Here is a 57671-nt window from a genome sequence, read left to right as displayed (position 1 = left end):
TTAACGCTTCCTTACCATTAGAAGCTTCACCGATAATTTGGAATCCTTCTTGCTCCCAATTGATATAATGCTTTATTCCTTGCCTTATTAAAACTTCATCATCAACCACAAGGACCTTACACCATGCACGTAATGACATGAGTATCCCCCTTCATCCTACTAATCGATATATACAATTATAACATGAGCATAGTAGGCATTATTATTTACTTAGTTAAACAGAAAAATAATAAATTAAAGCAAAAAAACAGGAGTCTAATGCTCCTGTTTTTACTTCATATCAAGTTCTTCCTTACTTATTAATCGTAATAATATGTTCTTCTTTTAATGCCACATGGCCTAGTTTTTTAATATCCACTGATTCACCTTCAAATAGATTAGTGAATACGATTGGTGTGATACTAGATGCTGCATGTTCTTTAATATATTCTAAGTCTACATTCAACAAAGGTTGTCCGATTTCTACACGATCATCTTGTGATACTAAAGCTTCGAAGCCTTGACCGTCTAATTTAACTGTATCAATTCCAACATGGATTAAGATTTCTCTCCCTGAATCAGATAGAATACCTAATGCATGTTTCGTTGGGAAGAAATTAATAATTGTACCATTTACAGGAGATACAACTGTACCGTCAGATGGTACGATAGCAAATCCATCTCCCATCATTTTCTCAGAAAACACAGCATCTGGAACTTCTGAAAGTGGTTTGATTTCTCCAGCAATTGGTGAAACAATTACGTCCTTATTTTGACTGTTTTCACCAGGAATAGCTGTATCAGTTTTTTCTTTCGATTGTTCAGTATTCGTTGAACGAGGTCTTTTTCCACTGATTACATCTTGCATTTGCCCTTTAATAATTTCTGAACGCGGACCGAAGATCGCTTGAATGTTATTCCCAACCTCAAGTACGCCAGCGGCTCCCAATTTTTTCAATTTGTCTTTATCTACATTATCTACTTCGTTGACAGATACACGAAGTCGAGTAATACAAGCATTTAAGTTAGAGATGTTTTCTTGTCCTCCCATCGCTTCAAGAATACTATAAGCGAGGTCAGCATCTCCTTTGGCCTGTTCTTCTCCCTCTGTCTCTTCGTCTTGTTTTTCACGTCCAGGTGTTAGTAAATTAAACTTACTAATCATAAAGCGGAACAAGAAATAATAAATAACTGCAAATACAAGACCTAATATAATAGCAATCCACCATGGTTCTCTTCCAGGTAAAATACCAAATAGGAAGAAATCAATTCCTCCACCAGAGAAGGTGTAACCAATATTCACATTTAAGTAGGTCATTAACACAAACGATAATCCATCTAAAATCGCATGCATGAGGAATAATATAGGTGAAACAAACATAAATGAAAACTCAAGTGGCTCCGTAATTCCTGTTAAGAAGGATGTTAAAGCACCAGACCCTAACAAACCAGCAACAAGTTTTTTCCTTTCAGGACGGGCTGCATGATACATTGCAAGTGCCGCTGCCGGAAGTCCAAACATCATAACCGGAAATTCACCAGCCATGAAATTACCTGCTGTAATATCTACACCATCTCTTAATTGTGCAAAGAATATCGTCATATCACCACGAACGATATTACCCGCAGTCGTTGTATATGATCCAAACTCATACCAGAATGGAGCATGAAAAATATGGTGCAATCCAAATGGAATAAGCAATCGTTTAATAAATCCAAAGAAGAAGACAGCAAAATACGTACCTTCCTCAATCAACCAAAGGGAAGCATTATTCATCATAGATTGAACTGGCGGCCAAATAAAAATTAATAATAATCCTGCTACAAACGACATTGCTGCTGTAGCGATGGGAACAAAACGTTTCCCTGCGAAAAATCCAAGGAATGAAGGCATTTCAATATTATGGTATTTATTATAACAAAAAGCTGCAATCAGCCCGACAACAATACCTCCGAAAACGCCTGTTTGTAATGTTGGAATTCCAAAAACAAGCGAATAACCAGGATTGTCGGTGAGCATATCTGGGGTAATTCCCATCCAAGAGCTCATTACTTGATTCAGTATTAAATAACCAACTAGGGCTGCAAGCGCTGCTGCTCCATCCGCAGCTAACCCAATTGCGACACCAATCGCAAATATAAGCGGTAAGTTACTGAAAACAATATTACCAGCATCCTCCATAACCATTGCTGTTTGTTGTATCCAATCAGCTGATAAGAATGGTAAAAAATTAAGCATTGTTTCTTGTTGAGCAGCATTGCCTAAACCAAGTAATAAGCCTGCTGCAGGTAGCAAAGCAACTGGTAGCATTAAAGCTTGACCAATTTTTTGCAATACACCAAATGCTTTCTTAAACATTTGATCATCCTCCATATCATATTTTTCTTCTCAAAGAACGGCAAACAAAAAAAGGCATGAGTAAAGAAGCTGATGGAAAAATAAGAGTAACTATCCTCTTATCTTCCCTCAATCTTCTTAACTCATGCCTGATCGAATCAGTAACACGTTAATATAGTAAAATTATTTCATTTTTGTTTGAATTCGTTGCAGATGCAATGTTAAATATACAGCTTCCGCTTGATAGACGTGTTGTTTTAATGTTTGCTGCATCACTTTGATTAGTTTCCAAGATAGATTATAGCACACGGGATATTCCGTTTTCAACAATTGAGTAATTTTTTCTGGTTCTGCCACCTCTTCTCCTCTGATGACCCGCTCAATCGTATAACGGAGATGACGAATAAGACGCATATAATCGATGCTACTTTTATCAATATTCACTTCCAATTGTTCTTCAATTATTTTTACAAGTCGGACAATCAAATTTGAATGTAAGGCAAGTTCTTCCACATTTTTATTCAAAAGTGCACTATGAATATGGAGAGCGATAAAGCCAATTTCGCCTTCTGGAAGTGTGACAGGGAGACTTTTATTAATCATCTCAGTTACTTCTGTCGCAATTTTGTATTCATCAGGGTAAAGACCTTTGGTTTCAAGTAAAAAAGGATTACGAATCCCAATACCCTTTTTCATCCGGCTAACTGCAAATGCCAAGTGATCTGTCAATGCAACATGAATGTGTTCATTAAGCGGTGCGCTAACTCTCTTACGAATGATTTCCACAGCAGAAATAATCACTTTTAACGTTGTATCATCCAAGTTATACATAAGCTCCTTATACTGCTTTTGCTCAACTGGATCTTTCAACACAAATAATTTCTCTACTTGTTCCCGAACAATGCTATCTCCTGTTTTTTTACCAAAACCAATACCTCGCCCAATTAACACGACTTCATTTCCATCTTCATTGGCAGCTATTAAAACATTATTGTTCAGACTTTTTTTGATCAAATATTTATCCATCATTACATCTCCATTATTATTCCTTGCATTCATTTTACTGGTTATGGGCGAGTTTGTCCTGTTTATACGTCAGTCTTGCTCCATTCTATTTCCTAGTCTGACTTAATACTTGATTTTGATACAATTGATAAAGCGTTTTTACATAATCACCATTCTTACCGGGAAATTTCCTTAAACCTAGTTGATGAACAGGTATAATCTCCTGAATAGAGTTAGTAAAAAAGATTTCATCTGCTTTTTCCAAATCAGCTGCTTGATATAATCCTTCATTTACTGTCATCTCAAGACGTTCTGCTAATTTTAAAACAAACTGGCGAGTAATGCCATTTAAAATTCCTGTTTCCAAAGCAGGTGTATGCAGTACTTTGTCTTTTAGCCAAAATAAATTAGACGTAACACCTTCCGCTAAAAAACCAGACTCTGAAAGAAGTATCCCTTCCTTATTTGGATCAGGTCCAAGTTCCCTCTTTGCCGCTACATTATTGAAAAAATGATGCGATTTCAAACGGGTAGCCGTTTCTGGGGTATTACGCCGGAGTTTTAAAATCACTGCTTCTTTTTCTTTTAGCCTTTCCATCTGTGGAAGTGGCTTTTGAAACATGATAACTGTTGGAGAATCATATTCTTCAGCTTGTAAACCTATTTCCCCCACTCCTGCGGAAACATTAAAGCGAATATATGAATCTTGGAGACCGTTTAATCGCGACAATTCTTCTACAATTTCCAGTACTTCAGCATATTCGAATCTCTTACTGATATTTAGTTCATCAAGCCCTGCATTTAGTCTCCCTAAATGCTCATCAAGTAAAAATGGGTGACCTTGATATGTTCTTATCGTTTCAAAAACACCAAGACCATATAAATACCCATGATCAAATGGTGAAATATTGGCTTCTTCTTTTTTTATATACTTACCATTTAAATAAATATACATTTTACCTTACTTCCAATCGATAAAGCTGAAGGAAATTTTGAAGTAATTGCTTGCCGGCCTTCGTCATAATTGATTCAGGGTGGAATTGCACACCTTCGACCGCTAGCTCTTTATGTCTGATTCCCATAATTTCATTTGAATTCGTCCAAGCTGACACTTCCAAACAATGTGGCAGCTGCTCTTTTTTTACGATTAATGAATGATAACGCGTCGCTCTGAAAGGCTCATCTACCTTAGAAAAAATTGTTTTTCCATCATGAAAAATCTTCGATGTTTTCCCATGTAGCAAGCGTCCAGCTTTTACCACTTCACCGCCGAACACTTGAGCAATCGCCTGATGACCAAGACATACTCCTAAAATTGGGATTTTCCCGGAAAAATAGCGAATCGCCTCTAAGGAAATCCCTGCTTCATCTGGTGTACATGGCCCAGGAGAGATCACTAAATATTCAGGAGCAAGCTGCTCGATTTCTTCGAGCGTTATTTCATCATTTCTCTTCACCGATATCTCTTCCCCAAGCTCTCCAAAATATTGCACAAGATTGTATGTAAAAGAATCATAATTATCGATCATTAAAATCATGTTTTTCCACCTTACTTTCAGCTACTTCCTTTGCTTTCCAAAGGGCATGAGCTTTTCTTAGAGATTCTTCATACTCGGCTTTCGGATCGGAATCTATTACAATTCCGGCTCCGGCTTGCACATGACATATCCCCTCTTTTACAAGCATCGTCCGAATAACTATGTTGAGATGAAGATCTTCATTGAAACCAATCCACCCTAATGATCCTGTGTAAACTCCACGCTTAACAGGCTCAAGTTCTTCAATAATCTCTAGTGTACGCACTTTCGGTGCCCCTGTTATAGTACCTCCCGGAAACACAGCTTCAATTAAATCATACGCACTTTTTTCTTCTGCAAGGCGGCCACTCACATGAGATACGATGTGCATCACATGAGAATATTTCTCAACCGTCATTAATTCATCGACCTTAACAGAACCGTATGCACATACCTTACCAAGATCATTACGTTCCAAATCAACAAGCATAATATGTTCCGCCTGCTCTTTTTCATTGCCGATTAACTCATTCGCAAGCCGCTGATCTTCCTCATCATTTATACCACGTGGTCTTGTACCTGCAATTGGCCTTGTGCTTACAATATCTCCTGCTTTTTTAATCAATAACTCAGGAGAGCCAGAGATAATTTGAAATTCCGGCGTGTGCAAATAACCCATATATGGGGAAGGATTGAGCCTGCGCAGTTCTTTATAGACATCAATGGATGGGATGGATAATTCCTTTGATTGTCTGACCGTCAAATTCACTTGAAAAACGTCGCCTTCTGCAATATATGCTTGTATTTTCTCTACTGCAGTAACAAACTCCTCTTCCGTAAAAGAAATTTCACTAACCCTATTTGACTCTTTTAAAACGGGTGATTTTTCACTATTTTCTATAGAGACAGCAAGCCATTTCTTTTTAGCAAGAGCTAATCTTTCCTTAGCAGCATTGCGATTTAAGACCATTATCCATAAGCACTTTTCTTCATGGTCAAAAACTGCCCATTCATCAAAAACCTGAAAATATATTTCCGGTAATTGTAAATCATTATCTGCAATATTTGGTAGTTTTTCGATAGACCAAGCATAATCGTAGCTTATATATCCAACAGCTCCACCTTGAAAATCCGGAAGATTTAGTATGGGGGAAAAGGAAAATTTCTCCATCCATTTTTCTAATTCTACTAATGGCTTCCCAGACCATACTGTACGTTTCCCCTCCTGTTCCAACATCACCTCGTCTCCACTAGCCTGGAATACAGCAAATGGCACCATCCCAGCAATGCTATACTTCCCTGTACGCCCACTTTCAAGTAACACGTGGCGGTCTTTTTCTTTCGTCCCCTGCAAATATCCTTGAAAAAACTTTTCTTTCGTAAATGAGAGTTTTTCATATAAAATCGGAGCACTAGTCATATATATATCACTTCCTAGATCTAAAAATTATTTAAGTTCAATTACATTTTCTGATTATTCTTTAGCAAATGTTGCCCTATGTTTCGTTATCTTCGATCAAATCATATCATATTTTTATTCGAATTCTTACTTTTATATAAAGCTTGGATGTATTTTTATTTCACTCTATTTATTTTAAGTTTATACTAAAGTATAAGAAAGGATAGATGTAATTGAAAATGCTTAAATGGTCATATACGAAGCGTTATAATATAATAGCTCGCTTCGATCAATTCCCTCATTCGAATGTGATCTTTAGAAAAATTAAAGATTATTATTTTATATATACTATTTCCTGGTCAAAAGAAGATAATATTGTTAAAAGGCACCATCTTAAAGAAATGGAAATATTGTTGAATGAAGAGCTTGGGACGATTGAATTTTATTTAAAAAGAATCGGCTCCTAGAATCTTTTACATTTAATATGAAATGGGGCTGAAAATATGAACACTGAACGAAATAAAGCAATGCTAGCATCATTGGAGAAATTTCGTATCAAATTATTAAATAGTGAACTCACTTATTTTGATCTCCCTGCTGACAAAGAGGATGTTCAACATTATTATCGTCAATTCGATTTTCAGCTGCCAACTAGTTCAAAGATGTTTCATCCATTACACTCATTGGTAAAAGAATCTCATGAACATAAAATTCCTTATTACATTAGTAAAGACGAATATTTATATACATGGGTTGACTTGCAATCAAATGGTATGGTTAAAAATATTTATTCGGGTGTGGAAAACAGTCCATCTGATTTGGTGAATAAGGATTTAGAAGTACGAATGAGGCAAGATTTGCAATCTGCTGAGGTTGTTCCTGAAGATTTAAAATTTAATGCAGAACATGCTGTACCACAATCATGGTTTGGCGGGCGAGAACCAATGAAAGGTGATTTGCATCATCTTTTCGCTTGTGAGCCCGCGTGCAATGCAGCTCGCTCCAACTTTGCCTATCATGATTTTGTTAACTATACCCCTGAATCTTCAAGTGAAAAAATCCAAAACCAATGTGGAGTAGCCTTTGCCGAATTATTCGAACCGGAATTTGGAAAAGGAACAATAGCTCGTGCGGTGTTTTACTTTATTCTTAGGTATCCTTATGAAATTAGAAAGCCATTTAAAAGGAAAGTAAACTTCAAACTATTGAGAAATTGGAATCGTCAATTTCCTCCATCCATGTATGAAAAGCACCGTAACCAAGCTATTTTTCATATTCAAGGAAATCGCAACCCATTTATTGATTTTCCAGATCTTGCAGACAAGCTTTATTTTCCGCTGTGACATCAGCAATCATATGGTATGGCTTTAAGCAAAAAACAACACATTCGCCACAAACCTCGAGCAGGTTTATGGCGAATGTGTTTATATGTATTATTTGAATGTAATTTGCATGCCTTCTAACGCCAATCCATAGTGAACTGCATGTTTAAGTGTTGCAAAGCATTTTAATTCTCGCAAATAAACCCCACTTGAAATGAGCTGCATGCTTAAGTCTGGAGAGATCCCCACAATGATTGGGGTCGCCCCTACTAGTGAAACGGCCTGTATTATATTTCCCAATAATGAAATGGCATAATTATCTAGTTCATTCATTCCCGTAACATCGAAGATAATAATATTTGCCTGGTAATCGATTGCACCTTGTAATGTTTTCTCAATTAATTCTGTTGATCTGCTTTCATCAAAGCGCCCCATCATTGGCACTACCACAATATTCTCCAATACGGGGATGATAGGTGACGATAAATCACTTACAAGTTTTTTCAGATCACGAGTCCGATCCTCCACCATTGCTTCAAGTGTTGTAATTTCATATTGTTCCTTGCTACTTAACAGTTCTCGAATATTTTCAGCGGGAGAAATATTAGATGGGAAAAACTCAATTTCTGTCACATCATCACCTGAAAAAGGATGTTTTACAATGCGATACCATACTTTTTCTTGAAACAATCCAGATAGAATTCCTGCCCAATGCCCAGCAAGAAAACTACCTGGTTCCTTTTTATTTTGAAGTTGATTGATTTTGAGTTCCCAATCTTCTCTTAATTGTATAACGGCTTCTTTTCTTTCATTAGAGAATTCAATTATTGTAAAGGAGCCCCATCCAGCACTTTTGTATATGTTCGGGAGAAGAGTTAACAACTCTTCTTCATTTTTAGTATTTCTAGCAAAAAAGTCGCTGACGATTTTACCGGTGCGATATCCAGTTGCTTCCATCACAATGCGTGCACTTTCTGTACCTGTAATTTCCTCAATTGTATCTATGAACGTCTTGAATGCAGTATCAATCCAGAATAACACAACATCCGCACCTTCATATTGCAGTAAGCCTCGATCCATATCCCAAGAAAATCGAACACCATCCACTGTCTTTACATGCTCATTTGGTTTCATACAAACTAACCTCCCAATGATTTCCTTATATATATTTTACACCATTGATCTTAAGTTTGTTGACTAATCCACTTGGAAAACCCAGTAATACTGTTATTATCTTGAAATGCGATCTTATTTCTTACGGCTTGCTTCTACAAATTGACCATGAGAAAGTCTACGAAGCTTTATATTCAAGTTAAGTTGTCTACCATATTTCTTAAGTTCACGTTCTTCTCGAGGCGTCACAAGAGATACAACGGTTCCTGTTGCCCCCATTCTTCCAGTTCTTCCAGAACGATGTATATATTGCTCTATGTCAGACGGAAAATCGGAATGAATGACATGCGTCAATCCTTCAATGTCCAATCCTCTAGCCGCAACATCAGTTGCTAATAATATTTTCACATCACCATTTCGCAAAGATTGAAGCGCCTTTTCACGATCATTTTTTCCAAGCTCACTATGTAATACATCCAGTGAAACTTTTTCATATTTCAACTTCTCTGCTAATACAGTCATATTGCCTACATCGCGTACAAACACAAGACCTTTCATCCCTTCCATTGCCGCAATTCTTCTTAATAATTCGGCTTTATCTCGGGGTTCACATAATAAATATAAATGATTTACATCCGCTGAAGCAGTCTCATTTCTCTCTACTTTAATAATTTCTGGTTCTCTATCTATCATCGCTTTAAACAGATCAATGTCTTTTAAAGAGGTGGCAGAAAATAGCAGAAGTTGACGGTCATTCTGCGCTGATTTTACTATTGTTCGAACTGTACTTATATGCTCACTTATAAGTAGCTGATCACCTTCATCAAGAACAATCGTTTTTACATCATGCATTTTTAGTTTTTTCAACTTGATAAGTTCCAATATTCGTCCAGGTGTCCCAACAACAATTTGTGGTTTTTTCTTTAATTTATCTAATTGGCGTTTTATATTTGCGCCCCCAACCAATGAAACACCTGAAATTGCCGTACCTTCTGTCCACTTTTGTAATTCTTGATAAATCTGCATTACAAGTTCACGAGATGGTGCTAAAATAACCGCTTGTAGGTTTTTGTTTTCCACTTGAATTTGTTCGAGAATTGGTAGAAGATAAGCAACTGTTTTACCAGTTCCAGTCGGTGATTCAGCGATCAGGTCTTTCCCTTCTAATATAAAAGGAATAGCTTTTATTTGAATCGGAGTCGGTTCTGTAAAATTAGAATTCGTCCATGTTTTTTGCAAAAAGGGCTTTATATTTGATAAAAAATTCACTTCTTTTGTCATTTTTTCTCCTCATTTCTCATACTGCGAGATTCTTCTACCATCATACTACAATCCTTTACTTTTATAAAAATTATATCCTGTTTCATTGCGAATTTCGATTTCATTCGTCATAAATTACTTTTATTTGCATTTATCGTATAATAGTTCCTTGGGGTGTTTTTTCCTATTAAAGAGGGGGAAGGGTCATTGAAGAAATTGCTTTTAGTTTTCGCAGCAATTTTAGTTTTACTGCTTGGTGCTTGTTCAGATTCATCAAAGAAAATGGATGAAGAAACAAAAGAATTAAATGTAACAATGGATGTAAAAGAAATTATAAAGGAAGGGAAAATTACATTTAAAGGAATGACAAACCTTCCAGAGAACACAAAATTAGTAATAACCCTTTCAAATGATGATAACTTTAAAGCTCAGTCAAAAGTAATTGTAGGTGACAGCAAGTTTGAATCTGAGCAATTTTCCAATAAAGGAAATTCACTACAATCGGGTATTTATCGGGTAGGTGTAACAATGGAGATTGCTTCCGTACAGCCCAAAAGTGTCCAAGCTATTATTGGGAATGATTCTGAAAATCTAAAAGGTGAATTAGTTATAGACGGAGATTCTGGGAAAACAATTGAGTTTTCAAAAAAAATAGAAATCGTCGGAGCAGAGAAGATAAATCATGAAGTATTGATTAAGGAATTTAAAGAACAAATCCTATCATATTACAACAGAATAAATGATGAATACGATTCACAGAAAAATTCTTTTGATCCAGCTACTTGGGGTGCCTTCGCACGAGATTTTAGAGAAGAAACAAATAAATCGCGAAGTCAAATAAATCAATCAGCGTTGAACCAAGGCGAGCAGATGCAAATTGCTCCTGCTTTTGTAGATTTACAAATGTTATTAACTGCATATGCTGCTGATTTACAAAATCGTGGTGACGATAAAGAAATATACAGACTAAAAAGTCAGATTGAAGATAGCCTGAAGTAAAACATGGAAGGTAGTTGGAATGTACTCATTCCAACTACCTTTTTAAATTTTCCTACCTAATAAATCACAATTACTGATGAATTTAACGATCTCTAATTGATAGCGTTCATAATTTTGGTTTATTGTTACTGTCTTACTTCAAAAACGAAGAAGTGATTAAATAAGGCTTGGAGAAACGTTCGCTAGACTCTTGCGGGTTAATCGAGCGATAAGTTTCGGAAAACCTACTCTATCACTCTATCCATTGTAAAAAAATTTAAAAGTCTGTAGATGGTCATTTTTTTGAGTTTGTCTACTATCTGAGCCTTATCCCTACTGGGCTTTTTTATTCTCCTATTTATTAAATAATCCTTACTTTATTTTTACTAAATCCTTACGTGCGGTAATATAAAATAATTTACCGTTGCTGTTTTTAACTTTAAGCTGAGGTGATCCAGCCGTTACTATCTCTTCTAAGACTATCCAACCTTCGCCTTTTTTAAATTGGCCAGAAGGGTTTGTCCATCGCGGCGAATCATAGTAGTTGACTTGAGCCACAATTGCTTCAACTCGTTTACCTTTATTCAACAGATTTCTTGTAGATAAATCGCCTTTCAACCTGTTTAACAACTCGATATTTTGTTTTGCTGTGCCTTGATAATTTTTAATCCCATATTGACTAGCTAACTGAGCACGATGGCTATAACTAGAATCTAGTTTCTTGCTATTTAGATAGTCAACTACACTTCCGTCAGTATTAACTGAAGGCATCTCCCTATTTAGACCAAGATATTTAAACGGATCAACAGCATTTATTTTGTCTATATCCCATCTTCCTTTATGCAATTCGAAATGTAAATGCTGACCAGTGGAATGACCTGTATTTCCCATTATTCCTATTACTTGACCCTGCTTCACTTTAGAGCCAGCAGCTACTTTACGACTCCCAATGCGCATATGAGCATAAACAGTTTCCCAAATTTGACCGTTTATGTTATGTACAATCATAATACACTCACCATAACTATCTGAGCGATATGATCGCGATACCGTCCCAGCTGCAGCTGCATAAATCTCGTGTATGCCTGGATTAGCAAAATCTATTCCATGATGATCCGCCCTTTTTGATGAACGAAATTCACTTGTAACTCTATCTACTTTTGTAGGGTTAATAAACACTTTATTTCATCCTTTCCAAATACAATCTTTTGATGCAAGAAGAAGAACGACTTATTAGCTACCTCTTTAATAAAGTGATATATAATTTCTATAAACAAAGATACCCTGCCTGGCAAGTTTTCCACTTTTAACTTAAACTATATAAAATAACAATGTGAGGTTAGCAAATGAAGAAGAAGCGCTATGAAAATATAGATAAAAATGCATCTCTTAGCACATTTAAGGATTTACTTCAGTGGCGAAGGGAAAGAAAAGCTAAACAAAAGGATTTATCTTTCCAAGTACCGACAGCCGATGAAATAGAGGTGGAGTTTCTACAATCCAATCGTACTATTTCAACAATCACTTGGATTGGCCACTCTACCTTTCTCATTCAACTTAATGGGAAAAATATTTTAACAGATCCCATTTGGGCAAATCGCTTAGGATTGGATAAGCGTCTTTCGCCTCCTGGACTGAAAATACGTGATTTACCACCAATTGATTTTGTAGTAATTTCTCACAGTCATTATGACCATCTTCATTATTCTTCTCTTAAAAGTTTAAATGGTGAACCGACTTTTTTCGTTCCTATAGGTCTAGGAAACTGGTTTAAGCGAAAAGGCTTTAGAAAAACAGTAGAGTTTAGTTGGTGGGAAGAACATGAAGTTGCTGGATTGCAATTTACTTTTACGCCAGCTCAACACTGGACGAAGCGAACGCTAACAGATACGAATCGTTCTCATTGGGGAGGATGGGTGATTCAAGATTGTAGCAAACAAACAATTTATTTTGCTGGGGATAGTGGTTATTTCAAAGGATTTCAAGAAATCGGCAAAAAATATGATATTAATTATTGTTTAATGCCAATTGGAGCGTATGAACCGGAATGGTTCATGGCCGCACAGCATGTTAGCCCAGAAGAAGCTATCAAGGCTTTTGTCGATACACAAGCGCAAACAATGATTCCAATGCATTACGGTGCATATCGCTTAGCTGATGATACACCGAAAGAAGCTCTTGATCGATTATTAGCTGAGTGGAAAAAACAAAAACTGACCGATGAGCGATTGGAAGTCTTGAAAATTGGCGAAACATTGAGGACGGACTAACCAATATTTGGTACCTATTAATCTAGCGATCAAGCTATTCGCTATCGTGTCGTTCTATTAGCCGTTGCGAGAAGTCTATTTGCTAGCACGTCATTCTATTAGCCCTTGAGAGTTTTCTGAAACGATATACGATTTTCAAAGGCTGCTCCATTATTAGGGCAGCCTTTATCATTCAATCTATTTTTGGAATTTGCCTGTGCTTTGTTGCTTGTTCAAATGCATAGGCTATTTTCAATAAAGTCTGTTCGCTAAATGCCGTCCCGGTAAACATAATTCCAAAGGGTTCTCCATTCGGAACAAATCCCGCGGGCAAAATAACGGAAGGATAACCCGCTTTTGCACCAATAGTTGAGCCGCGGTCTCCAGGAAATAAAACGGCATCTAGCTCATACTTTTCTAATGCATAATCAATGCCCTTTTCTCTAGATAGATATAATTCCTTTTCTAACGCATAAATATATTCAGCTTCTCTCAATGTCCCGCTTGTTTTTTCGGCAGCAAGGAGTAGCTTTTGTCCGTATTTTAACATGGTATCTCTATGCTCATAATTGAATGCAATTACATCACTTAACGAGCGTAATTTATTTGAAGGTGGGGTCGCCTGCAAATAAGCATTTAAATCCACCTTAAACTCATATGTTAATATTTCCAATCCCCATCTATTTTTTGCTGATGGTATGCTAACATCATCTATCAATTCTGCTCCAACATTTTGTAAAACATCAATTGCTTCATCAAAAAGGGAGAGCTTATGTTTGCTCATTCTTTCCGTAAATGGCTTTCGAGCAATACCAATTCTTATTCCTTTCAAGCTTGTTTCATTTAATTGTTCTGCATACTTGGTCTGCTTACTATTAAATGCTGAAGCAACGTCCCTAGAATCAATACCTGCAATCGTCTCTAATAAATATGCTGCATCCTTTACAGTTCTAGCCATTGGCCCTGGTGTATCTTGACTATGCGCGATGGGAATTACGCCGCTCCTACTCACTAAACCCACCGTTGGTTTCACACCAACCAATGCATTTTTCAAAGATGGATTTAATATCGATCCAGATGTCTCTGTTCCAATGGCACCCATCGCAAAGTTAGCAGCTACTGCCACTCCTGCCCCAGAGCTTGAACCACCAACATCCAGTTTACCGGCTCCATATGGGTTCAGTGTCTGCCCGCCTCTTGAACTATAGCCACTTGGCATGCCAAACGTCATAAAATTCGCCCATTCTGTCATATTTGTTTTTCCAAGTAAAATGGCACCTGCTTTACGTAATTGGGCTGCAACAAATGAATCTTCAACTGCATAATGATTAGCCAGGGCAAGTGAACCTGCTGACGTGTGCATTTTATCTCCTGTATCAATATTATCTTTTAATAAAATCGGAATACCGTGCATTACGCCTCTTATACCCTCTAACTTTCTCTCTTTGTCAAGTTCCGCCGCAATATGTAAGGCATCCGAATTGATTTCAATTACAGAATTAATATCTATATCGTATTTTGCTATTCGATACAAATACATTTGGACAAGCTCGACTGATGTAATCACACCAGACGCAAGCTTTTCCTGGATCTCATCTATCGTTGCTTCCAACAACCACTCATCATGCCATTTTCTTAACTTAGGATTTTCCATTTATCAAGTCCCCCTTCTCTTTTATTTTCAAAATAAAAAAGCCACTCACAAATAAAACAAACGAGCTAATATAAAAAATAATATCTAGCGTAAACAAATCAATCATCAATCCGCCAAGCATGACTGCTGCACCAGAAAAAACCGATGTCCAAAAATGATAGCGACCAATAACAGAGCCGCGGTTCACACCTTCCGTAAAATCAGCGAGTAATGCTTTTTCGCTTGTTTTCTGCATTGCACCAACCATTCCAAGCAATATTTGCAGTGTATATACTTGCCACACCATCGTGATAATTGGGAAAAACAACAATAATATGGACATCCCCCAACTATTAACTAACAAAAATAATGTTCTTCCTACTCTATCAGAAAGCTTACCAATGAAAAGATGGACGAGTGCTGAGCTCATCATAAATAAACCATATGAAATTCCATACTGGAGGAATCCCCCTCCCACCTCCTTAATGAATATTAAATAGAATGGGAAGACAAGACTGCTTCCTAGAATCGCAATGCTTTGTGAAATAACTATCCATCTCATTGTCTATACTCCTCATAAAACTCACTTACAAATCGCTCCTTAGGATCATATTGCTTTTTCCTCTTGAAAAATTCATCTGTCAATGGATAAGCTTTTCTCATTTGTTCTTTCGTTGGATATAAATAATAAGGTAAGTAATAGCTGCCATCCAATTCAAGCGCAAGATCTATGATTTCCCTCACAATCTTCCCTGTTTTATCAATCTCTTTTTCTGCAATCCCTTGATTAATTAAGAATACTAAGGCAAACATATCTTCCTTCGCATACGAAAGGATTGCTTCTTCGTTTTTAGGTACATATCGTACAGTAATATTTAATACATTCATTTCACTACCTTCTAAAATTTCTCTTAATCTATCAATAAATAGCGGAAAATCATCAACTGGTACAAAGTATTCTTGAAGAATATCTGTATCACTTTTCCCTTCATAATCTAAAAACTGAATTTCAGGCCGCATTACATTATTCCTCGATAGCCATACTTCTTTTCCATCTTTAAAGGCTTGCTTTTGCACATACCATACGAAGTTTTTCCCCCAATCAAAATGTCTTGATAGACCAAATGCAAATTTATTCCTACGCACATATTTTTCATCAAGCAACTCATTATATTCCTTCAGATTTTCATCCACACGAGAATAATTTGTTACATACATTTCTGTTAAAAAATGATTCGGTGCAACTGATATTCGCGAATTATGCATCTCTATATTCGGGTTCGCTAATACCTCATTTTTAAAATAGGCTGGATAGTCTTGATAATCTATCCATTGATTATTTGCTTGATAAACAACATCATCTGTCAACTCAATGTCGACATCGAGAATAACTCCAAATAACCCATACCCACCATTCACGAGCCTAAACAGTTCCTCATTCTCTGTTCTGCTCACGTCCAAAATCTTACCATCTGCATTCATCAGCCGGAAGGAACGAATACTATCAATAAGCGGTCCAAAGCGAATATCTCTTCCATGTACATTCACACTCATTGATCCACCAATCGTAAATATATTTGGAGCTTGCATCGTTTTAATCGATAGATTGTAAGGATTGATTGTTTCTTGGACATCCTCCCATGTAGCACCGCTTTGAACAGTGATCAACTTCTCTTCTGGCAGCACCCTAATGATGCGATTATACGTTGTCATGTCTAACACAATTGCATCTTTAAAATACGTATGCCCACCTTGACTATGTTGTTTCCCAGCTATCGAAATTTTCAAGTCTTTCTCTTTCGCTTCTTGAAGTATTTGCTGAATTTGCTCTGTTTCTTGCCCCTGAATGACCTCACGCACTTTAATAGGAACCAACCGCCCAACATCATTCATTAAGAGCTCATCTTGATCTTTTTTCTGTATAGAAAAGAGAAAGAAAATAGCATAACAGATAATAAACAAAATAACACAAACACTTACAATGATTTTTGATTTTCTCAATTTATCCCCCATAGAAAGATGGATTTTCTTACATTGTAGCAGAATCTAGTTTGCAAGCGTAATCAAACTTTGTTATATAAAGAAAAACAACACTCACATCGCATCGCCTACAAGATATGTTTATTTAGCTTATATTCCATTTTTAAAAATTTACTACTATCAAAATAGAATTTATTAATACACAAATTTCTCTCTGTGTACAATTAAACTGACCGCACATGGATGAACGATCAGTTTGATTAACCATTTAGTTTCTTTTAAATTTTAAATTGACGAATCAATTCATTTAACTGATCTGCCAATTCAGCAAGTTGCTCAGAGCTTCCCGCAACTTCTTCCATAGAACTACTTGATTGTTGTGTTGTAGCAGAGGTTTCCTCTACTCCCGCAGCTGCTTCTTCGGAGATTGCTGCAATTTCTTCAATCGAACCATTCATTATTTGGCTACTTGCTGTAATATCAGTTAAGTTTTCAGATATATTTTTAATATTATATACCATGCTTGTTACAGACGAACTTATTTCATTAAAGGTTTCATTAGTTGTTTTTATTTTAATTGTTCCTTGTGCTACTTCTGTGTATCCAGTCTTTAATGATTCTACGACATTTCTAGATTCATTTTGAACTTTACTTACTATTTCAGTGATATCTGTAACAGATATCGATACTTGCTCAGCGAGTTTTCTAACTTCCTCTGCCACAATCGCAAATCCTTTACCATGCTCGCCAGCCCTAGCAGCCTCAATTGACGCATTCAATGCTAGAAGGTTCGTTTGATTAGCAACTCGGTGAATAACAAAAACTAACTCAGATATTTCTTGAGCCTGATTGTTTAAGTTATCCATCTTTCTGACTGCTACTTGGACAATATCATCAATCTTCATCATTTGCTGATTGGATGCTTTCATTAAATTCTTTCCTTCATTTGTCATCTCTAGAACTTTTCCTGATGATTCTTGAGCTTGTTCGCCTTTTTCGTTTGCTTCTTGAATTTTTGCCGCAAGAATTCCCATAGTGGAAGCTAATTCACTCGCACTATCCGCTTGTTTTTCTGTCCCTGATGCAATTTCTTGCATAGTCATAGCTATTTGTTCTGACCCTGATTTCACTTCCGTTGCTGATTGCGTTAATTCTTCACTTTGTAATGTTACTTTATTAGAAGCTGCTGCAACCTGTTCAATTGTATTATGAAGATTATTTTTCATCATTTGCATCGCTGCTGTTAATTGACCAATTTCATCATTGCGTTTGCAATCTTTTATTGAAACTTTTAAATTACCTTTAGAAAGTTCCCCCATTAATAAGGCAATATTTTTAATGGGATTCGAAATAGTTTTACTAAACTTAATAACAACAAACAGCACAATGATCAATGTTACAGCAGTTATAATTAATGCAATCATCGTAATTTGTTGTTTCGTGTCTTGAATAACAGTTATATCTTGATTGATTCCAATTGCTCCTATGATTTCATTGTGTGTTGGATCATACATAGGTAAGTAGGTTGTCAGTATTTCGTTGTCACTATATGATACGGTTTCTCCTTTCTTTACAGAAGTTAAGACTGAAGCATGATCTATCACCTCACCCACATGTGCTTCTTCCGATGACACAACAATCATTCCGTCTTGATTATATAAATCTATCGCTACACCTTGTAACATATTATTTAGATCCTCCAAAAATGCACCATCTACACCTGTTTGTATTGTTCCAATGATCTCGTTGTTGGAGATAATTGGAGCAAAAGCACGGACAGAAAGACCACTTTTACCAAATTCAAAACCAGAAATAGCTTTTCCATTTAAAGAGTTTTGAATTGCTGGCAACTTACTTTTATCATCTCCGTGCTCTCTCGGGTTGTGACCTCGTAGAAAAACAATCCCAGATGCGTCTCCGAATTCCAATACATTAAGGCCATGTTCTGATTGGAGACGTGAATAAATTGGATTCACTTTTTGTAGTAGTTCATCTCGCTCTTCTGATTGAAATGCGGAGACAAGTTCTGTATTACTTGCGTAAATAGTTGTTATGTTAAGGAGATCTTCTGCGACCTTATTGAATTGTGCTTCAATCGTATGCTCCATTTCCTTCTGCTGATTCGTAATAAGCTTTGTAAATCCTTGTTCAGTCGCATAATAAATAACAATTACTGTAATAATTAATGGAATAATCGTTAAGGTCAGAAAAATAGCAAGTAATTTTTTGTTCAAGCTATCTAGTTGAAATATCTTTTTCATTGCAAATCTCCTCATATATTAATATTTAAGTGAGTGGTATAACTATCTGCGAATCAATTTATTTTAGCACATTTAAATGTAAAGCATGTCCAATATTGAAGGGAGACTATGCTAAAATTCCTTACAATACGACACCCATTTTTACAAACATACATAACTAGCTAATCCTCCATGTAAAATAGCGGAAAACCAAACTTTTTTATATAATGAAAACCAGCACTCACATGGCATCGTCTAATAGATATGCATGGTAAGGAGGTATGAATTTGTGAAAGAAATTGTTGCTGAAGCGCTTCAAGTGACAGAAGATGAGATAGCTTTCGATCAGATTATGACAGATTACGGACAAGCGATTTTACAGCTCGCTTATTCCTATGTAAAAAACAACGCAATCGCTGAAGATTTAACGCAGGAGATATTTATAAAATGCTATAAAAGCTTACATACATTTCAGCACCATTCCAATTTCAAAACTTGGTTATGGCGGATTGCTATTAACCATTGTAAAGATTATTTAAGGAGTTGGCACCACCGCAAGGTTCTGCTTACATATGAAAGTGAGGTTGAGCCAGCATCTGATCATGATCATGTGGAACAAGCGGTGATTCAATTAAATGAGGATAGCAAATTGATAAAAGCAATTTTGCAGTTGCCACTGAAATTCCGTGAACCTATTTATTTACATTATTTCGAAGAGATGTCGATCAAAGAAATCGAATTGCTCACGGGAGTAAAACAAAACACGATTAAAACTCGCATGCGGCGAGCAAAAACACTTTTAAAAGAAAGTTTGGAAGGGTGATTATTCGTGGAAGACAGATTAAAAAAACTCAAAAAAAGCCAGGTGTCCAATCAACTAGAATTTACAGAGCAACATCGAAAAAATATTTATAAATCCATTCTAAGAGATGAAGAAAATGAGGATGAAGTGTTGCTTGCCATCTTACAACTTCTTTCCAAGAGGAAGAACGGATATGAACTACTACAGCACCTATTTGCTCGTGGTATGAAAAAGTTTGAAGAGAATGAAGGATCACTGTACATATTATTACATGATCTTGAGCAAAAGGAATTTATTTCATCTGAGTGGAACCAAGAGAATGTAAAACAATATTTTCTAAATCACAAAGGACATAGACATTTGCGAAAAATGGAAGCTAAGCAAGGATTACTATCGAAGCCACTAAAGGATTTGTTGCAAGGGAATTTATCCTATGAGTAAGAAGAAATCATTTCTACATCTCGTAAAAAGTCAGATTAAATCAAGGGAAGCTAAAGAATTTGTAGCACTTGAACTTGGCAAACATATTGAAGAAACGGTTCAGCAATTAACAAAATCGGGGATGTGTAAAGAGGAAGCAGAAATCCAAGCTGTTCTGAATATGGGCGATCCTATGAAACTTGGGTTAAAGATGGGCCGTTTGCATCGACCAAAAGTGGACTGGAGTTTATTAAGTCTCTTTATCTTTTTGCAATTGGTTGGGTTGCTCCCACTCTTAATCACTAATTTTGAATATCAGCCTTCTATTTATAAACAAACCGTCAGTATTTTCTTAGGTATTGTTTGTGCCTTTAGCATCATGTTATTTGATTATCGAAAACTGAAAGATAAAATATGGATTTTCATTGGTATAATAGGTGTTATTCTAATTGTATTTTTCTATTTTGGCACCTCTATCAATGGATATCCCTATATCCGAATCGGATTTTTCAATTCAAATTCCTTAGTCGTTCTTCCTTTTCTTTTTATTGGCTGGACGGGGATGTTTTATCGTTATGGTCATCGTTATCTGCTGATGATCGGATTATTTTCATTTACATTACTGCTATATATTCCTGTGAGCAATTTATCTAGTATTATCCTGTATATTTCGATGGTTTTCACCATGTACGTTTGGATCATTCGCAAACAGAGAAAACAAGTACTTGCAGCATTCATCGCTTTGATCATCGGAGCTGCTTCACTTCTTATTTGGAGATATAATCCTTTCTATATGAAACATCGCTTATTAGGGTTTTTTAATCCAGAAAAATATGCCGTTGGCTCAGGATTTATGAATATCCAAATTAAAAAGTACTTGTCTGAAGCAAATTGGTTCGGCCAAAATGTAAAACTGGAAGACTTTTCTCTTCCAGCACCACACACAGACTTAGTATTTGTAACATTAACCTACTCGCTTGGCTGGCTTTTTTCTATTTGTCTTGTTCTTTTTCTGGTTGCTGTCACTGTTAGATTGGGCTGGATGTCCTATAAAATCCCGGACACATTTGGCCAGCTGATCATTATTGGAGCTGCTACTCTTTATACTGTGCCCCTCGTTTACAATGTTGCGATGGTACTCGGCTGGTTACCACTTGCTGGATTTTGGTTACCATTCATTAGCTATGGAACCGTGCATATTTTAATTAATTCTATTTTGATCGGACTTGTTCTCAGCGTATACCGACGGAAGGATTTAGTTTCTCCTGCCGTCGAAAATTAATGTAAGGAGTTTGTTATGGATACAATTGCGATAATAGCAATCATTTTTATCACAGGAATTGTACTACTAATTATTGCTGATTTTATAAAAAATAAAACGAGAAATATTCTAAAAAGGACCCTTTTCTATAGTTTTATTATTTATCTATTAAATGTGGCCAAACTAACGCTAGGCGTTATTCACATACCCCCTTTTGCGGAAATGGCTAGGATTGAAATCCAGTTCATTCCATTTTATTTTGTCATGGATTGGATTGCAATTTATCGTCAAAATGGTTTAGATTGGTTTTTCTGGAACTCCGTCAAATTAACCTTTTATAATTTGATCATGCTTTTGCCATTGGGAATTTACTTATCTCTTTTATTTAATATTAATACAGTAAAAAAAGCTGTTCTAATTGTATTCCTATCTAGTTTTATAATCGAAATATCTCAATTAATCTTAAGTGGTTTTGGAATCATCTCGATAAGAACATTCGATGTTGATGATTTGATATTGAATACACTTGGTGGATATATCGGGTATCGTTTATGGATATCCATACGAAAAGTGTTAATGAACATGAAAACTAAATTTAAATTAAATGACCATAAGAATAGCAGCCCAACATCATAGGGCTGCTCATCATCAACCTAATTTATGTGTATCAATTAAATCAATTTCTCGTTTCTTTGTACCGTGTAATTCAAAGACTACAATCTCATTCTTTCCTTGTTTTAATAATGGACCAGGTACATATAATGTTTCCTGCGGGCCAACCTCCCAATATCTTCCTAAATTAAAGCCATTTACAAACACGACACCTTTTGTCCAACTAGGAAGCTCGATAAATGTATCACCTATTTCCTCTGCTTCAAAGAAACCGCGGTAAAAAGTTGGTTTATCTAATGAGTGATCATTCGTTTCTTGAAAGCTAAGTTTGTCTAAATTATCCATTGGTAATGAATAAATAGTCCAGTCAAATAAAAACTGTCTTTCAAAACGAACTCCTTCTGTAATACCTTTTGGATCATACATGTACGGGCCATAATTGATACGCCCCATATTTTCTACTAAAATATCAAGCTGGATTCCTTCTTTGGGTACCTCTATCATCACCGTTTTATTATCCCAACGATCAATAATACCTTTATATTCATTATTAACATATACAAGTGCTCGATCTCGAACCTCTTGGATCGTCAATGCCGCCTTACCCAATGGTCCTTTTAAAAAAGTACGGTAAAGAACAAATCCATAATCTTGCCCTAGTTTTTCCATTGTTTCTGGATGCGTATTTTGCACAGGTGCACTGATTTGATCTAATACTTCAAACAAGTTAAGTGATTCCTCCATCACAACTTTTCCATAATTTATTTTAGCAATCGGCTTAGGTAATTCTAGTTCCCCTATGTCTTTATGTTTAGCAATCGCCTCACGTACAGCATGAAATTTAGGTGTAAGCTCCCCTGTCTCACTTATCGGACAGTCATAGTCATAACTCGTAATAGTTGGCTCATACTTATCACTAAAATTAGCACCATTGTAAAAACCGAAGTTCGTTCCTCCATGGAACATGTAAAAGTTAACTGAATCACCATTTTTAAGCATTTCCTCAAACGTATCAGCAGCTTCTTGTGGATCTCGCTGATGATGTTCTTCACCCCAATGATCAAACCAGCCATTCCAATATTCCATTACAATGTTTGGCGTATTTGGAAAATGCTCCTGTAACTTAGCAAACGATTCCTTTGGTCGTGATCCAAAATTAACGGTTGCTAGTACATTTTCAACCGCTCCACCTTTCAGCATTAAATCTGTCGGTCCATCAGAAGTAAATAGCAAAACATCGATATCCCTTTTAAGCATTGATTCTTTTATGTAATTTAAATAACGTTTATCGTTTCCATAGCTTCCATACTCATTCTCAATCTGCATCGCAATAATCGGTCCGCCATTTGTATATAGTAACGGCTTTAATTTCCCAAGCATAACGTCATAATAATTATCGACTTTCTCTAAATACGGTTCATAATAGGAACGAACCCGCATATTTCGATCTGCTAAAAGCCATGAAGGTAACCCGCCAAACTCCCATTCTGCGCATATATATGGACTAGGTCGAGCGATTACATATAACTCAAGTCGCTCAGCTATACGTATGAATTCTTCTATATTAGCAATTCCAGTAAAATTAAACTCTCCTTCCTTAGGCTCGTGCAAATTCCACGGGATATATATTTCGACACAATTAAATCCGCATGCCTTCAACTTTAATAGTCGGTCTTCCCAATATTCTGGAACGATACGAAAATAATGAATTGCTCCGGAAATCAATTGAATAGGTTCATTATTCATCCATAGTTCTTTTCCCCGTACTGATAATCCTGTCATATAAAACAGCTCCCTTTTTTCTCTGATAGAATGCTAGTGATACAATACATTTCAGGTGAATTTTCTATTATAATTCCAAACGAGGAACAATAACCCTGCAAGACCGATTAATTGAATAAGTAAATACATTTTTCCGACTGTCTTTTGCCCTACAATAATCAAATACATGCAAAAGAAAAAGAAGAGAATTTTTAAAATACGAAACATATAATCTTTCACCTAGCCATCCCTCCAGTACTATGACCTTTTTTACTTTTGTAGAAACACTAGTATATTTATCCTTTTATTCCCCCTGCGGTCATTCCTTGAGTTAGTCTTTTCTGTACTAATATATATAGAATTAATGTTGGCAGCATTACAATAACCATACCTGCATACATTGGACCGTAATTGACCGCTGCACGTTCAGCAGACATTAAATTCATCAATCCAACTGTCAATGTTTTATTCTCTCCCGGCATTAATGTAAGGGCAATAATATATTCATTCCAGAAAGCCAAGAAGTTAAATAGAATGATCATAATAATGCTTGGACGTGCCATCGGAATCATAATAGACATCATTGTTCTAAAATAGCCTGCACCATCAATATTTGCTGCTTCCTCATAGTCAGATGGAATCGTCTGAAAATAACTTGATAAAAGATAAATGGTAAAAGGCAAGGCTGTAGAGGCGTAAATGAAAGCAAGTATCAATCGGTTATTTAAAAAGAAGCTCTCCACTCCGACACTTCTTAAGACCCCATCCCAATCAAGGAGCATAAGAAAGATAGGAACAACTATATAGCTGACATTTATAAATAAACCAGCTTTGACAAATGAATGGATAAAATTACGTCCTCTAAATTCATATCTAGCCAAAACATATGCTGCTGGTAAGGCCACAATTAGTAAAATCACCAGAGCCATGACCGTAATAAACACGGAATTCATCAAATACATTCCCATATTAGCTTCTTGAATTGCTTCTATGAAGTTTTCAAATCGAAAGCCATTTGGCATTGCCCAAGGATTTCCGTAAAATTCTTTGTTTTCCTTTATAGATGCGAGGAATACCCAAGCCACTGGAACAATAATAGAAATGGCAAAGGTAATTAAAGCTACATAAATAAATATCTTATAAAGTACATCTACACTGAGCCTTTTTGCTGTTTTCATATAATTATTGCCACCTCCTTAATACTCTAGTACGTCCCGCTTCGTTATATGATTGATGATTGCCGCGAGCACAAAAGAGAAAATAAAGACGACTACCCCAATCGCCATTCCATACCCATATGTCGAATTAGTATAGGCTTGGTTGTACATGTAGAATAGAAAAACCTCGGTTGAACCGTCGGGGCCCCCACCAGTCATCGTTTGTACCAATAAGAAGCTTAAATTGATCGTACTGATGATAAAAAAAGTTAATGTTGTTCGGATATTATTCCATATCAAAGGGAGAGTAATATCGGTAAATTGTTTTACCTTACCTGCCCCCTCCAGGGAGGCTGCTTCATAAAAGCTTTCTGGTATACTAGTCATACTAGACATATACATCACCATGTAATATCCAATTGCTTGCCAGATTAAGGCAAAGGAAACACTATAAATAACAATGTCTTGGTTACCTAACCAGAGCTCTTGCCATTTTTCCAAATGTAATAAACCTAAAACATTATTTAATAGCCCGGTTTCCGGGTCATATATCGCAGAGAATATCCCAGCTATAACCACGATCGATAAAATATTAGATATATAGAATATAATTCGAAAGAAATTTACCCCTTTAATATTCTCTCTTGTTAAAACTGCCGCAAAAAACAATGCGAATATAAGAATGAAAACGGAGACTATCACTATAAGTAAAATTGAATTTTGAAAGGATCGAAAAAAGTTCATATCATTCCACAACGTCTTAAAATTATCTAATCCAATGAATTCCTGATTATTAGAAAATCCTCCCCATTGGAAAAGTGACATCCGAAATACTTCTATTGTCGGTATGACCATAAAAATGATAAGTAAAATAAGTGCTGGAGATAAACATAAGCCAATAAATATATTCCTTGATCTAGATCTGTTCATTATCTTTCACCTCTTTTAATCAAATAAAACGGTGAGACAATCTGCCCACCGTCTTATTTATTAAACCTATACGAATGTGCAAATTAGTTCATAGCTTCTCTCAGTTTGTCGCTTGCTTCTTCTATACTCGTTTGCCATTTCTCTATGGTAAGTTTTCCGCTCATTATACTGTCAATTTGCCCGTATAATGTGTCACCCATGCTTACACCGGGAACTGGTTTTGTTGACGCAAATGTACCCATTGCTGGTAGTGTTCCTTCCTCATAGATACTATAGAACGTTTCGTTTTGTCCATCAAGCTGACCGGTAATTCCTTCTATCGGCTGCACTGCATTCGCTTTCATAAATATAGAAGCCGCTTCGTCCGAATACATATAAGTGATAAACTCTTTGGCAACATCTTTATTTTTTGCTGCAGATGGGATCCAAATTTGCTCGAAAAAAGTAAAGGCGTAACGGTCTCCACCTTTTTCAAAAGCTGGTACTGGCATCATGCCCCATTCAAAGTTTTCAGCTCTTGGCGCTTCTCCCATTTCTCCGACTACCCATGTACCATTTGGCATAAATAATGCTTTATTATCTAAAACCAACTGCTGATTTTTCGTGAAATCATTTGGATTAGCATTTGCAGTCGTATTTGGGTGGATGTAGTTACCTAATTTATTAATAGTTTCTAATACTTGAGTGGCCTCTTTCGTCTCCCAAATACCGTCTTCATAAGTCATTGCACCATTATAGAATTCAGTTCCGCCAGATGCATACAACATTGATCCAACCAATGTATCAAAATATCCAGAAATAGGGTAGGTAAATAATGAAATCTCTTCTTTCGCTGCTCGTTCTCCTAATTCCCACATTTCTCCCCAAGTTTCTGGAACTTTCCATCCCTTTTCTTCAAATAAACCCGCATTATAAAACAATCCTGTCGGACTATAAAACATAGGAGCTAAGTACGTTTCCCCGTCTGCATATGGGTTAGTAGCAAGGGTATCCGTAAATCCATCTAGTAATTTTTCATCTACTGTTCTATCTTCACCGTACACCTTCATATCTAAGACATCGGTAATCTTTTCTAAACCATTTTCCTTGATTAAAGTATCTGTCAATGCTTCTTTTCTTCCTGATGCTAGTAAAACCACGTCAGGATATTCTCCAGCTTGCATATTGGGGCGAATTACTTCTTCAAGATTCTTCTCCACAGTCAATTTAACAGTGACATTTTCATCAGCCGCCTCGAATGATTCGGCTATCTTCGTCCACATATCAGCCCCGTATGCAGATTCTAAAGCTGCAACATGCAAAACTTTCTCATCTGAAGATTTTTTCCCGTCCTCTTTTGAAGTGGTCGAACCAGCGCTTTCTCCTCCACTACTACAGGCCACTAAACTAAGCAATATTACTGCAATGAAACTAGCAAAAAACCATTTTTTCACCTTCATTATGAGATCCCCCTTTTACTATTGACTGTACTTAAATCGTACATTCAATGAAACGCTTTCACAATAAATATCTTGTTCAACTTTTTAGGTATCTTGCTTTCTGTCAAATCTTTCGATAAAATAATTACAATGATAGTATTTCCAAAGAGGAGGCAGAGTGATAAATGTCCCATGTCGTCTATAAAATGAAAAATTTCGACAAAAAAAAGATGTCTCTTAGACTCCTATATATCACTCGATCTGAATATGGAAAGGACTGGCATAGCACACAGCATTCCCATCATTTTACAGAACTTTTTTATATCGTAAAGGGAAGAGGTTTTTTTCTATTACCAAATCACGAAATCCCGGTTAAAGAGAATGATTTGGTAATTATCAATCCCTTCGTTGACCATACTGAAAAATCGAACCATCAGGATTCATTAGAATACATCGCGTTAGGTATTGAGGGTCTGTCTTTTTCGCTCCCAAAAGAAGAAGATTCGCAACTGGGTCTATACACATATCAAGGAAACAGAGAGGATCTTTTATTTTATCTTAATAAATTATTATATGAAGTTCAGAATAATAAAGTAGATTTTGAGGTTATTTGTCAAAACATCATTGAAATCCTTATTGTCAAACTTCAGCGTGAAAAGAATTTCAAGGTTGAAAAAACTGATTCAAAAAGAATTAATAAAGATGTAGCTTTCATCAAACAATTTATTAAGCAAAATTACCGTAATGAAATTACGCTTGATAAATTGGCTGAATTAAGGCATATCAATAAATATTATTTAGCCCATTCGTTTAAAAAGGATACGGGAATCTCTCCTATTGAATACTTAAATCAAGTTCGGATTAAAGAATCACAACTTCTCTTAGAAACGACTGATTATAAAATTGCTGATATAGCGGAAATGACTGGTTTTTCCTCCCAATCTTTTTTTGCCCAATCATTTAAACGCACAGCTGGCCAAACTCCCTCCTCTTTCAGAAAGAAAACGAGAAGAAATGTGGATTCTTTAGAAGATACCCCAACGTAAGATTCTAATATAAAGGTTCCTTATGGAAAACTAGTAATAAACAACCCACAATAAATGCGGGTTGTTTGTTTAACTCTTATACTTGTAGCTGTAAGATCCCATTTTCTAATCGCTCGTCCACTTCTCTTGCATCTTCAATATGTTCGACGATTACATCTTGAGCATGGGCAAATAAGTTTTGCGCTTCTTGAAGTTCTTTCCTTACTGCCCCTGATAATTGTTTCTGCTCTTCAATCATTTCCTGTACTGAACTAATATCTATTTGACTTTCTTCAATTGTTTTTAATATACTGTCAATTTTATCTGCCGTTTGAAAGCTCACTTGAATACCTTTGTCGACTAACTGAGCACTTTTTTGTGTTGCAGTTAGCGCACTTTCTATCTCTTCTTGTAATGAAGACGTTAGAGATTGAATATTCGCTGTGCTATCAGCCGTACTTTCAGCTAGTTTTCGCACTTCTTGTGCAACAACAGCAAATCCCTTTCCTGAATCACCTGCTCTTGCAGCTTCGATCGAGGCGTTTAATGCCAGTAAATTCGTTTGGGCAGCGATGTCTTCAATGACTCCAACGATCGATTGGATTTCAACAGAACGCTCGCTTAAATTCGTCATATTTCGCTCAGATGCAATAATTTGTTCTCCAAGTTCTTGAATAACATCAGCTGTATTCTTCACATCTTCTGAACCTTGTTGCGACTCCTCAACCATTTTAACCGAATGCTTATTTAATGAAACTCCCTTTTTAAATAGTTCATTTGACTTTTCAGAAGTTTGCTCACTAAGATGAGATACGTTTTGAAATTTTTCTTCCATTTGATTGACAGCTTGGCCTAGTACATTATGTTGCGAATTGACTTTTTCATGCTGTTGAACAGCTGCATTTAATTCATCTTTTACTTTTAAAAGCCATGTATGATCTTGATCCTCTTTATGTTGATAAGAGGCTTTCAAATCTGCTAATTCTAGTTCTAGCTGTGCAATCTTCTGTTGCTTTTCTCTTTGCGACTTAAACATTATGCTTCCCTCCGTAATGCTTTATACCTCTATAATAGCATATTTTTACAAAATAAAATCATTTATTTAGGTCAATAGTCTCCCTTACGCATAATTCCCCTTTCTATTTTCCTTAATTAAAAAAGCATTTATAAAAGGAGTTCTACCTTTTATAAATGCTTAAATTTAAACATGAATTAACTTTAATTTCTCTATTTCCTTCGCTTTAAGCTCACGACGTAATATTTTTCCGCTAATTTTTGTTTTTGGTAGTTCCTCGACTACTTCAATCTCACGAGGTGCGGAGTGGGCCGCAAGTCTGCCTCTGACAAAAAGACGTATGTTCTCAAGCAGTGTGGGACTCGTGTAATAATTTTTGTTTAATACAATAAATGCCTTTACGATTTCCCCACGAATTGGGTCAGGTTTGCCAATAACACCTGCTTCGGCTACTGCTGGGTGCTCAATTAACTTACTTTCGACTTCGAATGGTCCAATTCGTTCACCAGAAGAATTAATCATATCGTCACTTCTTCCTTGAAAAAAGATATAACCTTCTTCATCCTTGGAAGCTAAATCCCCAGCGAGATACCATTCTGGCCCAAATGGAAAATATGATGCATATTTTGCCTCGTCCTTCCAAACTCCCTTCATAATCGCAGGCCACGGTCCTTTAATTGCCAAATGGCCTACTTCACCTAACGGTAGAATATTCCCATCGTCATCAAAAATAGCCGTTTCAATATTCGGTAGTGGTTTTCCCATCGATCCTGGTTTAATCGCTTCAGTCGGTAAATTTACAATTAACTGCGCACCTGTTTCAGTCATCCACCATGTATCGTGGATACGTAAGTTCAGATTTTCCACACCCCAGTAAATGACTTCTGGATTAAGCGGTTCCCCTACGCTTAAAATATGACGCAACTTACTGAGGTCATGGCGGCCAAGTGCTTCATTTCCTTCTGCCATCAGCATACGGAAAGCAGTCGGCGCACTATACCAGACAGTGACTCCTGTTTTTTCAATCGTTTCATACCAGCTATCAGCATTAAAGCGACCTCCATGAATAACGACTGTTGCCCTATTCAGAAGTGGTGCGAAAATCCCATAGACACAGCCTGTTACCCAGCCTGGATGTGCCGTACACCAATAAACATCTTCTTCTTTTATATCTAACACCCAACGACCAGTTATGTATTGCTGAATCATCGCCCTATGCGCATGAATAATCCCTTTGGGTTTGCCTGTTGAACCACTTGTATAATGAATGTTCAACCCATCATCAAGATCCACCCATTCGATGATACTTTCATTTGTGTCGATCTTTTCCAATTCTTTCGGAATCGATATCGCTTCTAAATAATCAGGATTTTCATCTGTCAAAAATATCGTTTCAAGGCTTGATAAATCTTTAAGTGGCACACGCTGTAAGTATTCTTCATTTGTAATTATATATTTCCCTTCACAATCTGCAATCCGGTCACGGACAGCTTCCTCCATAAATGCCTCAAAAAGTGGTCCGACAATAACGCCAAGCTTAATTGCTGCTAAAATTGCAATATGACATTCCGGATGCTTCGGTAAAAAGACGAAAAGAAAATCATCTTTTTTCACACCGTTCTTTTTTAACACTTGTGCCCAGCTATCTGTCTTTTCTTTTAACTCTTTATAAGTTATCTTCCATTCCCTACCCTCCTCCACATAATGAAGAGCTATTTTATCGCCAAAACCGTCGGCCACATGCCGATCCACGCTTTCGTATGCCATATTTACTTTACCTGTCTCATGCCAGCTAAAGCTTTTTTCGATCTCTTCCCACGCAATCGAGTTACGACCGGCAAGATCAGATTGCACATTATGTGTACCTGCAAATGGTTGGATTATTTCTTGTCTGCTCATTTTCCATTCTCCTTTATCTCGTTGTATAAATTAAGAAGACTTAAAATTTCAGCCTTTTTCTCCGCAAGGCCTACATCGCCTCTTAATCGCGGCTTTTTTTGATTAATCGTAATTTCCGCATATAACTCACCTGGCTGGCCCCGCAAAATAAAAATCCGATCACATAAATAGAGAGCTTCATCTATATCATGTGTGACAAGTACCATCGTTGTTTTCCGCCTTCTCCAAATGGAAAGTAGCAAATCTTGCAGTTGCATTTTTGTAAAGGCATCAAGCGCACTAAATGGTTCATCTAATAGTAAGACATCTGGTTCTGTAATGAGGGAGCGTGCAATGGCAGTTCGCTGTGCCATACCTCCTGATAAATCTTTCGGATAGTGTCTTTCGAAACCATTAAGACCGACAAGTTCTAGTAAGTCTTTTGCAAGCTTCTGCTCTGCTACCGATTGAATACCGAAACAAATATTGTCTTGTACAGATAACCAAGGCATTAAGCGGGGTTCTTGAAACATCATCCCAACTTTGCGATTAGAGAGAGTAAATGATCCTTCATATTCTTCATCAAGTCCTGAGAGAACCCGCAGCAAAGTACTTTTTCCACTGCCGCTTGTACCGAGGACCCCAATGATTTCTCCTTCTGTCATCGAAAAAGTCACATTTTGAAAACCGGCTTTTCCATTATTAAATGTACGACTTACATTTTGAACTGCGAGCAATTTCATGACCTCCTTTACCGCTGATTGGACAAACTATCTTGCCAGCGAAGTGACCTTTCTGCCAATATTTTCAACAATGCATCAGTTATTTTTCCAATGCCTGCAAATAAGCAAATACTTGCAATGATCAATTCAGGTGAATACGTATTTTGACCAACCACCAGCAAGTAACCTAACCCTTGACTTGCTCCCATAATCTCTGCTGCTACAACAAACATCCAACCAAGTCCCATTCCGCTTCGTAAACCGACCATGAAAGATGGTAAAGAAGCTGGAAGGATGATTTTCCTTAATGTTTCAGTTGAGGTGAACCCGTAAATTTTCCCTACTTCGATTAACTTTCTATCTACACCTTGAATGCCAGATACAATATTTAAATAAACTGGAAAAAACACACCGACCGCAATTAATGTCACTTTGGATGGCTCACCAATCCCCATCCAGAGAATAAACAGTGGTACCCACGCAAGGGATGGAATTGATCGAAACGCCTGAATAAGTGGATCCATCAACTTTTCTAATACTGTAAAATACCCTACCGCCGATCCAAGTAGGACTGCCGCAATCGTACCTAGGAAAAAGCCTGTCGCAACTCTAAACACCGTTGCCCCTACATGACTGAATAAAGTACCCCCTGCTCCCATTTCAAAAATCTCTTGAATGATCCTTGTAGGTGCTGGAAGGAGATGTGCTTCGATTAGTCCAACTCTCGCAGCAGCTTCCCAAATAATTAGCAATACAAGAGGAATGATGCTTCCTAATACCCACTTTTCATTATTCTTCCATAGTAAATTTGTGGTAAAACGTGTTTTCGACTTATTTATTTGCACTCGTATTGAATCACTTCTTCCACTCATATTTATTACCTTCCTTCACTCGAAAAAGTCTGGATTGATTAAGTTATCAACGACCTCTTCGATATTTGTTTTCGAATCAATAACTCCTTCTGATTTAAGTACGTCACCTGCAGCTTGAATTATTGCTATCTGCTCGTCTCCAGGTACAGATGCAGAAAAATCATTACGCTCCAATTGGATTTTGGCTACATCTAAATCAATTTGAGCTTCTTTTGCTAATATTTCTGCTGTTTCTTCAGGATTTTCAATGGACCATTGACGAGCCTCTTCATATACCTCAATTACCTTATTTACATATTTAGGATACTTTTCAGCAAAATCTTGACGGACATTTAATACCCCATAAGTGTTAAAGTCTGGATTTCTAAAGAAAAGATTAGCACCAACTTCCTTTTCTACACGCGCCATGTGAGGATCAAGTCCTGCCCAAGCATCTACCTCTCCAGAAAGAAGTGCAGCCGCTCCATCACCATGTTGCAAGTTGATGATTTCAACATCTTTAGCAGATAGCCCGCTTTCTTCTATTGCTCTCAGTAAAAATATATATGGATCTGTTCCCAGTGTAGCTGCTACTTTTTTCCCCTTTAAATCTTCTACTGACTTGATTGTCTCATCTGTAGAAACAAGTGCTGTCCATTCGGGTTTAGAATATATATATACAGATTCAATTGGAGAATTTTTAGCTTTTGCCATTAACGCTGCCGCCCCAGCAGATGAGCCGAAATCTACGCTTTTAGAATTTAAAAACTCGAGTGCCTTATTACTTCCCTGGCTTAAAACAAATTCAACTTCAATCCCTTCTTTTTCAAACAATTTTTCAGCAAATCCTTTTTCCTTTAACACAAGACTTGTTGGTGAATAATGTGCATAGTCTAAGATAATTTTTTTCGGTTTACTCGCCTCTCCACTTGCATTGCTTGAACAGCCTGCAATTGCCATTACAGCGATGATTAATATTAATGTTTTAATAATCCATGATTTCATTGATATTTCCCCCTATTAATAATTAAACTCATATATTTACTTGGTTTTAAAATTAAACTATTACAAATCAACCCACATTTTCTATAAAAAAATAAAAAGCCCTCTTCATAAGAAGAGGGCGTGTGGACGATTCCTCCTCTTATCTTCCAGATCATTATGATCTGTAGGATGTAGCACCTTCTCAAACACAATTTGTTTGCAGGTTGCCGGGCTTCACAGGGCCTATTCCCTCCGCCACTCTCGATAAGAGATTACGATTTAATTGTTATAAAATTTTAACTATTACCTATGTATGCAGTATAAACTACGATTTTGTAACTGTCAAACCCTTTTTAGAATATTAATGCAATACTAATTCTTCAACGCTTTCGATATAGCGTACTGAAGCTGATTAATAATATCCTGATCTTTTTCGATACCAATTGAAATACGTACTACCCTCTCATTTATCCCAAGTTTTTCTTGTGTTTCAGGAGGTAAGTTACGGTGTGATGATCCAAGTGGATAAGAAACAGTTGTTTCCACTCCACCTAAAGATGGCACAATTTTAATCCAACCAAGTGAAGAAAAAAAGGAATGGACATCACAATGAGGTGCAATTTCGACAGTTACAACCGCTCCATTTCCTTGTTCAGACACAGATTTCGGATAAAATACTTTTGACACATTTTCATTATCCACTAATGATTCTGCAACTAATTGTGCATTTGCTGATTGCTTTTCCATACGTAGGGCAAGCGTTTTAATCCCTCTGCATGTAAGCCATGCCTCAAATGGACTTAAATTCCCGCCCAAACTAACTAAGTTTTGACGGACTTTCCCAATAAGGTTTTTGTTGCCGACAATTACGCCCGCTGATACATCACTGTGGCCACCAAGGTATTTTGTTGCACTGTGAACAACAAGATCTACGCCATCTTTATATGGTTGTAGCAAGTATGGAGTAGCAAATGTATTATCAACGATCGTAAACAAGTTGTGTTCCTTAGCAACTTTTACGAATAAAGGAATATTCTCAGCCCTTAAAAAGGGATTTGTAATACTCTCTGTATAAAACAGCTTTGTATTTGGGCGAATGGCTGCCCGTACTTCTTTTTCATTAGAGAAGGATACGAATGTAACCTCGATACCAAAGTTTTTCAACTCATCATCAAGAAGGTGGTATGTTCCTCCATATAAATCCTCACAAGCTATAATATGGTCTCCTTGTTTGACGATGGCGAGAATTCCAGACATAATAGCTGACATTCCAGATGAAGTTGCTACGCCAGCCTCTGTACCTTCTAATGCGGCCACTGCGGCCCCTAGTTCATCTGTATTCGGATTTCCATATCTAGAATATAAATATGGTGTATCTCCTTTAAAATACCCTTCCAAATCATCAAGATCATTAAAAGAAAAAGATGACGTTTGATAAATAGGCGAAGCTTTTGTTTTGAAGTTATTGTTTTGTTTTTGTGATTGATGTACAGCAAGTGTATCAAATGAAACATCACTCATTATTTATGTCACTCCTATGTATGTAACCTTCAACAGTTTTATTTTAAAAACATCAATTTTTTAGAAAGAGCCAAGCGTTAAAAATGAAATTCAATAATTGTGATTATACTCACAATTATACAAATTGTCAAAAACCAACCTATGTTTTTTTTATTTATAAAAGGGCATCATACCAAAGAGATAATTCGATGATGGGAGTGGTAAATATGAAAGCCGTCACTTATCAAGGACCGAAAAAAGTTGAAGTAAAAAATGTAGACGACCCTACAATAAAAAAAAGGGATGACATTATTGTCCATATTACTTCCACAGCCATTTGTGGCTCAGATTTACATCTTTATCAAGGTAATATGAAAATACGAGAAGACTATATCATTGGGCATGAGCCGATGGGTATTGTTGAAGAAGTCGGTCCTGATGTAACAAAAGTAAAAAAAGGGGACAGGGTTATTATTCCTTTTAATGTTGCCTGCGGAAGATGTTTTTATTGTGAGCACGATATGGAAAGCCAATGTGATAATGCCAATCCTCATCAAGATACAGGTGGCTATTTTGGTTATACGGAGATGTTCGGAAATCATCCAGGCGGGCAAGCTGAGTTTTTAAAAGTTCCTTTTGGTAATTTTCTTCCTTTTGTAGTTCCAGAATCGAGTGAATTAGAGGATGAGTCCTTACTTTTTTTATCAGATGTCCTTCCAACAGCGTATTGGAGCGTGGAGAATGCAGCTGTAAAAAAAGGAGATACTGTTATTGTTCTAGGATGTGGGCCGGTTGGACTAATGACACAAAAATTTGCCTGGATGAAAGGAGCAAGAAGAGTTATCGCAGTCGATTATTTGGAATACCGCTTGTTACATGCAAAGAGAATAAACAAAGTTGAAACTTATGATTTTACCAAACAAGATGATATGGGTGCGTACTTGAAAGAAATTACCAATGGTGGAGCTGATGTTGTCATTGATTGCGTCGGTATGGATGGTAAAAAGTCAGCGGTTGAAAAAATGGAACAAAAACTAAAACTTCAAGGCGGGACACTTAGTGCCATTCAAATAGCCACAAAAGCTGTTCGGAAATACGGAACTGTCCAATTAACTGGTGTGTATGGAGCCAATTATAATCTATTTCCACTTGGGGATTTTTTTTCAAGAAACATCACTTTAAAAATGGGACAGGCACCAGTTGTTCATTACATGCCGGAGCTATATGAAAAAATAGTCAATAATGAGTTTGATCCTAAGGAAATTATTACCCATAAGATAGCACTTGACGAAGCAAGTCATGCGTATCGAATTTTTAATAATCATGAAGATGACTGCATTAAGGTGGTACTAAAAACTTGATCACATAAAACAAAGAAAAAAGCTCATGCCAAAGGGAGGCACCACTCCATTTGGCATGAACTTTAAGCTATACTACCAATTTTTTATTTCAGGACGCTCTTCTTTCGCATTAGCTTTTTTCGAAGAGCGTTTTCGTAGCTCATCTTCTACCGACTTAAGCGAGACACCTTTTTCTGCTAAAAGAACGAGCGTATGATAAAGCAAGTCACTACATTCATTGATAAGTTCCTCTTTATCATTATTCTTAGCTGCAATAATCACTTCTCCCGCTTCTTCAATCAGCTTTTTAGCAATTTTATCTGTGCCCTTTTCAAATAAATAGTTCGTGTAAGAGCCAGCGACAGGTGCCTTTTTTCGTTCTTCAATCTCATCCATCAAATCTGCATATATAGAGGTTGACTCTGCTACTTCCCCATCGAGTGTGGCGAAAAAACAAGAATTGGCACCAGTATGACATGCGGGACCAAGCGGCTCCACTCTTACTAACAACGTATCTGCATCACAGTCTAATTGAATAGATTTCACTAATTGTTTATTGCCTGATGTTGCGCCTTTATTCCAATACTCTTCTCGCGAACGTGAATAAAACCAAGTTTCCTTCGTTTCTAATGTGCGTTGAAAAGCTGTCTCATCCATATAGGCGAGCATTAAGACTTCACCATTCTGGTCATCTATCACAATTGCAGGGATGAGACCTTTCGTGAAATCAGGCTTCATTAACATTCACTCCCCGCTTCTTACACAATTGCTTCACTTCACCAATGGTAAACATATTTTCATGGAAAATTGAAGCAGCTAAAGCAGATTCCACATCAGTTTTTGTAAACACTTCAGTGATATGTTCTGCATTTCCACATCCTCCAGAAGCAGTAACCGGGATATTTACAGCATTAACAATTGCTTTTGTTAACTCTAAATCATAACCATCTTTTACACCATCACGGTCAACGCTGGTAAGTAAAATCTCTCCCGCTCCAAGCCTTTCCAGTTCTTTCGCCCACCAAATTGCATCCATTTCAGCATTTTCCATGCCACCACGTGTCATTACATGCCAAGTTCCATCTGGGAAAAGCTTTGCATCAACAGCTGCCACAATTCGTTCAGAGCCAAATTCCTTTGACGCTTCCTCGATTAATAATGGATTTTTCACAGCAGCTGAATTGATTCCAACTTTGTCTGCACCAGCATCTAAAATACGTGCAATATCCTCCATGCTTTTTATACCCCCACCAACTGTAAAGGGTACTGTCACCACTTTTGCCACTTTTTTCACTAATTCAGTAATTGTCTCCCGTTCTTCAGTCGTAGCGGTAATATCTAAAAATACTAATTCATCTGCACCAGCTTCTGAATATGCTTCAGCCATTGCAACTGGATCGCCCATTTCGCGCATTCCATCAAAATTTACACCTTTTACAACTTTGCCATCCTTCACATCAAGACATGGAATAATTTTTTTCGCTTTCATCACACACCGCCTCTTAGTTTGACTGTTCCCTCATACATCGCCTTACCAACAATGGCTTCTGTAATCCCAAGCTCTGCTACCGCATCAAGATCAGCCTGATTTCTAATACCACCTGAAGCTACAATTGTACAATCTACTGCTTCATTGATTTTTTGTAATTGTTCTAAATTTGGCCCCTGCATTGTACCGTCCTTAGAAATATCGGTAAACACAATCGTCTTCACACCCAACTGCTCCATTTGTTGTGCAAACTCAATATAATTTACATCCGTTTCCGTTTCCCAGCCACTAACAGCCACTTTCTCATCACGCGCATCTATACCAATGACAATATTAGCCTGGAAATTTTTCAATGCTTCTTTTAGAAAGTTTTCATCTTCCAATGCGGCCGTTCCTATAACAACTCTAGATACACCTGCTTTTATATATGCTCTCACCGTTTCAAGTGAGCGAATGCCACCACCAACCTGCACAGGAACCGTCGATATACTACAGAGCTTCGAAATCAATTCTAACTGATCTGGATTACCTGAGCGCGCGCCATCCAAATCAACAATATGAATAATTTCAGCCCCATCTTCAATGAAAGTTTTCAGTTGTGTTGCCGGGTCACTTCCCACTTGTGTTGTTTGTTTAAAATCACCTTGATAAAGCCTGACACATTTTCCATTAATTAAATCCATTGCCGGTAAAATTTTCATCATACTGCCCCCAGAATTAAAATTCTTCTTACCTAGTAGATAAATATCCACTTCGCTAATGAATAGCAATTTTCTTACTCTAGCAATCCTTTAGTAGAATTAACTCCCTTTATATTCGGATCGATCCGAACGGCTTCTGCTAATGAACGACCTAATGCTTTGAACAACGCCTCGATTTTGTGATGGGTATTTTCCCCATAAAGGACACGAGCATGCAGTGTAATACCTGAATTAAATGCAAATGCTCTAAAAAATTCTTTCACAAGTTCCGTGTCAAAATTTCCAAGCGACTGCACACCGAATTCCCCTTCAAAATGTAAATATGGACGGCCACTTATATCAAGAGCCACAAATCCAAGTGCTTCATCCATTGGCACATACGAGGAACCGTAGCGAACAATGCCTACTTTATCTCCTAGCGCTTCACGAACTGCTTTACCAAGGACGATCCCTACATCTTCCACTGTATGGTGACTATCAATATGTAAATCGCCGTTCACCTTTAATGTAAGACCAATTCTTCCATGTCTTGCAAAGGCATCAAGCATATGGTCAAAAAAACCAACGCCTGTTTCAATCTCAACGGTAGATGGATCGTCTAATCGACATTCAAGTTCAATTTTCGTTTCTTTTGTTTCTCTTTGATTAGATGCACTACGCATACATCTCACTCCATTCATTTAATGCTGCTCGTAAGCTATCATGTTCTTCTTTCGTTCCTGCGGAAATTCGCACTGCTTGTAATGATTCATCATCAAAAAAGCGAATCTTAATTCTTTTCTCATATAAAAAATTAGCTAACTCTCTTGCTCTAGTAAACTTCATTAAGAAAAAATTAGTGCTACTTGGATACAAATAAGCTTCTTTTATTTGTGCTGCAAATGCAGACATAATCTCTTCCAGCTCTGCAATTTGCTCTAATTGTAATAATAAGAATTGATCAAGTACATCTGCTTTTTCCATTAACTGTGTTCCTATCAATGCAGAAATCGTGTTTACATTATACGGAGGTTTTATGCAACTAATCCCTTCCACTAAGCGATCATTTGCAATTAAAAAACCAAGTCTTAATGCTGCCATTCCAAGCGCTTTTGATGCTGTTCGCAAAATAATTAAATTATCATACTCAAGCACTCTTCCAGTAAACGGTGACTCCCCAGCAAAATCCATATAAGCTTCATCTAAAACTAGGATGCCACCAATTTGGTTCATCGCTGCAATTAACTCTTCTATTTCAGCTTCACTATATAATTGACCCGTGGGATTATTTGGATTAGATAGAAACAATAATCTTGGCTTTCTTTCGTTGATTTCACTTTTCACCACTTCGAGTGGCAGTGTAAAATCATCATTCAACTGAATTTTTGTGACTTCCGCTCCCATAATTAGCGCATTCTTTTCATACATTGAAAAATCCGGTTCAAACACGATCACTTCATCACCAGGATCTAAAGCATATTGAGATATCAGTGAAATCAATTCATCAGATCCATTTCCCGGTAATATATTTCCCTCTGGAAAACCAGCAAATCGTGCATATGCCTCTACAAGCCGATCAGAACTTTCTGCTGGGTACCGGTTAATAAGTGTTTCTCCTAGCTTGGAAAAATCTGCAGATGATAGCAGACTCATGAATGCCTCATTACTATCTAGACGAACCATGTCAAACTCGGGTTTTACTTTATATGGTGTTAATAATTGAATGGATTGCCTCATTGTTCTAACCTCACTTTTACAGCACGCGCATGACCTTCCAACTGTTCTTCGAAAGCGATGCTTTCAATATGTGGGGCGGCATGTTGCAATGCTTGTTCAGAATAATATACAAATGTCGTTTTTTTGATAAAATCATCCACAGACAAGCCTGAAGAAAATCTTGCTGTTCCAGATGTTGGCAATACATGGTTCGGCCCAGCAAAGTAATCACCGACTGATTCAGGTGTATAATGACCGATAAATACGGAGCCAGCATTCTTCACCTTACTTAAATGCGCAAGGGCATCATCAATTTGTAATTCTAAATGTTCAGGGGCCAGTGCATTGACGAGCTGAAAAGCTTCTTCGATCGTCTTCACAAAAACTGCTGCGCCTTCATTTGTTAATGCAACTTCAGCAATTTCTTTTCTCGGAAGTACTTCACATTGCTTTCGAACTTCGATCATTGTTTCATCAAGCACTCTTTGCGATGTAGAAAAAACAAATGGTCTAGCTTTTTCATCGTGTTCAGCTTGAGCGATTAAATCAGCTGCGATGAATCTTGGATTAGCTGTTTCATCGGCAATTATTGCTACTTCTGATGGCCCTGCAATCATTTCAATACCTACGTCACCAAACACAAGTGATTTTGCTGCAGCCACATACGCATTTCCCGGTCCTACTATTTTATCAACCGGTTGAATTCCGTCTATTCCATAAGCTAAAACAGCAATCGCTTGGCTGCCACCCATTTTATAAATCGTGTGAACACCGGCAATATCAGCCGCTACTGATAAAATTGGCGATATAGCGCCTCCACCACGTGATGGTGTTGTCATAACTATTTGATTAACGCCAGCTAGAACAGCAGGGATCGCATTCATCAAAACGGTTGATGGATAGACAGCTTTTCCACCGGGAACATAAACCCCCACTCTTTCAATTGGACGAAATAACTGTCCGCTAATAATCTCTTCTGTCATCTCCATCATCCTGGTTTGTTGCAACTGTTTAGAATGGAAGGAGCGAATATTCTCAGCCGCCTTTTGTAAGGATTCTATAACATCTGAAGAAACTTCATTCCAAGCCGCTTTTCTTTCTTCTTCTGATACGATCCATTCATTAGGTATACCACCATCGAATTTCTTTGTATATTCTTTTAAAGCCACTTCTCCGCGATTTCTGACATTTTCGATAACCTCTTTTACGGTCTCCATTACCTCATCATCGAATGGCTTCTTCTTCGTTTTCCGGGAGATAAAATGATTAGTAAATTGGTCCTTAGAATAAGCCGATATCATATCGCCGCCTCCTCTGCTTTAAAGGATTCGATTAATGGTGCGAGAATCGACTTTTTCAATTTCAGTGAGTTACGATTGGCAATGCATCGAGCAGAAATAGAAAACATTTCTTCTTTTACTACAAGGCCATTTTCTTTCAATGTACTACCTGTTTCAACTATATCAACAATATCATCTGCAAGTCCAAGAAGGGGAGCGAGTTCCACCGATCCTTCCAATTTGACAATATCAACCGATTTTCCTTTTTCTCGAAAATACTTCGTTGTGATATTCGGATACTTTGTAGCTATTCGTTGTTTTCTTAGTGATGGTATTGAAGATGGCTCTCCCGCAATAGCAAATCTACAAACACCAAACGGTAATGGTAGTAGATCAAACACATCGGGTTGGCATTCTAGTAAAATATCGGCACCAACGATACCGAGATCTGCAATCCCGTGTTCCACATATGTAGCTACGTCTATCCCTTTTGCGAAAACTACAGAAAATTGATTTGTCTCTACTTGTAGTTTTCTACCCTTATCGAGTAAAGGCTGAACATCATATCCTCGCTCTTGTAAAAAATTGATAAATTGTTTTTCTACTCTACCTTTCGTTAAGGCCAATACCGGCTTCATTTTTCCACCACCTCGAATTCTCCATTAATTTTTTTAATTTCAAAAATTTTATCATATCCATCCAATTGAGCATTAGCGGGTTGGACATCCACGATATAGTCCTTAAACCTATCTCTAATTTGTTCAGCAAAAACCAATGACTTTTCTGATGCAATAATACAGATTTTTCGATGCTGATTATTTAATTGAATATGTTCAGCTAATGCATCAACTTCGAATGCAAGACCAACTGCCGACACTTTTTCATTGAATTGATCATAGAGCCTGTCATAACGTCCTCCAGAAAAACATACGGTACCAGACTCTTTCAAAAAACCACGAAACATAATTCCTGAATAATAAGGCAAATTTTTCACTCTGCCAAGATCCACAAGGATTTCTTCATTTCCAGATTCCTCAATAATCAGCACAAGCTTCTTCATATGCTGGAGCATGGCAAGTAGTTCCGGTTTGTCCTCCCACCGCTTCTCATACTCAGTAATAATTCCCTTCTGACCAAATGCATCTACGAGACTAGCTAATTCATTTGCTTGTGCTTTATCTCCATTAGCAATAGCAATTTGAAATACTTCATCTTTTTTCTTATCATGCATTGCTACTCTTAACCGTTCACTATTATGCTTTGATAACTTCAATTCTTCTGCAAGTTTTTCATAAATCCCCGCATGACCAAGTTCAATCACACACGCATCTGTCCCGACTTCTTTCAAAAAGGATTGAGCCATTAATAAACTTTCGCTCTCCCCCATAAGTTCAGGCATATGAATCATTTCCACTCCAGCTTGATGATATTCAACTCCAGGCATATTCTGCTTAAAAACAGAACCTGCATAAGCCCATTTTTGTGGTAGCTTTTCTTGATTAGATAAAGCCCTAGCGATCGCTATTGTCCAGTCTGGGCGCAAAACCTCAATTTCACCTTCTGCATTAAACCATTTCATCATATTTTGAAGCTTCATATCCACGTACTCATTTGTAAAGGTAGAAGCATATTCAATGACTGGTGTCGCAATTTCATTATAACCACGCAATGTAGCGACTCTTCTGAATTTTTCAATCACACGGAATCGACTACTAACCGCCGCACCCAATTCATCTCTGCTTCCCGTTGGCAAAAACATATTTACTCACGTCCTAACTCTTTATCTCGTTATCACTCTATCGAACTAAAGGATTTTTTTGATTGTTATCACTTTACCATATCCAGAATTAACCGTCAATTGGATTTATGCAGAAAAAAGGAGTTTATGGAAATCACCGTTTAAAACCAAACAAAAAACACCATACAACCTATTGTCTTAAATTTTCTTTAGTTTTACCTAAATCATTACTACTGATGAAATTAGTATTCTTCGAGTAGCTACTTTTACTTCATACTTGGACCTTATAAACGTGAATAAGCAATAAGGTAAAATTTCAAATTTTATTGGTTTGGAGAAGCGGCTCTGCGCTCGCCCCTCGGTAAGCTTCGGAAAAACCGGCTACTCTCTCATATAAATAAAAAAGACCGTGGACGCCCCCGCTTTTCGAGTTAGTCTACGGTCTGAAAACACCACAATGGTATTTTTTATGTTGCGATATCTCGTTTCGTAAAAAAGAAAAAGGCGAGAATATGAAATATCAAGAAATATATAATAATCATTATAACGGAAAACGACATTGTCATTCCCTCAACCAACGGCATTCCATCCATATATTGCATTAGGTTAGTGTTAGCAAACAAACTGTATTTAGCCCATGTGAATTTGCTTGCAAGCAGGTTTGTTACCGTTCCACCCATGAGTAATAAGAAAATAGAAATTCCAATTGCTAATCCACTTACTCTGAATGCAGCGGAGATCATAAATGCCATTGTTGCTAATAAAAAGATACTTAACGAGTTTAATAAATAGGATTTGATTAAATATAGAAGGAGACTTTGTTCTTCTACAGCACCATTTACATAGGCAAGATGAATATTACTAGCTTCTCCCCCGGTTCCAAATAAAATAACCCCTACTCCCGATGCACTAATGAATAAAATGACGAGCATAAGTAGTAAAAATAGGATGACAGTTACATATTTTGCAAGTAAGATTTTCCAACGCTGAAACGGTTTAATTAATAGCACTTTAATTGTCCCCCATGTAAATTCATTGGCAACAATTCCAGCTGCAATAATAATGACGAATAATCCTGTAAAACTAATTAACGAAGTTGAATCATTAATAAATGTCCAAACACTGCTTGAGTTTTCTGGTGGCAAATCATGTTCCATTCGATACTCATTAATTGCAATATCCTTTTTGAGGAATTCCTTCATCGAAGGTGTCATCATCGGAATTTCCTCTACATCCTGTTCCGAGACTTTATTTTGTTCACTTAGTTGTTGCTTCCAATTATCATTAACCGGTTCTACAGTTGAATCCAAATATTTAGTAAGCACCCCAGTTCCAATCACAAGCAAGACAACTAAGCCTATCATGATATATGTGCCAACTTGTTTAAATATTTTAATCCATTCATTTTGGATAAGATTAAGCATGTGCTGCTACCTCCTTATTATTAGTAATCTCTAAGAATCGATCTTCAAGTGATTTAGAGATTCGTCTCACTTCATAAATAAGGATCTGATTCTCAACAAGTATTGCAACCATATTAGGCACTTGATCTTTCTCCATTTCTATCTCAAGACCATCTTTATGTTCTTTGACTTTGTACCCTTTCCCTACAAGGAGTTTCAATGCCTTTTTCGGATCATTTACATGGCATACATAATCCTGATGTGCTTTATTTTCATTTGATCGAACATCCTGCACATTAATTAACTTACCTTTTTGGATAATCGCTATCCGATCACACATCATTTCCATTTCAGATAGTAAGTGACTTGATACGATAATTGCAAGTCCTTTTTCCGCTGCCAAATTACGTAGATAATCACGCATTTCCCTTATTCCTGCTGGATCAAGTCCGTTTGTTGGTTCATCTAGTATCAGGATTTTAGGGTCATGCAATAGACTCTGTGCAATTCCTAATCTTTGCCGCATTCCAAGCGAGTATGTCTTCACTTTGTCATGGATACGATCCTTCAAACCAACAAATTCAACAATTTCATTAATTTTTTCGTTTGTGATCCCTTTTATTACTCGTGCCACTTGCTGCAAATTCTGATAACCCGTTAAAAATTTATATAGCTCAGGATTCTCAACAATCGCACCAACGTTTTGAATTGCGTCTTCATAGTCATTTACGACGTTTTTTCCACAAATGGCTATATCTCCTGATGTGATTCTAATCAACCCGACAATCATTCTGATTGTTGTTGTTTTCCCCGCGCCGTTCGGTCCTAAAAATCCAAATACTTCTCCCTCATTCACTTCAAAACTCAAGTCATCGATAATTTTCCGACCGCGAATGACTTTAGATACATTTTTTAATTCAACAACAGTTTTCACTTTTTCCCACGCTCCTCTTCTTTCAATATCGACTTAAACCAATCGAGTACAGAATATCCTTGATCTTCTCGCAATTGCTCCACGTTTTCACAACCAATGATTTTTCCATTATAAATAACAATAACCTCATCCATTATTGACTCGATCTCATCTATTTCATGTGTAGCAATGATTACTGTTTGTTTATCAAAATCAATATAGGTAAGCAAGCTTTTCACAATAGACTCTCTCACTAATGCGTCAAGACCTGAAAACGGTTCGTCTAGTAGGATAACGGGCACTTCACGCGCTAAAGTAAGTACAAGTTTTAGCCTGCCTCGATTCCCTTTCGAAAGTTGCTTAATTTTCTTAGTCTCTTTTAAATCCATCTCTATTAAAAGCTGCTTTGCTTTATCGAGATTAAAATCAGGGAATTGCGATGCATAAAATGAAATCATTTTTGCAACTGTAAACAAATCGTAAAACATATCCAACTCCGTTAAATAAGCAACTTTCCTACTAATTCTTCTTGTCGCTTCTTCACCCGAAACTGTGACTTTCCCACTATTGGGGTAAACAAGCCCAGTAATCATCTTTAATGTTGTTGATTTCCCGCTACCATTCGGACCGAGTAATCCATATATTTTCCCTGGGACAAACTCAAGATTTACATCTTTAAGGGCAAATTCAGACCCATATTTTTTCGTAACATCTTTTAAGCAAACTGTCACGATCGATCACCTTCCCTTAAAAATTCATCCAGCCCCACTACCATTTGTTCCTTGGAGATACCAAGCTCTGTCATACTGTTCACAAATTGGCCGATAATTTCTCTTTGCATAGATTGTTTCATTTCCATTACAATTTCCGCTCTTTCAACGACGAACGTCCCCTGCCCTCTTTTCGTCTCCACTACTCCCATCCTCTCCATTTCTGTGTATGTCCGTTGAATAGTATTCGGATTTACACCTGATTGAATTGCCATTTCTCTTACGGAAGGTAGCTTATCTCCAGGTTTGACCTCTTCTCGTACAATTTGTTGAATAATTTTATCTGCAATTTGTATATAGATCGGTTTTGATGCTTCGAAATCTTTTGCCAACTTCCTCACACCTCCACTTTTCTATCCAATAATCTACTAGCTATGAAAAATAAAATAATGGATACAATGGCATATAAAATAATCGGTGTGATAGGAACCGGCATCTCTGTATAGCTAATATTCCAGCCATTTCCCATATCGTATTCCATATTGGGACCAGCATTAATATTTACTGTAAAAGAAACGAGATGTTCTCGAATTATTTTTATTTTAATTAAAGTTGCTTCTATGACATTGAAAGTTCCCCATACGAGAATAACAACAAGCCAACGAAAATTTCTAATAGCTGGATAATTTCCTAGCGAATGGTACACAGTCCAAAGGAAAGTAATCCAAAAAGATAGATATAATGATACTGATAGAATACCGAGATGGATGAGTAAACCAGGGCTAAAGGTAAACAACTCTGACAGCGTATTGATCTCACCTTTATACATTAGATACGCCATAACCAGTATTCCGTATAGTGCCATAAGCACCTGCGAAATAACTTGAATTATAAAAACCGCACTTACTTTTGAAAGAAGAAGTTTTTTACTACTTTGAGGGTTATAAAGCCATAATTGGGTTTTCCCTTCCTGCCTTAAAGCACTTAATAACATGATCGGTGCTAAAAATAGGTGTAAACCCAGCAACATTAGATAGATCGGGACAAGCAGATTTGGTTCCGATAACCAATTTACAATCAAATAACCCCCGATAATACTAATTGCAGTAAAAATTAACCAGGCGATATACCAAAACTTCATTAATGTCATATCTTTTTTAACGAGCCCAATAAAGGCATTCATTCTCCGCACCCCCAAATGATGTATCAGTGTACTAATTTGATAGTACACTGATACATCGAAATAAGTCAAGAGTATTTGCAATAAAACTTTAAAAGACTTTTTAAGCAAAAAAAAACGCCTTAACAGCGTTTTTCACCTAGATACATAGGGATTATCTTTCACCCAGAATCGCCATGGATAATCTTGCGCTTCCCCTGATCCACCAATGCCGATTCTTGGTCCAACAGCTATCTCCTCTGGTTCATACCCTGCAGCAATATATAGTGGCGGTTCATAAAATAATCGGCCATAATCTTCTTTATTAATTCCCATAGCTTTTGTCAGTTTCCCAGGTCCATTTGTTAGATTCTTCTGTTTGTCAACAGGTCTTCTTCGTTGCATGAGCTCCACGCCGGTATAAGGTTCAACCGCCCTAATTAATACAGCTTCCGGTTCATCAATACCTGCACTAACTACATTGACGAGACAATGAGTGTGCATTGTATATGTGTAAACAAGCCCCGCTTTCCCAAACATAATCTCCGTTCGCTTCGTTCTTCTATTTCCAAAACTGTGGGCCGCACGATCTAGTGGACCCATATATCCTTCCGTCTCCACAATAAAACCAGATGTTATCCCTTCATCTGTTTCTTTCACAAGTAGGCATCCAAGCAACGCTTGCGCTAACTGCAAAGTCGGCTTCTGAAAAAATTCCTCTTCCACAGGTTCAATTAAAAAATCTCTATTCATTATAAAATCACACCCATTCTATTCATCGTATTCCATCTCATCGAGATAAACTTCATTTATTTTCGTTAACTGATTTGTCTCTGGTTCGTATTGATAAATTGTCATCATACTTCCGCCAGAATAGCTTGTATCCCCAGATAATACACCGAATCGACCTTCTCCCAGTGAAATCATACTTTCAACATATTGTTGTGAATTACCATTTTGATCATTTTCATATATTACCTCTGTATCTCCCCCACTAATCAAAAACACAACAACCATAATAATAAGCGTAATACGAATTCGTCTCAATTCTTGTCCATATTCATCTGTCATCGTTTCCTCTCCTCCCTATCCGTTTATCTTCCCAAAAAAGAAATTAGGAACATTTTCATCAGTCGTTAATTTTTTATGTTAAAATTTCAAATAGGCAAAGTTTTTATAATAAACAATTTTAACTGATTATGCCGTAATTAGATATCTTGAAAATCCATCTTCCCTGTCAAATATATACGCGACAGATGATTGAAGGTTTCATCTCTATTTGGAACTAAGTATTGAGTAAGCAAGATAACTGGCGAAGGAAAGTACATTTTTATTAAAATACTTGACTTTGCTATACATTCTGTCTACTATATAAATACAAATGTATTTAACAGAAAGACATATGAGGTGAGGAAAAATGAAAAATTATGTATCTATCGGCCTATTGGGGCTAGGAACGGTTGGTTCCGGAGTTGTCCAATTAATTAAAAATCATCAAGAAGACTTAATCCATCAAGTGGGCTGTGAAGTACGTGTGAAAAGTATCCTTGTTCGCGACGTAGAAAAAGATCGCGACATACAAATTGGGCAAACATACCTCACCACTGATGCAAATGAAGTATTGCAAGATCCGGAGATTGATATTGTAGTTGAGGTAATCGGGGGAGTAGAAGAAGCCCGTGAACATATCATCCAGGCATTGGAAGCAAAAAAACATGTTGTAACAGCAAATAAAGACTTAATTGCTCTGCACGGACCTGAGCTGCAGAAAAAGGCAATAGAAAATAATTGTGATTTGTTTTTTGAAGCTAGTGTAGCCGGCGGTGTTCCGATTTTGAGAGGATTATCAGAAGGCCTTTCCTCTGACCGCATTCAAAAGCTTATGGGGATCGTTAATGGAACAACAAATTATATACTAACTAAAATGGATGAAGACGGACTATCCTATGAAACAGCATTAAAAGAAGCACAAGACCTTGGCTTTGCTGAAGCTGATCCGACAGCTGATGTAGAAGGACTAGATGCTGCAAGAAAAATGGCTATTTTAGCTCGACTTGCTTTTCATACAAATGTAGAACTTGAAGACGTAGAAGTCTCAGGAATTAGCAATGTATCTGTTGAAGATTTAAATTATGGACAAAAGCTTGGACTAAAAATGAAGTTAATTGGTCATGCACATATTGATAATCAACAATTGGAAGTGAGCGTCCAACCTACGTTTCTAGCAAAAAGCCATCCACTTGCGGCTGTTAAAAATGAATATAATGCTGTTTACGTAAATGGAGAAGCTGTCGGGGAAACGATGTTTTACGGGCCAGGTGCTGGTAGTCTTCCTACAGCTACAGCTGTAATGGCTGACGTAGTTGCAGTTGTTAAAAATATGAGGCTCGGTGTAAACGGAAAAAGCGTTGTGGCACCTAGATTTGAACGAGTTTTAAAAACTCCTGATCAACGTTTTGGTAAACATTATTTCCGTCTTCATTTACAAGATGAAGTTGGCGCCTTTTCAAAAATCACTTCTCTATTTAATGAGCTCGACATTAGCTTTGAACAAATTTTACAAACACCACTTAGCAAAGATGAGCTAGCAGAAATTATTATCGTGACACATCGCGTTTCCATGGAAAGCTCTCAAAAAGCATTAATGGAACTAAGAGATTTGCCAGTTGTAAAAGAAGTAATCAGTCATTATAGTGTTGAAGGAGATGTAAAGAAATGAATTGGCCGGGATTAATTGCACAATACAAAGAATATTTACCAGTAACAGAAGAAACGCCGGCATTGACACTTCAAGAGGGAAACACACCATTAGTACATCTCTCTAATTTGTCACAGCAACTCGGCATTGAGCTTTACGGAAAAATTGAAGGAGCCAATCCAACTGGTTCCTTTAAAGATCGTGGGATGGTGATGGCTGTTGCAAAAGCGGCTGAATCAGGCAGTACATCTATTATCTGCGCTTCAACAGGTAATACTTCCGCAGCAGCTGCTGCTTATGCGGCAAAAGCCGGTGTAAGAGCGATCATCGTTATACCTAATGGAAAAGTGGCGCTTGGTAAGCTTGCGCAGGCAAAAATGTATGGTGCAGAAATCGTCGAAATCGAAGGTAATTTCGACGAAGCATTAAACATGGTTCGTACAGTGAGCGAAACGTCACCAGTTACACTCGTAAACTCAGTCAATCCATATAGACTTGAAGGTCAAAAAACAGCAGCTTTTGAAGTTTGCGACCAGCTCGGTAGTGCACCAGATATATTAGCAATCCCTGTTGGAAATGCCGGGAATATTAGTGCCTACTGGAAAGGTTTTAAAGAATATAACGAAGCGAACCAAACAGGTCTGCCAAAAATGTTTGGTTTTGAAGCAGAAGGTGCTGCAGCTATCGTTTCAGGAAAACCTATTTCCGCACCTGAAACAGTGGCAACAGCGATTAGAATTGGTAACCCAGCAAGTTGGGAACTCGCAGAAAATGCACGTGATGAATCTGGTGGAAAAATTACATCAGTTTCAGATCCAGAAATTCTTGAAGCATTTAAATTATTGGCTAGCACTGAAGGAGTGTTTGCAGAACCAGCCTCATGCGCCTCTATTGCTGGTGTGCTTCAACAAGTTAAAAATGGCAGTATTCCGAAAGGCAGCAAAGTTGTCGCTGTATTAACAGGAAATGGCTTGAAAGACCCGGAAACTGCAATGGACCAAGTCAAAATTGATACAGTTGTATTGCCGAATGATGAAAAAACAGTAATTGATTATATAGAAGGCGTGGTAAAAGCATGACATGTTTTACCATTACAGTTCCTGCAAGCACAGCCAACATAGGACCGGGTTTCGACTCGGTCGGTATGGCGCTAAATCGTTATTTAACGCTTCGTGTAACAGTAGATGATGAGTGGGTGTTTGAACATCAATCCATTCATTTACCTGAAGTTCCGGTAGCAAAAGAACATTTTATTTATCAAATAGCTGAAAAAGTAGCAAATCAATTTGGCGCAGTTCTTCCTGGTGCATATGTGAAAATGGACAGTGAAATCCCATTAGCTCGTGGACTTGGAAGTAGCTCTTCTGCAATAATTGCTGGAATTGAACTCGCTGATCAACTCTGTGGACTCACTTTGTCTTTAACAGATAAACTGCAAATTGCTTCTGCTTTTGAAGGTCATCCTGACAATGTTGCGCCCTCTCTTTTAGGTGGACTCGTTATTGCAGCTCAATCGAGTGAGGGAGATTTAGATTATTTACATAAAAAAGATGATAATCTTGATATAATTGCTTATATCCCGCACTTTGAATTAAAAACAGAGGCAGCAAGAAAGGTACTTCCTGATCAGTATTCTCGTAGTGAAGCCGCAAGTGCAAGTGCTGTTGCAAACGTAATGTTTGCCGCACTCGTTTCAGGCGATTATAAACTTGCGGGAAAAATGATGGAAAAAGATTTATTCCATGAGCCACATCGTGCATCATTATTACCTGATTATCAAAAAATTCGACAAGAAGCTCGAAACGCTGGAGCTTTCGGAACAGTGATTAGTGGTGCTGGCCCGACGATGATGTCGTTGGCGTCAAAAGGCAATGGTGCTATTATTGCTAAACATCTTCAACAACTCCTGCCAGATTATTCTGTTGAAGTATTGGAAATGGATTTACGCGGTTCACATGTTGATTGATAAAGAAAACACAGTTCGATGATTAGTAAGTCACTGAAATAGTCCATATAAAAAAATGGGGAATAAATCACTTATTATTTTAGTGATTTATTCCCCATTTTCCTTTTATGCAACTGATTGTTATTTAATCCGTGGGCCCGAATATACTTCGCTTTCCGCGGGTGAGTGGCAAGACTCCTCGGTCTACTCAGAGCTTATATGAACAGCTTTTTCATTATTCAAAAGCCAACAATCCTTTAGTAAATAAGTATAAAGGGAAACTTCAGTCAGAGGAAGTTTTACTCCATTTTTCTCTTAAGTTCTTCATAATCAAAAGCGAATTCGGCCAGTTCGTTCAGCTTCGCAAAAGATTATCTGACGGAACAACTAAATCATTGATTTTGTATCCTAGTATTTACCCGATTGAAATTGATACTATAAATGTACAATAAAAAAGGTATAGTTTATAGAAAGGAACAAAACATCTTTAAGAAAAACAAAATCAAGTTGATTGAAGAGGAAGGTGGCGACTCCGAGGGGATCAAGCATGACAGGTGAGACCCTGCAAGGAGCAAAGCGACTGAATCGGCTCACCGCACGCCCCCCGGGAAGCGCCATACTGAAGCGGAAATCAACGGCTATCCACGTTCTCCCAATATTAGGAGAACTTTTTCAGCACCCTTATGATTAACCGCTCTATGTTTTTTGCATTCTTCACGGTAATACAGGATAATTATTTTAGAGGAGGCGAGATATTAGTGAATAACTTTACATTTTGGAATCCGACTAAATTAATCTTTGGAAAAGATCAACTTGAACAATTAAAAATGGAATTGCCACAGTATGGAAAAAAGGTGTTGCTTGTATATGGCGGCGGTAGTATTAAAAAGAATGGTTTATACAATACAGTTTTACAATATTTAACTGAAATTGATGCGGAGGTCTTTGAATTAGCAGGTGTTGAACCAAACCCACGACTATCTACGGTTCGTAAAGGAGTAGAAATTTGCAAACAAAATGACATCGATTTTCTACTAGCTGTTGGTGGCGGCAGTGTCATCGACTGTACAAAAGCAATTGCTGCAGGCGCTAAATATGATGGCGATACATGGGATCTTGTGATAAAAAAGGCAAAAATAAATGATGCACTCCCTTTCGGAACTGTATTAACACTTGCAGCAACAGGTTCAGAAATGAACTCTGGCTCAGTCATTACAAATTGGGAAACAAATGAGAAACATGGCTGGGGCAGTCCATTCGTTTTTCCGAAATTCTCCATTTTAGACCCAGTTAATACTTATACGGTACCAAAAGATCAAACGATTTATGGTATTGTCGACATCATGTCGCATGTATTCGAACATTATTTTCATCAAACTGAAAATACACCATTACAAGATCGGATGTGTGAATCCGTCTTGCTCACAGTTATGGAAACCGCTCCAAAACTATTAAAAGATCTTACCAACTATGAACATCGAGAAACTATTTTATATAACGGTACAATGGCGTTAAACGGAATTCTCAATATGGGCTATCATGGTGACTGGGCAACCCATAATATAGAGCATGCCGTTTCCGCTGTATACGACATCCCACACGGTGGAGGGCTTGCCATTTTATTTCCAAACTGGATGAAACATAATCTAAATGTAAATCCAACTCGTTTCAAAAAGCTAGCCGTGAATGTATTTGGGATTGATCCAAATGGAAAAACAGCTAAAGAAGTTGGACTTGCTGGTATTGAGAAACTTCGTGAGTTTTGGAATAGTATTGGTGCCCCTTCACGTCTTGCGGATTATAATATTGACGATAGTAAACTTGAAATAATGACTGAAAAGGCAATGGTCAATGGAGAATTCGGTAATTTCACAAAACTGAATCACGAAGATGTAATGGCCATTTATACATCCTCACTTTAAAAATAAGAATAGCGGAAGCCCGTGTGGCGAATTTAGTCGAAGAACCTTGTTGACTTATCATAAGGTGTTTACCAAAGTTTGATAGCAGATAAGCGCTTGAGCTAGACAAAGAAAACCTAGGAAATCTCTCCTAGGTTTTTCTCTAAAAATTAAGTCATCTAAATTGGATGGGTTCCATCGTTTCAGTTATTGCTTCCATTTCATATCCATTATCATGATAATAGATTAGTAGCTTTTCGAGGTACTCGACAGTTGTCGGTTTCTCATGAAGCAAAACGACTAACGGTTGTTTACCTTCTAACGCTTCTGTTGCTTGAATAACCCTTTCAACATATTGCCCGTTTGTTAACTTCCAATCTGTCGAATCAATATTCCAGTCCCATAAAATATACTTCTTTGCGTCAGATGCCGCTTTAAATGCTGGGGTAATATAAGGCTTTGACCCATATGGAGCTCTTATTAATCGAGATTTTACGTTCGTAAGCTCTTCTATATATTGAAGGGCCATTTCCATTTCTCCCGCAAAGCTAGCTGGAGATCTATATACTTTTGAAACCTCATGTGACACTCCATGTGCAGCAACACTGTGCCCATCCTCGACCATTTGCTTTACTGGGTCTGGATAATGTTTTATATTTGGTTCAAGCATAAAAAATGTCGCTTTTGCGTTATACTTCTTTAAAAGTCTTAATATTTCTTCTGACACTGGATGTGGTCCATCATCAAATGTTAAATAAACTACTTTTCCCACTCTTAACCCTTGTGGCGTATTCGCTTGGTCTTCTACTTGTTCCTCCATTATTTGTTGACTAGGCGCCGTTTCCAACTCTTGCTCAGAATCTTGCACAATACCTTCTTTTTCCTCACCTGTATTCTTTGAAATTTCTTCCTGTTTAGGATTGGATTCCTTTTCCCCTAAAGCCTTATCATTGTTATCATTATGTACAGTAACATGTTCTATCTTCTTCGGATCTTTTTTCTCTATTTTCCATTCAGCCTGTTCTTGTTGATTTACCCTTGAAGAATCTTGGTTCTTAATAGCAAAAGCTTCATTATCCTTTTTCATTTCGATAGTAAAATAACATAAAGCTATCATAAAAATCATTATTGAACCTATGAAGATTTTCCCGTTTCGATTTAATTTTCTATTTTTCTTTACCCGTCTTTCCATTGAAGCTCCCCCTAGTAGTATCACTATCTATCATCATATACAAGAAACAAATAGAATTAGTTACAGCAAAGTTACAAAATACATACATAATTTGTTACTATTTGCCGCTTCATGTCAGATAGCGCAATACCCTTCCCTTCGAAGTATGTATATGATAACTATCTCGAAATCCGAGTTAGTTTAATGACTGAAATTGAAGTACTAAATAGACTTAGTAGAAATAACTACAAAAAAATCCCCTAAGCAACAATATCCGCTCTTTCACAGATACATGCCTAAGGGGATGTATTCATTATGAATATACTGCTACATTATCAAGTTCATGTGACTGACAACCATCGACAATTTCTTGTACTTCTGTGCCTTCTAACGTTTCCTTTTTCAACAAGGCTTCAACTAATTCTTGGTATTCTTTTTGGTGACCATTTATCATAAGCTCCGTTTTTTTCAAAGCTATTTGAAATAACTCTTGCATTTTCGTTTCACGTTCAGCTTTTTGGAAAGTCAGAGTAAATCCATCTTCCAACATACCTGTGTCAACCATTTGCTCTAAAATATTTTTCGCTTGTTGAACATCTCCACTTACACCAATACTATGCTCTCCCAGAAAAAGGCGTTCGGCAACACCACCAGCAAGAATCATACTTACTTGATCCAATAACTCACTTGTCGTTGTTAAATGAAGTTCCTTCTGAATAGGGGCAACATAGCCTAATGCTTGCCCACGTGGGATGATTGTTGCTTTTCTCACAGATCCTGGTTTCGTTAATGCCGCAATGAGAGCATGTCCAGCTTCATGAATAGCCACACGACGCTTAGTATCGGGATCGTTTAACGTTCTGGAAGTACTACCTAATATCGTACGATCGATCGCATAATCAAGATCTTTCATATCAACCACATCGCGTCCTTCTCTTACAGCTTTTCTACTCGCAGATTCAAATAATGAACTAAGCTCTGCACCTGAAAAACCAGATGTACTTTCCGCAAGTGTATTTAAAGATGCGAATACGGCCTCTGATAGACGCTTCCCTTTCGTATGAATATCGATTATTTCCTTTCTTCCTTGCGTATCTGGTAAAGGCACTTGGAAAGTAAAATCAATTCTTCCAGGTCGAAGGAATGCATCATCAAGCATGTCTTTCCGATTTGTGGCCGCAATGAATAAAATTCCTTCATTTTCATGACCGCCATCCAGCTGGACTAGAAGTTCTGTTAATGTTTTTTCCGCTTCTTCTCCTCCATGCGCTTTCCGCTTACCAGCAAGAGCGTCCACTTCATCGATAAATATTACAGCTGGCGACTGTTTTCTTGCATTTTCAAATAAACTGCGGATACGTGAAGCACCAACACCAACAAATAGTTCAGTAAATGCTGATCCACTTGCTGAATAAAATTTAGCGCCAATTTCTCGCGCTATTGCTTGAGCAAGTAATGTTTTTCCTGTACCAGGGGGTCCATATAATAAAATTCCTTTTGGTGCTTTAATCCCAATTTTAGCTGAACGCCCAGGGTCTTTAATTATTTCTAGAGTTTGCTGAATCTCTTCTTTCATTTCTGACGGAAGTCCGCCTATATCATTTAAAGTCACAGACGGGAGAGGAGTTTCTTTTGAAGTGCTTTGTTTCATTTTAGCTGCCCCTATGCCACCTTTTCGTTGAATGACAATTGCAGTGGCAATTAAAAGGATTAAGATTCCACCCATAAGCCAATTATTAAGAGTACTACCCTCAGAATATTTATAACTAATATTATATTTTTCAACTAGTTCTTCTACTAGTGGACTATTTGGTCGAAAATGTGAAACAAATTTTCCATCTGGCGTTTCTATATGCAAAGTCCCATTCGACATTTCTTTAAGGGTAACCAACTCACCATTTTGCGCTTGTATTGTTTTTTCTATGGCTGAAAACGGAATGACAGTCCCTTTATTGGCTGTCCAAACGGCCCATGCGACACATGCTACAATGACGATAAATCCAATGGCTAAAGGAACAATCTTCGCTGCAATTCTGGAATTTGTCTTCAATGTTCCATCTCCTTATAGAATATGAATCTAGTATACCATCCTTCATACACCCAGGTCATTAGACATATTATGACAAATTTACGAAATAGAGCTTTATATTAGGAAATTAGTACTGGATCTCTGTTAGAC

Annotated in this window: 55 protein-coding genes and 1 riboswitch (1 of these 56 cut by a window edge); of the genes, 14 read left to right on the top strand and 41 right to left on the bottom strand. The window is 37.2% G+C overall.

What is annotated here, in order from left to right; genetic code table 11:
- From BLE01S_RS01730 to BLE01S_RS01705, 6 genes are all read right to left on the bottom strand, one after another.
- Nucleotides 1-139, bottom strand: partial view of a response regulator transcription factor gene (locus BLE01S_RS01730; RefSeq protein WP_066136643.1) — the start only. 1466 nt of this gene lie to the left of the window's left edge; 139 of the gene's 1605 nt are visible here — the first part of the coding sequence; its start codon is at nt 137-139; its stop codon lies off the left edge, out of view.
- A gap of 153 nt (nt 140-292) precedes the next feature.
- Entirely contained in the window at nt 293-2338 is a 2046-nt protein-coding gene (gene ptsG / locus BLE01S_RS01725; RefSeq protein ID WP_066136640.1) for a glucose-specific PTS transporter subunit IIBC, read from the bottom strand.
- A gap of 162 nt (nt 2339-2500) precedes the next feature.
- Nucleotides 2501-3343 carry a glucose PTS transporter transcription antiterminator GlcT gene (gene glcT, locus BLE01S_RS01720; RefSeq protein ID WP_066136638.1) on the bottom strand — a complete coding sequence of 281 codons (843 nt, stop codon included), beginning with the start codon at nt 3341-3343 and terminating at the stop codon, nt 2501-2503.
- A gap of 85 nt (nt 3344-3428) precedes the next feature.
- On the bottom strand, nt 3429-4277 hold the full coding sequence (gene pabC, locus BLE01S_RS01715) for an aminodeoxychorismate lyase (RefSeq protein WP_066136635.1): 849 nt from the start codon (nt 4275-4277) through the stop codon (nt 3429-3431).
- 1 nt (nt 4278) lies between these two features.
- Entirely contained in the window at nt 4279-4860 is a 582-nt protein-coding gene (gene pabA / locus BLE01S_RS01710; protein ID WP_066136632.1) for an aminodeoxychorismate/anthranilate synthase component II, read from the bottom strand.
- Nucleotides 4841-6259, bottom strand: coding sequence for an anthranilate synthase component I family protein (locus BLE01S_RS01705; RefSeq protein ID WP_066136629.1), 1419 nt, complete (start codon nt 6257-6259; stop codon nt 4841-4843). The genes pabA and BLE01S_RS01705 overlap by 20 nt, the downstream gene beginning before the upstream one ends.
- Before the next feature lie 218 nt (nt 6260-6477).
- On the opposite strand from BLE01S_RS01705, the gene BLE01S_RS01700 reads away from it, so the two are divergent.
- Nucleotides 6478-6705: a protein YuzH gene (locus tag BLE01S_RS01700; RefSeq protein ID WP_326255777.1), complete on the top strand. Its 228-nt coding sequence runs from the start codon at nt 6478-6480 to the stop codon at nt 6703-6705.
- A 36-nt stretch (nt 6706-6741) separates the two neighbouring features.
- Nucleotides 6742-7581, top strand: a complete 840-nt coding sequence (locus tag BLE01S_RS01695; protein ID WP_082788548.1) for an endonuclease I family protein — start codon at nt 6742-6744, stop codon at nt 7579-7581.
- Between the two features lie 90 nt (nt 7582-7671).
- Here BLE01S_RS01695 and BLE01S_RS01690 read toward each other — a convergent pair whose 3' ends face one another.
- On the bottom strand, nt 7672-8694 hold the full coding sequence (locus BLE01S_RS01690; RefSeq protein WP_066136624.1) for an STAS domain-containing protein: 1023 nt from the start codon (nt 8692-8694) through the stop codon (nt 7672-7674).
- Between the two features lie 114 nt (nt 8695-8808).
- Nucleotides 8809-9954 carry a DEAD/DEAH box helicase gene (locus BLE01S_RS01685; RefSeq protein ID WP_066136622.1) on the bottom strand — a complete coding sequence of 382 codons (1146 nt, stop codon included), beginning with the start codon at nt 9952-9954 and terminating at the stop codon, nt 8809-8811.
- A 186-nt stretch (nt 9955-10140) separates the two neighbouring features.
- Here BLE01S_RS01685 and BLE01S_RS01680 point away from each other — a divergent pair, with 186 nt between their 5' ends.
- Nucleotides 10141-10932, top strand: coding sequence for a hypothetical protein (locus tag BLE01S_RS01680; RefSeq protein WP_066136620.1), 792 nt, complete (start codon nt 10141-10143; stop codon nt 10930-10932).
- Between the two features lie 351 nt (nt 10933-11283).
- On the opposite strand, the gene BLE01S_RS20285 is transcribed toward BLE01S_RS01680, so the two are convergent.
- Nucleotides 11284-12090, bottom strand: a complete 807-nt coding sequence (locus tag BLE01S_RS20285) for a peptidoglycan DD-metalloendopeptidase family protein (protein WP_082788546.1) — start codon at nt 12088-12090, stop codon at nt 11284-11286.
- A 167-nt stretch (nt 12091-12257) separates the two neighbouring features.
- Here BLE01S_RS20285 and BLE01S_RS01670 point away from each other — a divergent pair, with 167 nt between their 5' ends.
- Nucleotides 12258-13181, top strand: coding sequence for an MBL fold metallo-hydrolase (locus BLE01S_RS01670; protein WP_066136617.1), 924 nt, complete (start codon nt 12258-12260; stop codon nt 13179-13181).
- 172 nt (nt 13182-13353) lie between these two features.
- On the opposite strand, the gene BLE01S_RS01665 is transcribed toward BLE01S_RS01670, so the two are convergent.
- The 4 genes from BLE01S_RS01665 to BLE01S_RS21060 all read right to left on the bottom strand — a co-directional run bounded on the left by BLE01S_RS01665 (nt 13354) and on the right by BLE01S_RS21060 (nt 19034).
- On the bottom strand, nt 13354-14814 hold the full coding sequence (locus BLE01S_RS01665) for an amidase family protein (RefSeq protein ID WP_066136615.1): 1461 nt from the start codon (nt 14812-14814) through the stop codon (nt 13354-13356).
- Entirely contained in the window at nt 14801-15355 is a 555-nt protein-coding gene (locus BLE01S_RS01660; protein ID WP_066136612.1) for an MFS transporter, read from the bottom strand. Before BLE01S_RS01660 ends, BLE01S_RS01665 begins: the two co-directional genes overlap by 14 nt.
- Nucleotides 15352-16755 (bottom strand): FAD-binding oxidoreductase, encoded by a 1404-nt coding sequence (locus BLE01S_RS01655; protein WP_066140752.1) that lies wholly within the window; start codon nt 16753-16755, stop codon nt 15352-15354. The genes BLE01S_RS01660 and BLE01S_RS01655 overlap by 4 nt, the downstream gene beginning before the upstream one ends.
- A 296-nt stretch (nt 16756-17051) precedes the next feature.
- The gene (locus BLE01S_RS21060; RefSeq protein ID WP_231955899.1) at nt 17052-19034 is read right to left on the bottom strand and encodes a methyl-accepting chemotaxis protein; all 1983 of its coding nucleotides are present in this window, start codon (nt 19032-19034) and stop codon (nt 17052-17054) included.
- Nucleotides 19035-19302: 268 nt separating this feature from the next.
- Here BLE01S_RS21060 and BLE01S_RS01645 point away from each other — a divergent pair, with 268 nt between their 5' ends.
- The 4 genes from BLE01S_RS01645 to BLE01S_RS01630 are packed head-to-tail and all read left to right on the top strand — an operon-like array spanning nt 19303 to nt 22132.
- The gene (locus BLE01S_RS01645) at nt 19303-19836 is read left to right on the top strand and encodes a sigma-70 family RNA polymerase sigma factor (RefSeq protein WP_066136611.1); all 534 of its coding nucleotides are present in this window, start codon (nt 19303-19305) and stop codon (nt 19834-19836) included.
- 6 nt (nt 19837-19842) lie between these two features.
- Nucleotides 19843-20256: a PadR family transcriptional regulator gene (locus tag BLE01S_RS01640; protein WP_066136608.1), complete on the top strand. Its 414-nt coding sequence runs from the start codon at nt 19843-19845 to the stop codon at nt 20254-20256.
- Nucleotides 20249-21517, top strand: coding sequence for an FtsW/RodA/SpoVE family cell cycle protein (locus BLE01S_RS01635; protein ID WP_066136605.1), 1269 nt, complete (start codon nt 20249-20251; stop codon nt 21515-21517). The genes BLE01S_RS01640 and BLE01S_RS01635 overlap by 8 nt, the downstream gene beginning before the upstream one ends.
- Nucleotides 21518-21532: 15 nt before the next feature.
- The gene (locus BLE01S_RS01630) at nt 21533-22132 is read left to right on the top strand and encodes a VanZ family protein (RefSeq protein ID WP_066136602.1); all 600 of its coding nucleotides are present in this window, start codon (nt 21533-21535) and stop codon (nt 22130-22132) included.
- A gap of 12 nt (nt 22133-22144) precedes the next feature.
- Here BLE01S_RS01630 and BLE01S_RS01625 read toward each other — a convergent pair whose 3' ends face one another.
- The 5 genes from BLE01S_RS01625 to BLE01S_RS01610 all read right to left on the bottom strand — a co-directional run bounded on the left by BLE01S_RS01625 (nt 22145) and on the right by BLE01S_RS01610 (nt 27395).
- Nucleotides 22145-23890, bottom strand: coding sequence for a glycoside hydrolase family 35 protein (locus BLE01S_RS01625; protein ID WP_066136593.1), 1746 nt, complete (start codon nt 23888-23890; stop codon nt 22145-22147).
- A gap of 51 nt (nt 23891-23941) precedes the next feature.
- Nucleotides 23942-24109: a DUF6903 family protein gene (locus tag BLE01S_RS20665; protein WP_157419478.1), complete on the bottom strand. Its 168-nt coding sequence runs from the start codon at nt 24107-24109 to the stop codon at nt 23942-23944.
- A 56-nt stretch (nt 24110-24165) separates the two neighbouring features.
- Nucleotides 24166-25047 carry a carbohydrate ABC transporter permease gene (locus tag BLE01S_RS01620; RefSeq protein ID WP_066136590.1) on the bottom strand — a complete coding sequence of 294 codons (882 nt, stop codon included), beginning with the start codon at nt 25045-25047 and terminating at the stop codon, nt 24166-24168.
- Nucleotides 25048-25065: 18 nt separating this feature from the next.
- Nucleotides 25066-25956 (bottom strand): carbohydrate ABC transporter permease, encoded by an 891-nt coding sequence (locus BLE01S_RS01615; protein ID WP_066136587.1) that lies wholly within the window; start codon nt 25954-25956, stop codon nt 25066-25068.
- An 83-nt stretch (nt 25957-26039) separates the two neighbouring features.
- Nucleotides 26040-27395 (bottom strand): carbohydrate ABC transporter substrate-binding protein, encoded by a 1356-nt coding sequence (locus BLE01S_RS01610; RefSeq protein ID WP_066136584.1) that lies wholly within the window; start codon nt 27393-27395, stop codon nt 26040-26042.
- 164 nt (nt 27396-27559) lie between these two features.
- Between BLE01S_RS01610 and BLE01S_RS01605 the strand changes: the two genes are divergently transcribed.
- On the top strand, nt 27560-28420 hold the full coding sequence (locus tag BLE01S_RS01605; RefSeq protein ID WP_066136581.1) for a helix-turn-helix transcriptional regulator: 861 nt from the start codon (nt 27560-27562) through the stop codon (nt 28418-28420).
- Between the two features lie 76 nt (nt 28421-28496).
- On the opposite strand, the gene BLE01S_RS01600 is transcribed toward BLE01S_RS01605, so the two are convergent.
- From BLE01S_RS01600 to BLE01S_RS01575, 6 genes are all read right to left on the bottom strand, one after another.
- Nucleotides 28497-29435 carry a methyl-accepting chemotaxis protein gene (locus tag BLE01S_RS01600; protein WP_066136578.1) on the bottom strand — a complete coding sequence of 313 codons (939 nt, stop codon included), beginning with the start codon at nt 29433-29435 and terminating at the stop codon, nt 28497-28499.
- Nucleotides 29436-29600: 165 nt separating this feature from the next.
- Complete coding sequence (gene acsA, locus BLE01S_RS01595) at nt 29601-31313, bottom strand: acetate--CoA ligase (RefSeq protein ID WP_066136575.1); 1713 nt, start codon at nt 31311-31313, stop codon at nt 29601-29603.
- Nucleotides 31310-32029 carry an ABC transporter ATP-binding protein gene (locus BLE01S_RS01590; protein WP_066136572.1) on the bottom strand — a complete coding sequence of 240 codons (720 nt, stop codon included), beginning with the start codon at nt 32027-32029 and terminating at the stop codon, nt 31310-31312. Before BLE01S_RS01590 ends, acsA begins: the two co-directional genes overlap by 4 nt.
- A gap of 14 nt (nt 32030-32043) precedes the next feature.
- On the bottom strand, nt 32044-32886 hold the full coding sequence (locus BLE01S_RS01585; protein WP_082788544.1) for an ABC transporter permease: 843 nt from the start codon (nt 32884-32886) through the stop codon (nt 32044-32046).
- Between the two features lie 15 nt (nt 32887-32901).
- Entirely contained in the window at nt 32902-33870 is a 969-nt protein-coding gene (locus tag BLE01S_RS01580) for an aliphatic sulfonate ABC transporter substrate-binding protein (RefSeq protein WP_066136569.1), read from the bottom strand.
- A gap of 136 nt (nt 33871-34006) precedes the next feature.
- Nucleotides 34007-34120, bottom strand: a riboswitch (SAM riboswitch).
- Nucleotides 34121-34221: 101 nt separating this feature from the next.
- Nucleotides 34222-35370, bottom strand: coding sequence for a trans-sulfuration enzyme family protein (locus BLE01S_RS01575; RefSeq protein WP_066136565.1), 1149 nt, complete (start codon nt 35368-35370; stop codon nt 34222-34224).
- Nucleotides 35371-35576: 206 nt separating this feature from the next.
- Here BLE01S_RS01575 and BLE01S_RS01570 point away from each other — a divergent pair, with 206 nt between their 5' ends.
- Nucleotides 35577-36710 (top strand): zinc-dependent alcohol dehydrogenase, encoded by a 1134-nt coding sequence (locus tag BLE01S_RS01570; RefSeq protein ID WP_066140743.1) that lies wholly within the window; start codon nt 35577-35579, stop codon nt 36708-36710.
- A gap of 72 nt (nt 36711-36782) precedes the next feature.
- Here BLE01S_RS01570 and hisIE read toward each other — a convergent pair whose 3' ends face one another.
- From hisIE to BLE01S_RS01495, 15 genes are all read right to left on the bottom strand, one after another.
- Nucleotides 36783-37427 carry a bifunctional phosphoribosyl-AMP cyclohydrolase/phosphoribosyl-ATP diphosphatase HisIE gene (gene hisIE / locus BLE01S_RS01565; protein WP_066136562.1) on the bottom strand — a complete coding sequence of 215 codons (645 nt, stop codon included), beginning with the start codon at nt 37425-37427 and terminating at the stop codon, nt 36783-36785.
- The gene (gene hisF / locus BLE01S_RS01560; RefSeq protein ID WP_066136557.1) at nt 37417-38178 is read right to left on the bottom strand and encodes an imidazole glycerol phosphate synthase subunit HisF; all 762 of its coding nucleotides are present in this window, start codon (nt 38176-38178) and stop codon (nt 37417-37419) included. Before hisF ends, hisIE begins: the two co-directional genes overlap by 11 nt.
- Nucleotides 38178-38879: a 1-(5-phosphoribosyl)-5-[(5-phosphoribosylamino)methylideneamino]imidazole-4-carboxamide isomerase gene (gene hisA / locus BLE01S_RS01555; RefSeq protein WP_066136554.1), complete on the bottom strand. Its 702-nt coding sequence runs from the start codon at nt 38877-38879 to the stop codon at nt 38178-38180. The genes hisF and hisA overlap by 1 nt, the downstream gene beginning before the upstream one ends.
- Before the next feature lie 74 nt (nt 38880-38953).
- Entirely contained in the window at nt 38954-39541 is a 588-nt protein-coding gene (hisB, locus tag BLE01S_RS01550) for an imidazoleglycerol-phosphate dehydratase HisB (RefSeq protein WP_066136547.1), read from the bottom strand.
- Nucleotides 39534-40595, bottom strand: coding sequence for a pyridoxal phosphate-dependent aminotransferase (locus BLE01S_RS01545; protein ID WP_066136542.1), 1062 nt, complete (start codon nt 40593-40595; stop codon nt 39534-39536). Before BLE01S_RS01545 ends, hisB begins: the two co-directional genes overlap by 8 nt.
- Nucleotides 40592-41875 (bottom strand): histidinol dehydrogenase, encoded by a 1284-nt coding sequence (gene hisD / locus BLE01S_RS01540; RefSeq protein ID WP_066136537.1) that lies wholly within the window; start codon nt 41873-41875, stop codon nt 40592-40594. The genes BLE01S_RS01545 and hisD overlap by 4 nt, the downstream gene beginning before the upstream one ends.
- Nucleotides 41872-42492 carry an ATP phosphoribosyltransferase gene (gene hisG / locus BLE01S_RS01535; protein WP_066136534.1) on the bottom strand — a complete coding sequence of 207 codons (621 nt, stop codon included), beginning with the start codon at nt 42490-42492 and terminating at the stop codon, nt 41872-41874. The genes hisD and hisG overlap by 4 nt, the downstream gene beginning before the upstream one ends.
- On the bottom strand, nt 42489-43613 hold the full coding sequence (locus tag BLE01S_RS01530; RefSeq protein ID WP_066136527.1) for an ATP phosphoribosyltransferase regulatory subunit: 1125 nt from the start codon (nt 43611-43613) through the stop codon (nt 42489-42491). Before BLE01S_RS01530 ends, hisG begins: the two co-directional genes overlap by 4 nt.
- A gap of 446 nt (nt 43614-44059) precedes the next feature.
- Nucleotides 44060-45016, bottom strand: a complete 957-nt coding sequence (locus BLE01S_RS01525) for a DUF2705 family protein (RefSeq protein WP_066136524.1) — start codon at nt 45014-45016, stop codon at nt 44060-44062.
- Nucleotides 45009-45929 (bottom strand): ABC transporter ATP-binding protein, encoded by a 921-nt coding sequence (locus BLE01S_RS01520; RefSeq protein WP_066136521.1) that lies wholly within the window; start codon nt 45927-45929, stop codon nt 45009-45011. Before BLE01S_RS01520 ends, BLE01S_RS01525 begins: the two co-directional genes overlap by 8 nt.
- Nucleotides 45926-46639, bottom strand: a complete 714-nt coding sequence (locus BLE01S_RS01515; protein WP_066136518.1) for an ABC transporter ATP-binding protein — start codon at nt 46637-46639, stop codon at nt 45926-45928. The genes BLE01S_RS01520 and BLE01S_RS01515 overlap by 4 nt, the downstream gene beginning before the upstream one ends.
- Entirely contained in the window at nt 46636-47010 is a 375-nt protein-coding gene (locus BLE01S_RS01510; RefSeq protein ID WP_066136514.1) for a GntR family transcriptional regulator, read from the bottom strand. The genes BLE01S_RS01515 and BLE01S_RS01510 overlap by 4 nt, the downstream gene beginning before the upstream one ends.
- 5 nt (nt 47011-47015) lie before the next feature.
- Nucleotides 47016-47801 carry a hypothetical protein gene (locus BLE01S_RS01505; RefSeq protein WP_066136511.1) on the bottom strand — a complete coding sequence of 262 codons (786 nt, stop codon included), beginning with the start codon at nt 47799-47801 and terminating at the stop codon, nt 47016-47018.
- 132 nt (nt 47802-47933) lie between these two features.
- Nucleotides 47934-48530: a DNA-3-methyladenine glycosylase gene (locus BLE01S_RS01500; protein ID WP_066136509.1), complete on the bottom strand. Its 597-nt coding sequence runs from the start codon at nt 48528-48530 to the stop codon at nt 47934-47936.
- 18 nt (nt 48531-48548) lie between these two features.
- Nucleotides 48549-48848 carry a hypothetical protein gene (locus tag BLE01S_RS01495; protein ID WP_066136502.1) on the bottom strand — a complete coding sequence of 100 codons (300 nt, stop codon included), beginning with the start codon at nt 48846-48848 and terminating at the stop codon, nt 48549-48551.
- Between the two features lie 346 nt (nt 48849-49194).
- Between BLE01S_RS01495 and BLE01S_RS01490 the strand changes: the two genes are divergently transcribed.
- From BLE01S_RS01490 to BLE01S_RS01475, 4 genes are all read left to right on the top strand, one after another.
- Complete coding sequence (locus BLE01S_RS01490; RefSeq protein ID WP_066136501.1) at nt 49195-50496, top strand: homoserine dehydrogenase; 1302 nt, start codon at nt 49195-49197, stop codon at nt 50494-50496.
- Nucleotides 50493-51554 (top strand): threonine synthase, encoded by a 1062-nt coding sequence (gene thrC / locus BLE01S_RS01485; protein ID WP_066136499.1) that lies wholly within the window; start codon nt 50493-50495, stop codon nt 51552-51554. The genes BLE01S_RS01490 and thrC overlap by 4 nt, the downstream gene beginning before the upstream one ends.
- Nucleotides 51551-52441 carry a homoserine kinase gene (gene thrB, locus BLE01S_RS01480; protein ID WP_066136496.1) on the top strand — a complete coding sequence of 297 codons (891 nt, stop codon included), beginning with the start codon at nt 51551-51553 and terminating at the stop codon, nt 52439-52441. The genes thrC and thrB overlap by 4 nt, the downstream gene beginning before the upstream one ends.
- A 737-nt stretch (nt 52442-53178) precedes the next feature.
- A complete protein-coding gene (locus BLE01S_RS01475; protein ID WP_066136493.1) occupies nt 53179-54342 on the top strand; it encodes an iron-containing alcohol dehydrogenase in 1164 nt (387 codons plus the stop codon).
- Nucleotides 54343-54496: 154 nt separating this feature from the next.
- On the opposite strand, the gene BLE01S_RS21055 is transcribed toward BLE01S_RS01475, so the two are convergent.
- Together BLE01S_RS21055 and BLE01S_RS01465 are read right to left on the bottom strand one after the other, a co-directional pair.
- On the bottom strand, nt 54497-55513 hold the full coding sequence (locus BLE01S_RS21055) for a polysaccharide deacetylase family protein (protein WP_066136490.1): 1017 nt from the start codon (nt 55511-55513) through the stop codon (nt 54497-54499).
- Between the two features lie 292 nt (nt 55514-55805).
- Nucleotides 55806-57542 carry an AAA family ATPase gene (locus tag BLE01S_RS01465; protein ID WP_066136487.1) on the bottom strand — a complete coding sequence of 579 codons (1737 nt, stop codon included), beginning with the start codon at nt 57540-57542 and terminating at the stop codon, nt 55806-55808.
- Between the last annotated feature and the right edge of the window lie 129 nt (nt 57543-57671).

This window comes from Lederbergia lenta NBRC 16444 (genome assembly GCF_001591545.1).
Taxonomy (GTDB): Bacteria; Bacillota; Bacilli; order Bacillales; family Bacillaceae_C; genus Lederbergia; species Lederbergia lenta.
This window is presented reverse-complemented; position numbering and strand designations above follow the sequence as displayed.

Bases quoted from the DNA above. Each gene is read 5' to 3' on its own strand.
- ptsG (WP_066136640.1), bottom strand. From the start codon at position 2,338: ATGTTTAAGAAAGCATTTGGTGTATTGCAAAAAATTGGTCAAGCTTTA.
- glcT (WP_066136638.1), bottom strand. From the start codon at position 3,343: ATGGATAAATATTTGATCAAAAAAAGTCTGAACAATAATGTTTTAATA.
- pabC (WP_066136635.1), bottom strand. From the start codon at position 4,277: ATGTATATTTATTTAAATGGTAAGTATATAAAAAAAGAAGAAGCCAAT.
- pabA (WP_066136632.1), bottom strand. From the start codon at position 4,860: ATGATTTTAATGATCGATAATTATGATTCTTTTACATACAATCTTGTG.
- BLE01S_RS01705 (WP_066136629.1), bottom strand. From the start codon at position 6,259: ATGACTAGTGCTCCGATTTTATATGAAAAACTCTCATTTACGAAAGAA.
- BLE01S_RS01700 (WP_326255777.1), top strand. From the start codon at position 6,478: ATGCTTAAATGGTCATATACGAAGCGTTATAATATAATAGCTCGCTTC.
- BLE01S_RS01695 (WP_082788548.1), top strand. From the start codon at position 6,742: ATGAACACTGAACGAAATAAAGCAATGCTAGCATCATTGGAGAAATTT.
- BLE01S_RS01690 (WP_066136624.1), bottom strand. From the start codon at position 8,694: ATGAAACCAAATGAGCATGTAAAGACAGTGGATGGTGTTCGATTTTCT.
- BLE01S_RS01685 (WP_066136622.1), bottom strand. From the start codon at position 9,954: ATGACAAAAGAAGTGAATTTTTTATCAAATATAAAGCCCTTTTTGCAA.
- BLE01S_RS01670 (WP_066136617.1), top strand. From the start codon at position 12,258: ATGAAGAAGAAGCGCTATGAAAATATAGATAAAAATGCATCTCTTAGC.
- BLE01S_RS01665 (WP_066136615.1), bottom strand. From the start codon at position 14,814: ATGGAAAATCCTAAGTTAAGAAAATGGCATGATGAGTGGTTGTTGGAA.
- BLE01S_RS01660 (WP_066136612.1), bottom strand. From the start codon at position 15,355: ATGAGATGGATAGTTATTTCACAAAGCATTGCGATTCTAGGAAGCAGT.
- BLE01S_RS21060 (WP_231955899.1), bottom strand. From the start codon at position 19,034: ATGAAAAAGATATTTCAACTAGATAGCTTGAACAAAAAATTACTTGCT.
- BLE01S_RS01635 (WP_066136605.1), top strand. From the start codon at position 20,249: ATGAGTAAGAAGAAATCATTTCTACATCTCGTAAAAAGTCAGATTAAA.
- BLE01S_RS01630 (WP_066136602.1), top strand. From the start codon at position 21,533: ATGGATACAATTGCGATAATAGCAATCATTTTTATCACAGGAATTGTA.
- BLE01S_RS01625 (WP_066136593.1), bottom strand. From the start codon at position 23,890: ATGACAGGATTATCAGTACGGGGAAAAGAACTATGGATGAATAATGAA.
- BLE01S_RS01620 (WP_066136590.1), bottom strand. From the start codon at position 25,047: ATGAAAACAGCAAAAAGGCTCAGTGTAGATGTACTTTATAAGATATTT.
- BLE01S_RS01615 (WP_066136587.1), bottom strand. From the start codon at position 25,956: ATGAACAGATCTAGATCAAGGAATATATTTATTGGCTTATGTTTATCT.
- BLE01S_RS01610 (WP_066136584.1), bottom strand. From the start codon at position 27,395: ATGAAGGTGAAAAAATGGTTTTTTGCTAGTTTCATTGCAGTAATATTG.
- BLE01S_RS01605 (WP_066136581.1), top strand. From the start codon at position 27,560: ATGTCCCATGTCGTCTATAAAATGAAAAATTTCGACAAAAAAAAGATG.
- BLE01S_RS01600 (WP_066136578.1), bottom strand. From the start codon at position 29,435: ATGTTTAAGTCGCAAAGAGAAAAGCAACAGAAGATTGCACAGCTAGAA.
- acsA (WP_066136575.1), bottom strand. From the start codon at position 31,313: ATGAGCAGACAAGAAATAATCCAACCATTTGCAGGTACACATAATGTG.
- BLE01S_RS01585 (WP_082788544.1), bottom strand. From the start codon at position 32,886: ATGAGTGGAAGAAGTGATTCAATACGAGTGCAAATAAATAAGTCGAAA.
- BLE01S_RS01580 (WP_066136569.1), bottom strand. From the start codon at position 33,870: ATGAAATCATGGATTATTAAAACATTAATATTAATCATCGCTGTAATG.
- BLE01S_RS01575 (WP_066136565.1), bottom strand. From the start codon at position 35,370: ATGAGTGATGTTTCATTTGATACACTTGCTGTACATCAATCACAAAAA.
- BLE01S_RS01570 (WP_066140743.1), top strand. From the start codon at position 35,577: ATGAAAGCCGTCACTTATCAAGGACCGAAAAAAGTTGAAGTAAAAAAT.
- hisIE (WP_066136562.1), bottom strand. From the start codon at position 37,427: ATGAAGCCTGATTTCACGAAAGGTCTCATCCCTGCAATTGTGATAGAT.
- hisF (WP_066136557.1), bottom strand. From the start codon at position 38,178: ATGAAAGCGAAAAAAATTATTCCATGTCTTGATGTGAAGGATGGCAAA.
- hisA (WP_066136554.1), bottom strand. From the start codon at position 38,879: ATGAAAATTTTACCGGCAATGGATTTAATTAATGGAAAATGTGTCAGG.
- hisB (WP_066136547.1), bottom strand. From the start codon at position 39,541: ATGCGTAGTGCATCTAATCAAAGAGAAACAAAAGAAACGAAAATTGAA.
- BLE01S_RS01545 (WP_066136542.1), bottom strand. From the start codon at position 40,595: ATGAGGCAATCCATTCAATTATTAACACCATATAAAGTAAAACCCGAG.
- hisD (WP_066136537.1), bottom strand. From the start codon at position 41,875: ATGATATCGGCTTATTCTAAGGACCAATTTACTAATCATTTTATCTCC.
- hisG (WP_066136534.1), bottom strand. From the start codon at position 42,492: ATGAAGCCGGTATTGGCCTTAACGAAAGGTAGAGTAGAAAAACAATTT.
- BLE01S_RS01530 (WP_066136527.1), bottom strand. From the start codon at position 43,613: ATGTTTTTGCCAACGGGAAGCAGAGATGAATTGGGTGCGGCGGTTAGT.
- BLE01S_RS01525 (WP_066136524.1), bottom strand. From the start codon at position 45,016: ATGCTTAATCTTATCCAAAATGAATGGATTAAAATATTTAAACAAGTT.
- BLE01S_RS01505 (WP_066136511.1), bottom strand. From the start codon at position 47,801: ATGAATGCCTTTATTGGGCTCGTTAAAAAAGATATGACATTAATGAAG.
- BLE01S_RS01500 (WP_066136509.1), bottom strand. From the start codon at position 48,530: ATGAATAGAGATTTTTTAATTGAACCTGTGGAAGAGGAATTTTTTCAG.
- BLE01S_RS01495 (WP_066136502.1), bottom strand. From the start codon at position 48,848: ATGACAGATGAATATGGACAAGAATTGAGACGAATTCGTATTACGCTT.
- BLE01S_RS01490 (WP_066136501.1), top strand. From the start codon at position 49,195: ATGAAAAATTATGTATCTATCGGCCTATTGGGGCTAGGAACGGTTGGT.
- thrC (WP_066136499.1), top strand. From the start codon at position 50,493: ATGAATTGGCCGGGATTAATTGCACAATACAAAGAATATTTACCAGTA.
- thrB (WP_066136496.1), top strand. From the start codon at position 51,551: ATGACATGTTTTACCATTACAGTTCCTGCAAGCACAGCCAACATAGGA.
- BLE01S_RS21055 (WP_066136490.1), bottom strand. From the start codon at position 55,513: ATGGAAAGACGGGTAAAGAAAAATAGAAAATTAAATCGAAACGGGAAA.